Source organism: Deinococcus aquaedulcis (assembly GCF_019693445.1).
GTDB lineage: Bacteria > Deinococcota > Deinococci > Deinococcales > Deinococcaceae > Deinococcus > Deinococcus aquaedulcis.
This window is the reverse complement of record NZ_JAHRBL010000007.1, coordinates 113,536-165,000: the sequence shown is the minus strand read 5'-3', so window position 1 is coordinate 165,000 and position 51,465 is coordinate 113,536. Positions and strand designations below refer to the sequence as shown.

The 51,465-nt window shown below is 66.6% G+C and carries 40 protein-coding genes, 2 tRNA genes and 2 pseudogenes (2 of these 44 cut by a window edge); 25 read left to right on the top strand and 19 right to left on the bottom strand.

The annotated features are described in order from the left end of the window. The 5 genes from tgt to KMW22_RS10775 form a co-directional block, all read left to right on the top strand. Positions 1–393: the final stretch of a tRNA guanosine(34) transglycosylase Tgt gene (gene tgt, locus KMW22_RS10795; RefSeq protein WP_221090051.1), read on the top strand. Its footprint begins 780 nt before the window's first position; only the last 393 of its 1,173 coding nucleotides appear in the window; its start codon lies off the left edge, out of view; its stop codon occupies positions 391–393. A gap of 282 nt (positions 394–675) precedes the next feature. Continuing rightward, positions 676–3,870, top strand: a complete 3,195-nt coding sequence (locus tag KMW22_RS10790) for an S-layer homology domain-containing protein (RefSeq protein ID WP_221090050.1) — start codon at positions 676–678, stop codon at positions 3,868–3,870. Between the two features lie 91 nt (positions 3,871–3,961). Continuing rightward, on the top strand, positions 3,962–4,906 hold the full coding sequence (locus KMW22_RS10785) for a manganese-dependent inorganic pyrophosphatase (protein ID WP_221090049.1): 945 nt from the start codon (positions 3,962–3,964) through the stop codon (positions 4,904–4,906). A gap of 72 nt (positions 4,907–4,978) precedes the next feature. Then, positions 4,979–6,250 (top strand): bifunctional folylpolyglutamate synthase/dihydrofolate synthase, encoded by a 1,272-nt coding sequence (locus KMW22_RS10780; RefSeq protein WP_221090048.1) that lies wholly within the window; start codon positions 4,979–4,981, stop codon positions 6,248–6,250. Between the two features lie 67 nt (positions 6,251–6,317). Next, positions 6,318–7,814, top strand: coding sequence for a carboxypeptidase M32 (locus tag KMW22_RS10775; RefSeq protein WP_221090047.1), 1,497 nt, complete (start codon positions 6,318–6,320; stop codon positions 7,812–7,814). A 77-nt stretch (positions 7,815–7,891) separates the two neighbouring features. Here KMW22_RS10775 and KMW22_RS10770 read toward each other — a convergent pair whose 3' ends face one another. Beyond that, the gene (locus KMW22_RS10770) at positions 7,892–8,143 is read right to left on the bottom strand and encodes a hypothetical protein (RefSeq protein ID WP_221090046.1); all 252 of its coding nucleotides are present in this window, start codon (positions 8,141–8,143) and stop codon (positions 7,892–7,894) included. 295 nt (positions 8,144–8,438) lie between these two features. Between KMW22_RS10770 and KMW22_RS10765 the strand changes: the two genes are divergently transcribed. Further along, on the top strand, positions 8,439–8,828 hold the full coding sequence (locus tag KMW22_RS10765) for a helix-turn-helix domain-containing protein (protein ID WP_046843586.1): 390 nt from the start codon (positions 8,439–8,441) through the stop codon (positions 8,826–8,828). A 197-nt stretch (positions 8,829–9,025) separates the two neighbouring features. On the opposite strand, the gene KMW22_RS10760 is transcribed toward KMW22_RS10765, so the two are convergent. The 5 genes and pseudogenes from KMW22_RS10760 to KMW22_RS10740 all read right to left on the bottom strand — a co-directional run bounded on the left by KMW22_RS10760 (position 9,026) and on the right by KMW22_RS10740 (position 14,033). After that, on the bottom strand, positions 9,026–10,735 hold the full coding sequence (locus KMW22_RS10760; protein WP_221090045.1) for a bactofilin family protein: 1,710 nt from the start codon (positions 10,733–10,735) through the stop codon (positions 9,026–9,028). A gap of 56 nt (positions 10,736–10,791) precedes the next feature. Beyond that, on the bottom strand, positions 10,792–11,268 hold the full coding sequence (gene moaC / locus KMW22_RS10755) for a cyclic pyranopterin monophosphate synthase MoaC (RefSeq protein WP_407928438.1): 477 nt from the start codon (positions 11,266–11,268) through the stop codon (positions 10,792–10,794). Next, positions 11,265–11,870: a DUF177 domain-containing protein gene (locus KMW22_RS10750; protein ID WP_221090044.1), complete on the bottom strand. Its 606-nt coding sequence runs from the start codon at positions 11,868–11,870 to the stop codon at positions 11,265–11,267. Before KMW22_RS10750 ends, moaC begins: the two co-directional genes overlap by 4 nt. Positions 11,871–11,958: 88 nt before the next feature. After that, positions 11,959–13,017: a glucose-1-phosphate thymidylyltransferase gene (locus KMW22_RS10745; protein WP_221090043.1), complete on the bottom strand. Its 1,059-nt coding sequence runs from the start codon at positions 13,015–13,017 to the stop codon at positions 11,959–11,961. A gap of 42 nt (positions 13,018–13,059) precedes the next feature. Further along, positions 13,060–14,033, bottom strand: a pseudogene (locus tag KMW22_RS10740) (IS630 family transposase). A 273-nt stretch (positions 14,034–14,306) separates the two neighbouring features. On the opposite strand from KMW22_RS10740, the pseudogene KMW22_RS10735 reads away from it, so the two are divergent. The 13 genes and pseudogenes from KMW22_RS10735 (at position 14,307) to KMW22_RS10675 (ending at position 29,432) form a co-directional block, all read left to right on the top strand. Further along, positions 14,307–15,382 (top strand): annotated as a pseudogene (locus KMW22_RS10735) (transposase). 329 nt (positions 15,383–15,711) lie between these two features. Beyond that, the gene (locus tag KMW22_RS10730; protein ID WP_221090042.1) at positions 15,712–16,014 is read left to right on the top strand and encodes a glycosyltransferase; all 303 of its coding nucleotides are present in this window, start codon (positions 15,712–15,714) and stop codon (positions 16,012–16,014) included. Next, positions 16,011–17,216: a glycosyltransferase gene (locus KMW22_RS19665; RefSeq protein WP_221090041.1), complete on the top strand. Its 1,206-nt coding sequence runs from the start codon at positions 16,011–16,013 to the stop codon at positions 17,214–17,216. Before KMW22_RS10730 ends, KMW22_RS19665 begins: the two co-directional genes overlap by 4 nt. Then, entirely contained in the window at positions 17,206–18,396 is a 1,191-nt protein-coding gene (locus tag KMW22_RS19660) for a glycosyltransferase (protein WP_221090040.1), read from the top strand. Before KMW22_RS19665 ends, KMW22_RS19660 begins: the two co-directional genes overlap by 11 nt. 4 nt (positions 18,397–18,400) lie before the next feature. Continuing rightward, complete coding sequence (locus tag KMW22_RS10715; protein WP_221090039.1) at positions 18,401–19,435, top strand: polysaccharide biosynthesis protein; 1,035 nt, start codon at positions 18,401–18,403, stop codon at positions 19,433–19,435. Further along, positions 19,432–20,529 carry a polysaccharide biosynthesis C-terminal domain-containing protein gene (locus KMW22_RS10710; protein WP_221090038.1) on the top strand — a complete coding sequence of 366 codons (1,098 nt, stop codon included), beginning with the start codon at positions 19,432–19,434 and terminating at the stop codon, positions 20,527–20,529. The genes KMW22_RS10715 and KMW22_RS10710 overlap by 4 nt, the downstream gene beginning before the upstream one ends. Then, positions 20,526–21,671: a non-hydrolyzing UDP-N-acetylglucosamine 2-epimerase gene (gene wecB, locus KMW22_RS10705; RefSeq protein WP_221090037.1), complete on the top strand. Its 1,146-nt coding sequence runs from the start codon at positions 20,526–20,528 to the stop codon at positions 21,669–21,671. Before KMW22_RS10710 ends, wecB begins: the two co-directional genes overlap by 4 nt. A gap of 5 nt (positions 21,672–21,676) precedes the next feature. Continuing rightward, positions 21,677–23,518 carry a sugar transferase gene (locus KMW22_RS19655; RefSeq protein ID WP_328774663.1) on the top strand — a complete coding sequence of 614 codons (1,842 nt, stop codon included), beginning with the start codon at positions 21,677–21,679 and terminating at the stop codon, positions 23,516–23,518. After that, complete coding sequence (locus KMW22_RS10695) at positions 23,511–24,284, top strand: GNAT family N-acetyltransferase (protein WP_221090036.1); 774 nt, start codon at positions 23,511–23,513, stop codon at positions 24,282–24,284. The genes KMW22_RS19655 and KMW22_RS10695 overlap by 8 nt, the downstream gene beginning before the upstream one ends. Next, a complete protein-coding gene (locus KMW22_RS10690) occupies positions 24,281–25,234 on the top strand; it encodes a DegT/DnrJ/EryC1/StrS family aminotransferase (protein ID WP_221090035.1) in 954 nt (317 codons plus the stop codon). The genes KMW22_RS10695 and KMW22_RS10690 overlap by 4 nt, the downstream gene beginning before the upstream one ends. After that, a complete protein-coding gene (locus KMW22_RS10685) occupies positions 25,231–26,253 on the top strand; it encodes a GNAT family N-acetyltransferase (RefSeq protein ID WP_221090034.1) in 1,023 nt (340 codons plus the stop codon). Before KMW22_RS10690 ends, KMW22_RS10685 begins: the two co-directional genes overlap by 4 nt. 118 nt (positions 26,254–26,371) lie before the next feature. Then, positions 26,372–27,583, top strand: a complete 1,212-nt coding sequence (locus KMW22_RS10680; protein WP_221090033.1) for a DegT/DnrJ/EryC1/StrS family aminotransferase — start codon at positions 26,372–26,374, stop codon at positions 27,581–27,583. 25 nt (positions 27,584–27,608) lie between these two features. Continuing rightward, complete coding sequence (locus KMW22_RS10675; RefSeq protein WP_221090032.1) at positions 27,609–29,432, top strand: polysaccharide biosynthesis protein; 1,824 nt, start codon at positions 27,609–27,611, stop codon at positions 29,430–29,432. Between the two features lie 373 nt (positions 29,433–29,805). On the opposite strand, the gene KMW22_RS10670 is transcribed toward KMW22_RS10675, so the two are convergent. Both KMW22_RS10670 and lpdA read right to left on the bottom strand, forming a co-directional pair. After that, positions 29,806–29,880 (bottom strand) — tRNA-Glu (locus KMW22_RS10670). 173 nt (positions 29,881–30,053) lie between these two features. Further along, a complete protein-coding gene (gene lpdA / locus KMW22_RS10665; protein ID WP_221090031.1) occupies positions 30,054–31,460 on the bottom strand; it encodes a dihydrolipoyl dehydrogenase in 1,407 nt (468 codons plus the stop codon). 147 nt (positions 31,461–31,607) lie between these two features. On the opposite strand from lpdA, the gene KMW22_RS10660 reads away from it, so the two are divergent. Continuing rightward, entirely contained in the window at positions 31,608–32,450 is an 843-nt protein-coding gene (locus KMW22_RS10660; RefSeq protein WP_221090030.1) for a DUF2167 domain-containing protein, read from the top strand. Positions 32,451–32,522: 72 nt separating this feature from the next. On the opposite strand, the gene KMW22_RS10655 is transcribed toward KMW22_RS10660, so the two are convergent. The 3 genes from KMW22_RS10655 to KMW22_RS10645 all read right to left on the bottom strand — a co-directional run bounded on the left by KMW22_RS10655 (position 32,523) and on the right by KMW22_RS10645 (position 35,911). Then, positions 32,523–33,467, bottom strand: coding sequence for a pseudouridine-5'-phosphate glycosidase (locus tag KMW22_RS10655; RefSeq protein WP_221090061.1), 945 nt, complete (start codon positions 33,465–33,467; stop codon positions 32,523–32,525). 11 nt (positions 33,468–33,478) lie between these two features. Continuing rightward, positions 33,479–34,612, bottom strand: coding sequence for a carbohydrate kinase (locus KMW22_RS10650; protein ID WP_221090029.1), 1,134 nt, complete (start codon positions 34,610–34,612; stop codon positions 33,479–33,481). A gap of 597 nt (positions 34,613–35,209) precedes the next feature. Next, entirely contained in the window at positions 35,210–35,911 is a 702-nt protein-coding gene (locus KMW22_RS10645) for a HepT-like ribonuclease domain-containing protein (protein ID WP_328774662.1), read from the bottom strand. A 33-nt stretch (positions 35,912–35,944) separates the two neighbouring features. On the opposite strand from KMW22_RS10645, the gene KMW22_RS10640 reads away from it, so the two are divergent. Genes KMW22_RS10640 through KMW22_RS10630 form a run of 3 tightly spaced genes read left to right on the top strand, consistent with a single transcriptional unit; the run spans position 35,945 to position 37,661 of the window. Further along, entirely contained in the window at positions 35,945–36,328 is a 384-nt protein-coding gene (locus KMW22_RS10640) for a 4'-phosphopantetheinyl transferase superfamily protein (protein ID WP_221090027.1), read from the top strand. Positions 36,329–36,343: 15 nt separating this feature from the next. Next, positions 36,344–37,180 (top strand): HAD family hydrolase, encoded by an 837-nt coding sequence (locus KMW22_RS10635; RefSeq protein ID WP_221090026.1) that lies wholly within the window; start codon positions 36,344–36,346, stop codon positions 37,178–37,180. A 34-nt stretch (positions 37,181–37,214) separates the two neighbouring features. Further along, positions 37,215–37,661: a hypothetical protein gene (locus tag KMW22_RS10630; protein WP_221090025.1), complete on the top strand. Its 447-nt coding sequence runs from the start codon at positions 37,215–37,217 to the stop codon at positions 37,659–37,661. Here the strand turns inward: KMW22_RS10630 and KMW22_RS10625 are convergent. The 4 genes from KMW22_RS10625 to KMW22_RS10610 form a co-directional block, all read right to left on the bottom strand. After that, positions 37,658–38,071 (bottom strand): hypothetical protein, encoded by a 414-nt coding sequence (locus KMW22_RS10625; protein WP_221090024.1) that lies wholly within the window; start codon positions 38,069–38,071, stop codon positions 37,658–37,660. The two genes, KMW22_RS10630 and KMW22_RS10625, sit on opposite strands and share 4 nt — an antisense overlap. Before the next feature lie 123 nt (positions 38,072–38,194). After that, on the bottom strand, positions 38,195–39,427 hold the full coding sequence (locus KMW22_RS10620; protein WP_221090023.1) for a class I SAM-dependent RNA methyltransferase: 1,233 nt from the start codon (positions 39,425–39,427) through the stop codon (positions 38,195–38,197). Between the two features lie 184 nt (positions 39,428–39,611). After that, a complete protein-coding gene (gene speA, locus KMW22_RS10615; RefSeq protein ID WP_221090022.1) occupies positions 39,612–41,519 on the bottom strand; it encodes a biosynthetic arginine decarboxylase in 1,908 nt (635 codons plus the stop codon). 213 nt (positions 41,520–41,732) lie between these two features. After that, a tRNA-Asp gene (locus KMW22_RS10610) sits at positions 41,733–41,808 on the bottom strand. Between the two features lie 68 nt (positions 41,809–41,876). Between KMW22_RS10610 and KMW22_RS10605 the strand changes: the two genes are divergently transcribed. Next, positions 41,877–42,851 (top strand): serine hydrolase domain-containing protein, encoded by a 975-nt coding sequence (locus KMW22_RS10605; RefSeq protein ID WP_221090021.1) that lies wholly within the window; start codon positions 41,877–41,879, stop codon positions 42,849–42,851. A gap of 60 nt (positions 42,852–42,911) precedes the next feature. On the opposite strand, the gene KMW22_RS10600 is transcribed toward KMW22_RS10605, so the two are convergent. Genes KMW22_RS10600 through KMW22_RS10590 form a run of 3 tightly spaced genes read right to left on the bottom strand, consistent with a single transcriptional unit; the run spans position 42,912 to position 48,102 of the window. Next, a complete protein-coding gene (locus tag KMW22_RS10600) occupies positions 42,912–43,988 on the bottom strand; it encodes a hypothetical protein (RefSeq protein WP_221090020.1) in 1,077 nt (358 codons plus the stop codon). Positions 43,989–44,005: 17 nt separating this feature from the next. Then, positions 44,006–46,759 carry an LPS-assembly protein LptD gene (locus KMW22_RS10595; RefSeq protein ID WP_221090019.1) on the bottom strand — a complete coding sequence of 918 codons (2,754 nt, stop codon included), beginning with the start codon at positions 46,757–46,759 and terminating at the stop codon, positions 44,006–44,008. An 8-nt stretch (positions 46,760–46,767) separates the two neighbouring features. Beyond that, positions 46,768–48,102 (bottom strand): SpoIID/LytB domain-containing protein, encoded by a 1,335-nt coding sequence (locus tag KMW22_RS10590; protein WP_221090018.1) that lies wholly within the window; start codon positions 48,100–48,102, stop codon positions 46,768–46,770. 126 nt (positions 48,103–48,228) lie between these two features. Here KMW22_RS10590 and KMW22_RS10585 point away from each other — a divergent pair, with 126 nt between their 5' ends. Further along, positions 48,229–49,380, top strand: a complete 1,152-nt coding sequence (locus KMW22_RS10585) for an FAD-dependent oxidoreductase (RefSeq protein WP_221090017.1) — start codon at positions 48,229–48,231, stop codon at positions 49,378–49,380. A gap of 517 nt (positions 49,381–49,897) precedes the next feature. Here KMW22_RS10585 and KMW22_RS10580 read toward each other — a convergent pair. Further along, positions 49,898–51,465, bottom strand: partial view of a tetratricopeptide repeat-containing diguanylate cyclase gene (locus tag KMW22_RS10580; RefSeq protein ID WP_221090016.1) — the 3' portion only. Its footprint extends 199 nt past the window's final position; 1,568 of the gene's 1,767 nt are visible here — the last part of the coding sequence; the start codon falls outside the window, past its right edge; its stop codon occupies positions 49,898–49,900.

Genomic DNA, 51,465 nt, shown 5'->3' with positions numbered 1-51,465 from the left:
ATGTTTGACTGCGTGTATCCCACACGCACGGGCCGCTTTGGCTACGCCTTGACTGATGATGGCCGTCTGAACCTGAATGCCAGTGCGCCGCGTCGGCAGCTGGTCCCGCTGGACCCCGAGTGCGACTGCTACGCCTGCCAGAACCACACCCGTGCCTACCTCGCCCATCTGGTTAAGGCCGAGGAGATGCTGGGGCCCCGCATGCTCTCGCTGCACAACCTGCGTTACCTCCACCGTCTGGTCGAGCGGGCGCGGAGTGCCATTGAGACCGGCACATTTGGCAGCTGGGCCACGACCTGGGCCGAGCGCTACTTCAAGGGGAAAGTGCCTGCCTGGTTTGCCGAGGCCCTGGCGACAGGCGGCCAACTGCCTGAACGTCCGGCACAAGTCTAAAAAGAGCGCCCTATACGCCTTCATCACTTGATCAGAAATAGGTCAAAGCGCGTAAAATGACGGTTTTATGGGGCTCTCAGGGTTGACCGGGTCTCTTTCATGCTTGTATCATCCGCCTGATCTGGCATTTCTGAACCGACAGGCGAAGAATGCCAGGTTGCGCGAAGGAACACAGGAAGCGGCGAACTACACCTGGGAGAGGAAACCCGGCAACTCGCCCCTGCGTCTACTTCAGAGCTGCGAGAAGGTGCTCCGACGCGCGACGACCTTTTGGGGGTTCATATGAAGAAAAGCCTGCTCGTTCTCACCGCTGCGCTGTCCTTCGGCGTTGCCGCCGCGCAGACCACTGCGCCCGCGAGCGCGCCCCAGGTGCCCGCACTGACCGACGTGCCCGCCGGTCACTGGGCCAAGGACGCCATCGACCGTCTGGTCAGCACCGGAATCATCCTGGGCTACCCCGACGGCACCTTCCGTGGCACGCAGAACCTGACCCGCTACGAAGCGGCCGTCATTATCGCCCGCCTGCTGGACCAGATGCGCCAGGGCCAAGTGCAGCCCGGCAGCATCGACCCCGAGACCCTGACGGCGCTGCAGAACGCCATTCAGGAACTCGCCGCCGATCTGGCCGCCCTGGGCGTGCGCGTCAGCGACCTGGAAGAGAACATGGTCAGCCGCGACGACTTCGCCCGCCTGGAAGAGCGCGTCGAGATGATCGCTGCTGCCAACGGCGATGCCGAAGCCCTGGCTGGCATCACCGCCCAGATTGAAGAGCTGAGCGCCCGCGCCGACGAGTACGACACCCTGCGTGCCGACGTCGACGACAACGCCAGCTCCATCGCCGCCCTGAACGACCTGACCGTGCTGCTGAACCAGGACATCCTGAACCTGCAGGACCGCGTCAGCGCCGTGGAAGCTGCCCAGGCCGATCTGGTGGCCCGCGCCGACTTCGACAACCTCGCTGGCCGCGTGGGCGTCGTGGAAACCCGCGTCAACAGCATCGACAACCGCGTGACCCAGCTGGAGCGCTTCGCCTTCAGCATCCAGCCCACGCTCAGCGCCACGTACTACGTGGCCCGCGCCACGCGCGACATGGACTTCGACCGTCTGATCCCTGGCACTGTGTTCTCCACGGGCACGGACGGCAATGCCACCACGCTGGACACAGCTGTGGACTACGCCGACCTCACGGGCGGCCGCGTTCTGGTGGGTAACGGTACTGTTGTGCCTCCCGTGACGACGCCGGCAACCCCCTTGAATCTGAATGACGTGACCCAGCAGAACACCGCTGCGGCTAACTTCTACGGCTTCTCCACGGCTGGCGGCCCTGTGCGTGTAGAGGGCAGCACCACCATTAGCTTCGGCATTACCTTCGGGACTGCTACTGGTCGTCTCGACACCACCAAGAGCGCCGTGAGCGGTGCCTTCGTTCCTGGGCCTGGCGGCCTGAACGTCAACAAGGTAGATGTCAGCTTCGGCGTTCGTGCGGGTCTGCCTACGGCTGATAGCCGCTACCCGGATGTCGTGCAGGACGGCACCACCTACCGCCCCCTGTTCTTCTACTTCAACAACGCAACTGCGAGCTTCACCGTGGGCAACGCGCCCATCACTGTGACGTTCGGCAAGAGCCTGAAGTTCAAGTTCGCGGACTACATCGGTGACAACGACGCCGTGGGCCGTGGCGACGGCTACATCGTGAACGTGGATGGCAGCACCCTGCCCGTCATCGGGGCCTTCAAGCCCACCATTACGGGTGTGTATGGCAGCCGTGGCGGCGCCAACGGCGACAGCCTGTACTACCGTGGCGTGCGGGCCACCATTACTCCCGTTGGCACGCTGAAGGCTGGCATTCATGTGCTGCAGGAAGGCCGTGGCGATGATTACACGGGCGCTGCAGACACGGCAGGTCGTGCTCTTGCTACGGGTTCTGCCGCCACCACAACGGCAGCTGCAGTGCCTGGTGTCACCAACACTGTTGTCAATGATGTCACCGCGTTCGGTGCAGATCTGCACGGAACGGTCGGTGGCTGGCAGCTGGACAGCGAATACGCGACCAGCCGCGTCTACGGAACCACCTACACCGCGAGCGCTACGGCGGGCGCTGCTCCCACTGTGACGACTGGCACGACGGTTCAGAACGCCTTCTATGCCAAGGCAGCTGGCGATCTGGGCCCCGTGAAGTTCTACACCATCAACTACCGTACCGTGAGCCCGGGTTACAACGCCACGGCGGGCATCATGGAAGCCGATCCCACCGGCACCAACAGCACGGCTCCTTACGGCGCAGGGCGCACTGGCTTCGGTGTGAAGGCCAAGGCCACCTTCGGCGCGGTGTCTGTGGGCGGTTACTTGGACAACAGCGTTGCCTACGGGCGTAGCCCCCTCGATACGGCCCGTGAACCCAGCGCGATCGTTGACCGTGGCATCGCCGCCAAGGTCAGCCTGCTCAACCTGGTGACCGTACGTGGTGGCTACTACGAGTACCTGTCCCCCTCGGGTGGCGCCACCCGTTACGCTGTGCGTGGCGACGTAACCCCAGGTCTTGGTTTCAGCGTTGGTGCTTTTTTCCGCAACGTCGGCAACACCAGTGGTCAGCGCATCAATGACGACGGTGGCCTGTTTGCTAAGAGCACGTCTTACAACAGCAACGAGTTTGGTCTTGCCACCAACGAGCTGGACACGGGCACCTGCGGCACGGCGACGAGCACCATCTGCTACAGCGAGTTCGGCGTAGAAGCCAAGCACGACGGCAAGGCCGCTGACGCGCTGGTCAAGAACCTTGACCTGACCCTGGGTTACAAGGCCCGTTACCGCAGCGCGACCAACGGCTACACCAACAACGTGGTGTACGGCAGCGCCGCTTACAACGCCAAGCTTGGCGTGGCGAACATCAACGTGGGCGCGGGTTTTGAAACCAGCACCTACGCGGACAGCGAGCGCAACGCTGCTGGCTCGACGCTGTCGAACCAGACCAGCTTTAACGGCACGGTCGATATCAAGACCGATACGCTGAACACCGTGTTCCGCCCCAGCTTCGAGGCGTACGCGAAGTTCTACAACCGCAGCTACGACTTCGGTACGAACGGCACTACGGGCGTGACCACGGCGCCTGACTTCACGGCCAGCGACGTGACCTACCGCGTGGGCGTGCGCCTGAACGAGTTCCTGCTGCCCAACACCAAGCTGGCTGTGTACTACGCGGGCTACCAGGGCACCAACCGGGCTTACCGTCCGTACGTGGGTGCGCTGAACAGCGACGGCAGTGCTGCGGCTGGTACGGCTGGTGCGACCATTGACCAGTACAACCTCAACCGTACGGTCACCCAGAACCTGGTCTACGTGGAAGGCAACTACTACGATCTGTCCTTCGGCTACGGCGTGAGCAACCTGCGCCTGCGTGAAGCGAACGGCGCAGCAGTGGCCGGCGCGGCAGACGCGCGTGGTCAGGTCTTCAAGATCAGCTACAAGGTCACCTTCTAAACCTCCTCTTCCTGAAGCCCCCGCCCTGTGCGGGGGTTTCTTGTGTTGATGGCTGGCCGCTCTGCCTGACCAGACCCGCTAGACTCCCCCCATGCTTGCTGTGTTCGGCCACCAGAACCCCGATACCGATGCCATTACTGCCGCGCTGGTTTACGCGCGCCTCTTGAGCCGTCAGGGCGTGGAGGCCCAGGCCTACCGTCTGGGAGAACTCAATTTTGAAACCGCGTTTGTGCTCCGTGAGGCAGGCATAGCGGCGCCGCCCCTGCTGGAGACCTTGCCTGCCGGCAGCCCGGTGGCTCTGGTGGACCACAACGAAAGCGCGCAGTCGCTGCCCAACCTGCACGACCTCACCGTGACCCGCGTGGTGGACCACCACAAGCTGGGCGACCTGACCACCACCCAGCCCGCCTACCTGCGCTTCGAGCCGGTGGGCTCGACTGGCACCCTGCTGCTCAAGCTGTTCCGGGAGGCGGGCCTGAGCGTGGAGCCGCTGGACGCCCGGCTGATGCTCAGCGCCGTCCTCAGTGACACCCTGCACTTCCGCAGCCCCACCACCACAGCCGAGGACCGTGACGCCGTGGCGTTCCTGGCCTCGGTGGCCGGCATCGGTGATGTGGAGGCCTACGCGCTGGCCATGTTCGCGGCCAAGAGCGATCTGGGCGACACCCCGGCCGAAACGCTGCTGCGTATGGATTACAAGGTGTTTCCGTTTGGTGAAGCCACTGCCCCGCAGCAGTGGGGGCTGGGCGTGATCGAAACCACGAACCCAGGCTACGTCTTCGGGCGTCAGAGCGAATTGCTGGAGGCGATGGACCGGTTGAAGGCCGAGGACAGCCTGAATGGCGTGCTGCTGAGCGTGGTGGACATTCTCAACGAGACCAACCGCACCCTGGTCCTCAGCGCCACCGAGGAGAAGGTGCTGCGGGAGGCCTTTGGGGTGGAGGCCCACGGCCACGTGGCCGATCTGGGCGCGCGCATCAGCCGTAAAAAGCAGATCGTGCCGGCACTGGAAACGTACTTTAGCCCCCAGGGCTAAGGCGATCAGACCGGACAGGGAGGCGGCCACGCCTGGCCCCTCCCTTTGCTCTTGCCCTTCTATGCTGAGGCCATGGCGTCTCACACGACATGGCCTCAGGAACTCGACTGGCTGTTCGCCCAGCAGCGCTTTGGCATTCACCCGGGCCTGAGGCGGGTGCAGGCCCTGCTGGGCCGACTGGGTGAGCCGCAGACGGCCTTTCAGACGGTGCTGGTCGGTGGGACCAACGGCAAGGGCTCGGTGGCTTCGGCTCTGGCGGCCATGCTGGGGGCGGGGGGCCTTCGCGCCGGGCTCTTTACCAGCCCGCATCTCACGCGCTTTACGGAGCGCTTTGTGGTGGCGGGTCAGGAACTCCCCGAAGCGCAGGTGGCCGCTGCGCTGGCCCGCGTGCGCCCCGCGGCCGAGGCCGAAGGCGCCAGTTTCTTCGAGATCGTGACTGCCCTGGGCGTTCTGTTGTTCGCCGAAGCTGGCGTGCAAGTGGCGGTGATGGAGGTGGGTCTGGGGGGGCGACTGGACGCCACCAACGCCCTGGAGCCGGCCCTCAGCGTGATTACCACCGTGGGGCTGGACCATACGGCCATCCTGGGTGACACCCCTCAGGCCATTGCTGCCGAGAAGGCGGGCATCCTGCGGCCTGGGCGCCCGGCCGTGACGGGCGTGAGCGCCGACCTGTTGCCCCTGCTGCGCGCCACGGGGGCAGACCTGTGGGCCCTGGACGCCGAAGCCCAGGCTCAGGTGACCGCGCAGGGGTGGGCGGGCTCCCAGATGCGGCTGCACAGCCCGGCCGGCGAGGTCACGTTCCAGACCCCGCTGCTGGGCGACCACGGCGCCCGCAATGCGGCGCTGGCCGCCCTGGCTGCCCAGCGTCTGGGTCTAAGCCCCCAGGCCATCGCGCATGGGGCGGCCACTACCCGCTGGCCCGGACGGCTGGAGGTGGTGCCCTGGCAGGGGCGGCGGGTACTGCTGGACGGGGCCCACAACCCAGACGGCGCCCGCGCCGTGGTGCAGGCGGTGCAGGCACTGGGCATGAATCACCTCCCCCTGGTCTTCGGCGCCTCGGAGGACAAGGATCTGGCGGGCGTGGCGGCGGCGCTAGCGCCCCTGGCCAGTCACGTCATCCTCACGCGGGCCGCGCTAAGCCCCCGGGCGGCGGACCCCGCTGGTCTGGCGGCGCTATTTCCTGGGGTGCCCCACACGGTCACCTCTTCACCGGCGGCCGCCCTGCAGGCCCTGGCCGCCCTGAACGCCGACCCCGCACTGGTCTGCGGCAGTCTCTATCTCCTGGGCGAGGTGCGGCCCCTGCTGCTGGGCGAGGTGGGCGAAGCGCGCGAACGCTGGCAATAGCAGGTAAGGGGGCCCGCCAGTAAGCCACATGGCGCAGCCGCCCGGGCGCGGCGGTAGGCTGAAGGCCATGACCATGAATGATCTGATGCGCCGTCTGGGGCAGGTCAGTGATCTGGAAGCCGCTGCCCGCCTGCTGTCCTGGGAGCAAGAGGTTTCTATGCCGCCCGAAGCCGCGCCCGGCCGGGGGCAGCAACTCGCCACCCTGGCCGCCCTGGGCCACGACCTCTTCACCGCTCCTGCCACTGGCGAGCTGCTGCAGGCCGCGCAGCCGGAAGGGGAGACCCAGGCGGCCGTGGTGCGCGTGGCCCAGCGGGACTACGACAAGGCGACCAAACTGCCCACCGCTTTCGTCGAGGAGCAGACCCGTGCCCAGAACGAGGCCCACCACGCGTGGCTGGACGCGCGCGCCAAGAGTGACTTTGCTCTGTTTGCCCCCCACCTGGAGCGCATGATCGAGCTCGCCCGGCGCCAGGCTGACCTGATGGGTTTTGAGGATCACCCCTACGACGCCCTGCTCGACGACTACGAGCCCGGCATGCGCGCCGCGCAGGTGCGCACCATCTTTGCCGATCTGCGCGCCCGCACCCTGCCCCTGCTGACCCGGCTGCGGCAGGCAGGTGACGCGGCCGACTACAGCGTCCTCACCCGCTCCTTTCCGGCCGAGGCACAGAAGGCCTTTGCGTGGCAGGTCGCTGGCGAGGCCTTTGGGCTGCGGAGTGACTTTGCCCGCCAGGACGAAAGCGCCCACCCCTTTCAGTCGAATTTCAGCCGCAGCGACATCCGCATTACCACCCGGATTGAGCCGTACTGGCCCGCCTGCTGCTTTGGCACGTGGCACGAGGCAGGGCACGCCATGTACGAGCGGGGGGTCTCGGCGCGCTGGGCGCGCACGCCCGTGTCCTCGGGCGCCAGCCTAGGTGTACACGAAAGCCAGTCGCGCATGTTCGAGAACCTGCTGGGGCGTAGCCTGCCGTTCTGGCAGCGTTACTTCCCGGCCCTGCAGACCGCAGCCCCCGAGGTCACGGCGGGTCTGGACCCGGAAGCCCTTTACCGCGCCGTCAACCGCGTGCAGCCCAGCCTGATCCGGGTGGAAGCCGACGAGGTGACCTATAACTTCCACATCATGCTGCGCTTTGAACTGGAACTGGCGCTGCTGGACGGCACGCTGGCGGTGCGCGACCTGCCCGAAGCCTGGAACGCCCGCATGCAGGCCGACCTGGGCCTGACGCCGCCAGACGACGCGCGGGGCGTGCTGCAGGACATCCACTGGTCCGCCGGGCTGATCGGCTACTTCCCCACCTACACGCTGGGCAACCTGCTGAGCGTGCAGCTGCTGGACGCTGCGCGCCGTACCCCCGAGGTGGCTGCTGGCGTAGACCGCGCCGAATATGGCCCCCTGCTGGCCTGGCTGGTCGAGCATGTGCACCAGCACGGCCGCAGCCTCACACCAAACGAACTGATCTTGCAGGCCACCGGGCAGCCCCTGAGCGCCGACGCCTACGTGGCCTACCTGCACCGCAAGTACGAAGCCATTTACGGCCTGAAGGAGACCGCTGGCGCTTAACGGTCCGCCTGCAGCAGAACAGCCGCCCCCTGGGTCTTCCGGGTGCGGCTGTTCTGCTGTGGTTTGTTGTGTGGCCCTTACACCGCCTGACGGCGCTCGGCGCGGGTGATCAGGTACGCGCGGGCCGAATTCAGCCACGTCTGGGCGAGATCGCTGCCGGGGTGCTGGCGCTCGCGCAGGGCGCTTACCCCCAACTGCAACTGCCGCTCTATGCGGCGCACGGCGCCCAGGCCGCCCTCGTTCTCGACCTCAATGAACGTATTCAGCAGGGTGGTGGGGTGGGCGTAGCCGACGCGGATGCTTTCGGCAATGGTGTCCAGAGCGCGCATGAAGGTACTCCTTCCCGCCCGGTGGGCGGCGAGGTCGAGAGGGGGCAAATCGCGGGGGTTGGCGTGGGGCCTTCTGCGACTCATGGTAGCAGGGGAGATCGTGAAGGGCAAGAAGGGTTAACCCTCATTCTGTATTGACCGTACCGGAAGGCGGTGTTACACTCCAACCAAGGCTGCCCTATTCTGCCCACAGGCAAACCTGATCTGGGCGACGACGGTAGCCCCAGGCGGCACGCGCCCCGGGGCATCACAAGACGCCCGGCGTGAGGCCACGCCGCAGCCAAGGAGGTGAAGAATGAAACTGCACGAACGACTCCGCGAACTGCGCAGCGAACGCGGGCTGCGGCTCAAGGACGTCGCCGAGACGGCCGGTATCAGCGTTCCGTATCTCAGCGATCTGGAGCGCGGCCGCACCAACCCCAGCCTGGAGACCCTTCAGACCCTGGCAGGGGCGTACGCCATCACGGTGCACGACCTGCTCGAAGGCGTCGAGTTCTACGGCGCGTCCACCGAAGGCGCCCTGCCCAAGGGCCTCGCTGATCTGGTCGCAGACCCCACCCTGGGACCACAGATCACGCCCGACTGGGTCCGCACGCTGTCCCGCATTGAACTGCGTGGCAAGCGCCCGCGCGACAAGCAGGACTGGTACGAGATCTACCTGCACCTGAAACGCATCCTGAACTGAGCCGCGCGCTCAGCCCCAATCCAGTTGGCCCCTGATCGGTTTTACGTCAGGGGCCAACTGCGTGTTGGTAAGAGGCGTGCTGTTCTCCCCGGGTTCAGCTTTCGGCCTCCGAAGATAGAGTGGCCCAGTGAAATCCAGTTCAGGTGCAGAGTGGGGGACAGAGGCCCTTTGAAAGGGCTGTTCTGCCGCCCCTCGAATCAGGCGGCTGTGGCTGGCACGCTGGCTGGCGCCGGATCGGTGCGGGTGAGCAGCAGTGTGCCGGCGCCCCAGGTGCCGCCGATCAGGGCCACCGCAAACGCCAGGGGCGGCAGGCTCAGGCTGGCGGCCACGGCGCTCAGGCCCATCATGGCGCCCACCATATCGGGCAGGGGCAGGCGCGCCCGGTAGGCCAGCGTGCGCCCAGCGTCATAGGCGCTGACGCTCAGGCCCACAGCGATCAGCAGCGCGGCCAGGGCAGCGGCAATGAGGGCCGGGCCCAGCAGGCCCACCAGGGCCAGTCCGCCAGCCGGGCCCAGCAGCGCGGCCAGGGCCAGCACGCCCAGGGCCAGGGTGCGCATGGGGGCGTGGCGCTGGCGCCGGGCCAGCAACGGCGCCAGCCCCGACACAAAGAGCAGCAGCAGCGCGCCTGCCGTCAGGGTCACGAACACCTGCGGCCACGCAGCGGCGCCCAGCCAGCCCAGCACCGGGCGAAAGGCCGAGGCCGTCATGGCGCTCAGGCCGGACGGCACCGGGGTCTGCAGCGCGGCCGTGTCGCCGGGGGCGCGGCCCATCAGGGCGTTCACGCGGCCCTGAACCTCGGCCCCGGGGGCGCGGCGCACGTCGCCCAGCAGGGCCACCACCTCGCCCTTCACCTGCGCCGAGTCCTGCAGCTGCACGCTGCCGCCCACCGCGATCACGTTGCCGTTCACCGGGCCGCTGACGACCACATCCTGCCCAAAGGTGACGGTGCCCCGCGTGGTGACCTCGTACAGGGCAGGCAGGGTGAGCACCGCGCTCAGGGCAAAGGCAGCGCCGCCCAGACGCTGCGCGGCCGGTCCAGGGCGCCACGTCACCAGCAGGCTGGTCAGGAGCAGCAGGGCCAGCCCGGCACCCGCCACGGGCGAGACCTGGGCCAACAGGGTCTGGAACACCAGCGCGCCCGCCGCCAGATTGGGCCACGCACTGGAGATCGCCAGCGCCATCAGGGCCGCGAGCAGCGACACCACCAGAAAGAGGGGCGCCGGGTTGCGCCGCCTGCCTATCAGCACCGCTGCCACGGGAAGAGGAGGGGACACGGGGGGCGCGACCGGGAGCGGCGCCGTTTCCTGGGCCACCCGCGCGGCCACCTGGGCCGCCACACTCTTTCTGGGCACCGGCGGGGCCGGTTGGGCCAATCTGGCCTGCCAGGCCACCTCGGCCGCAACGGGGGCTGCCACGCTGGGCACGGGCGGCGGCACAGTTCCCTGCACCTGCTGCCCCAGCGCCACCTCAGCGGCGACAGCGGCCGCCACACTGTGCGGGAGCCGGGGACGGGTGCCGTCCAACGTGGCCCCCAGGGTAATGTCCTGGGCCACGTGCGCGGCCACGCTGTGGGGCAGGGCCGGACGGCTCAATTGCCCCGCCAGCCGGACCTCCGCTGCCACCTGCGCCGCCACCGATACGGGGGGCACGGGAACGGCAACTTTCAGGTAGGCCTGCAGGGCAATGTCCTGCGCGACCTCTGTGGCCACGCTGCGGGGCAGCTGGGGGCGCCCGGCCACCAACGCGGCGACCTGTTGCAGCTGGGCGCGTTGCCGAACCACGTCCGGCTGGTCCAGCAGCGCCGCCAGCCGGGCCGCCTCGTCCGGGGTCAACTCACCGTCGGCTTCGCGGTGCAGCAGCAGCAGCCAGTCCGGCTCGCCCGCAGAATTGTGAGTCTCCACGCCCATACGTTTCCTCTACGGGGCCAACGCCCCATCCGTTCCCGCCCCGCCGCGTCCTGAAGCTACGAAACAGGGGGGGCCTGATACGGACCACTTTTGCCGCCGGTTTTGCTCAGCAAGCGCACCCCGGTGATCTCAATAGCCTTGCTGGCTGCCTTCAGCATGTCGTAGACGTTCAGGGCGGCCACCGTGACGGCGGTCAGGGCTTCCATCTCCACGCCGGTGGGCGCCGTGGTCCGCACCCGGGCCCACAGCCGCACGCCCTCGGGTTCCAGGGTGACCTGCACTTCGGCGCCGGTGACCGGAATGGGGTGGCACAGCAGCACCAGATCGGCCGTGCGCTTGCTGCCGGCGAGGCCAGCCAGCCGGGCCACCACCAGGGGGTCGCCCTTGGGGTTGGTCCCGGCCTCCAGGGCCGCGCGGGCCTCGAGCGGCAGGCGCACCCAGGCCTCGGCGGTGGCTTCCCGGGTGGAGGGCGCCTTGTCCGTCACGTCCACCATGTGGGGTTGCCCGTCCCGGAAGTGGGTGAGCTCACTCACTCCTCGGGCACCTTCAGGTCGGCCAGGGCGGCAAAGGGGTTTTGACGGGCGTGCAGTGAGCCTTCGGGGGTGCCCAGTTCATCGTCAATGGCTTCAACGGGGACCTGGGCGCTGTGCTCGCAGGGCCCTTCGTTCAGGTCGTGCCCGCAGACCTGGCACAGGCCCTTGCAGGCCTCGTCGTGCAGCACGCTCAGCGGGGCAGCCAGCAGCGCCGACTCGGCGAGGTACGCGCTCAGGTCCAGTTCCGGGGCGCCGAACACCAGCACCTCCTCGCCGGATTCGGCCTCTTCCAGAAAGGGCGTGTTCACGGAGGGCTCGTGGCGCATCAGGGTGCCCAGGCGCAACTCCAGCGGCACCTGCACGTCGCGCAGGCAGCGGGCACACTCCATGATCAGCACCGGCTCAAAGGATCCCTGGAGATACATCTCGTGGCCGCCCAGGGCGTTGACACTCACCTCGAACGGCGCAGGCTCGGCGAAGCGCAGCGTCTGCTGCGTGCCGCCCTGCTCGTAGTGGAGGTGATCAAGGGTGCCCTGCGCGCGGGCGTCGTCCGACGAGGAACGCAGCAGGGCCCCCAGGTGAATTCGAGGTGAATCGGTCATGCCCTCATGATAGGCCGAGGCGGCTGACAGAACCCTGAGCCTGTGAACGAAGTGGCGCAGGGGTGAAGGGGGCAGCCGTATGCAGGTGTCACACTAGTTCCACCACGCTGGCGTCGCTGATCGTGAGCTTGTGGGTGCGTGGCAGGGTACGGCCGCCGCGCACCTGGGCCCGCACGCCGATCAGGCAGTCCTGCAGGCGGGTGGAGACGTGCTCAATGACGGCGCCTTCGTCCACCACGCTGTGCTCCACCTCGGCGCCGCGCACCACGCTGCCCTTGCCGATGCTGGTAAAGGGGCCGATGTAGGCGTCTTCAATCACCACATCCTCGCCCAGCAGCACGGGCCCCACGATCTTGCTGCGTGTGACCCGGGCGCTGGCCGGCACCACCACATGACCGGTCAGTTGCGCGTCTTCTGTCACGCCCTGGATGTTGGCCTCAATGCGCTCCAGCAGCAGGCGGTTAGCGTCCAGCAGGTCAGCGGGACGCCCCGTGTCTTTCCACCAGCCTTGCACCGGTTGCCCGGTCACTGTGCGCCCGCGCTCAATGAGGCCCTGAATGCCGTCGGTGATCTCGTACTCCCCCCGCGCCGAGGGCGGCATGCCTTCCAGGACCTCGAACAGTTCCGGCGTGAAGCAGTACAGGCCGGCCACCGCGAGGTTGCTGGGGGGCACGGCCGGTTTTTCGACCAGGCGGGTGATCTGCTGCCCCTGCAACTCCGCCACCCCGAAGGCGGTGGGATTCTCCACTTCCACCAGGGCAATTAGGGCCGTGGGCCGCGTCTGCTGAAAGCGCTCAACAAAGGGCTGAGCCCCAAATTCAAAGAGGTTGTCCCCCAGGTACACGCAGAAGTCGTCCTGTCCCACCCACTCGCGGGCGGTGAGCACCGCGTGGCCCAGCCCCAGTTGCTCGTGCTGGTTGATCAGGGTCAGCTGAACGCCCTGAAGGTCTTCCACCGCATGCTGAATCTCATCGCGCGTGATGTCTGACACCACGATGCCGATTTCGGTGATGCCCGCCTGCCGCAGCGTGCCGATGGCGTGGCAGATGATGGGATAGCCGGCCACGCGCAGCACGGGCTTAGGGCGGGTGTAGGTGAGGGGACGCAAGCGGGTGCCCAGGCCTGCAGCGGGGATGATGGCTTTCATTGAGGACAGGCTAAGGTATTTATTGATTCCTGCGTAAGTGAGTCACGACTGAGATTCATGCAGGAGGCGCCGTGGAAGCTCCGCCGCACGCACTTTCCGCCACGCCACTGGCAATCGGGCCTTCAACATCTGAAGATCTGACGGACAGAAGTTCGCCAGGACATGCTGCTTCACATAGGCCCACACCGGCTCAATGGGATTGAGTTCAGGTGCGTAGAGCGGGAAGTACACCACCGCCAACCGAGGTTCGTCTTATGAATGCGGGCGTTATCGAGGAGCACCGTCATCGATCCAGACACGTGCCGCAACAGATGGGTCAGAAACGCCAGGACGTGCGCGCCCTTGATCGACGCTGGGTGCGTGTGTTGCAGAAACTGCCCCGTTGTGGCGATCGCCCCAATGGTCGACACTCTGTCCCAGCAGTGTGTGGACACTAACACGGGTGTCTGCCCACAGGGGGCCCAGGTGCGGGTCACGGTGGGCTTCAAGCTGAAGCCCACCTCATCAATGAAGACGAATGTCTCTCCGGCCTCGACCTTTTTTTCCAACTCGGGCACCATGGTCTCCATCTAAGTGACGAGCGCGTCCTGATCCTGTTCTCGTGCCCGTCTCATCGGTCTCTGTGGTGTGAACCCCCACTGCCGTAAGAGTCGACTGAGGTGATCGACGTCGTACCACACATCGTAGGTCAGGCCGATCAACTCGCGCACCTTCGGGCACGTCCAGCGGGCATTTGGGGCGTGCGCGGGGCCCGGCTCCGCGCTGAGGCGCGTCATGATCTGGGCGACCTGCGCGTCCGTCAGTCGTGGCGTGCGACCTGGCGCGATTGTGGCTTCGAGAGAGCCATGCGTGCGCAGGCGTTGATGCCATGGTCGTACAGCACTGCTACTGACGCCGCACCGTTCGGCGATCTGGGTGGAGCTCAACGTCCCTGCGCGGAGATATGGTTCAGCGAACAGTCGCCGTTCTTCCATCTGCTCACGGGTCCACCGGGTGGGTTGCCAGGCCGGCGGCATGCCATCAGCCTACCCCTCTCGTTACCCTCCAACGCATGAATCAATAATGCTGGCTCATCCTGGGTTTCGGGGAACTGAGGTCAGAAGTAGGCTCGACATCGGCTCCAACAGTGAAAACCCGCGAAGGTAGACGTTATGTATGGCTTGAAAGAAGGCCAAGTAGAGCGGCAATCAGCGGTGTGAAAGACCCCTATGACGTAGCCACGAGCGGAGTACTCAGGAGTTGCACCTGCATAACGACGGAAGAGCGCTCCCAGCCGAGAGAATCTGGGCGTGTCGAAGTCTCAAATTCTGGGGGAGCGCGTCCGCATGCTGGCAGACGAGTTCCTGGCCATCTTCACCACGTCCTAACCAACAGCGCAGCCTGCGGGCTGCGCTGTTCATGGTCTTGGACACCGCGACAAAAACCGCACTCTACCGAGCTGAACTGGTCAGTAAGAGTGAGCTGAGTCGGCTCCTGAACGAATACCCCTGGGATACGGCCCAGGGCTGGACCATCCTGCACCGTGCCCAGTGGGATGCACTGCACCTGGCCGCCAGACGAAAACATCGTCCCCGCCTCCGGCTGAACGTCAACCTGACCAGCATCGAAAAGAAGGGCAGCACGCTGCCCTTTGTGCGCGTCTACAACAACGTCCACGGCATCCACCTCATCGTGCGCTTTGCCCAGTACGGCGCGGTGAAGTTCCCGGTGGGCGACCGAGTGTATAAGGGCAAAGGAACAACGACGCCGGTGACCCTGGCCCGCGAGCTGCTGCGCACGGTGCCGGACGCCATCCGGCGGCGATTCCGTATCCGCGTGCTGGCCGACAGCGGCTTCGAAGCCGCTGTCTTCCTGGATGAGGTGTGGCACCTGGGCTTCGAATTCGTGGTGGGCGTCCGGTCAACCCGGCAGACCATGCATCCTGGGGGCGCCACGGTGGCCGACTGTCCGCATGGCGGATACGTCGAGTTGAAGAACTGGCCCCATGGCACCCTGGTGCTGGGTCGTGTCGACCGGGGAGACCGGACATTTCACGCGGTCTCGTCAGCGCTGATGGCGGGCGACGAGGTGATCGCTGAGGGCAAGGCGCGGTGGAATGAGGAGTCTTTTTTAAAGAGGGCAAACAGCAGTTCGCAGGGCGCACTGCTGTGGGACTGGACCGTTGGGTCCGCCTGGTCTTCCTCGCGTGGACGCTGGCGATCCTGCACTGAGAGACCGGCATGACCCTAGAGGCGTGTGCCGTGCTGGCTCTGGTGACGGTACTGCCACAGGTGTACCTGAAGCGGCTACTCTGGATCTTCAGTAAAACGCAGAATTCCTCGGCCAGCACGGGTATTCACTACGCTGTGTAAGGTGCAGCTTCTGAGATCTACGCCATGCCGACACATCCTCAAGTCGTTATAGTGGCGCTGATGAGCGCTGTTCATTACGGCAAGAGGTCAGGAGGGGACCAGCCCCCCATGTTCGTGAGGGTTGGGTCAGCGCGCTGGAGAATGGGCGCTCCATGATTTCGGCTGATCGAACAAGTGAGAACGAGATTGATCTCGCCATGCTCTGGCGTGGTTTGTGCCGCAGAATATATCGAGAAATCCCCTTGAACGTCGGCTATTTGACGATCTCCTATGCTCTGTCTCTGGAGTTCAGGTGTACGGCAATGTCGAGGAAGCTGCGGCATTCATTGCAGCTTCCTAGCTGATGGTCTTTGCAATCATGAAACCACATCAAGGTCGAGCCATCATGGAGGCTGGCCGAAACTCCAAAGTAGTGGTGGCTACGAATTTTAAAGCGCTGCGGGAGGATTTAATTCATGACCACAACGGCCTGATGTTCCGGAACGGAAAAGTCACTGAATTGGCCAGCGCGCTCGAGCAAATGCTGACTGATGCAGACCGTCTTCAACGAATGGGCGAAGCCAACCGAAACATGTACGAGGCTTTACACACTCGTGAAAATGTATACGTCCTGCTCAACTATCTGTCGAACGGAGAAGTCAAGTGAATGGCAACAAGGTTCTATTTTTTGGAAGCCTAGTGCCTGACGATGGCCGGTATATTTCCAGGGCGTTTTCCAGAGCTGGCAACACTGCTCAGGTGGGCTTCCTGACGGCGCTCGGTCAGGCGGGCTATCCAGCCGTGGAGGTTCTGAGCTTTCAACCCAGGTCAGTCACCGAAGTGCGGGCTGGCTTAGTCGTTCCCGGTGGACACCTGTCCTATGAGGGAACCAAGCTCCGTCTCCTGTCGTACGTCAACTTGCCTGTGTTCAAGACACTGACCCTCATATGGGCATTTCTTTTTCACGGGTTTGTCGCCGTATTTAAGCACCGACCCACCTTCATAATAACTTACAATTTTAGTCTGTTCCTATCGGTTCCAGCTCGAATTGTTTCCAGAATGCTTAAAATCCCTTATGTTCCAATCATCTATGACATGGACATCCCTGGAGAGACTGTGTCCAAAAATTTGTACAGGCAGCTTGACTTTGTTTATGCGAAAAGACGGCTGGACGCGTCGGATGGGGTCATCGTGATCTCAGAGCGGATAGCCAATGATTTTTTGAACCGAGCTCCATACATTCTGATCGAGGGTGGTGTTGCTGAAATTGGAAGCCCCTCTCCGAGAACGTCGCGCGGAGGGCCATTTCTAATCTTCTTCGCGGGAGCCCTCGAGGAATACAACGGCGTGGACGTCATGCTGGCAGCCGTGAATCTCCTGAAGGATATGGATTACAAGTTCGTGATTGCTGGATCAGGACAGTTGAAAGACCTGGTTGTCCGTCACGCGCAGGAAAATCCAAACATCGAGTTCCTGGGATTTGTATCAGGCGATGTGGTTCGCGCGTACTTGCAGCAGGCACACGTGCTGATCAACCACCGCAGTTACGACCGGATCAGCAGTCCATATGTTTTCCCTTCAAAGCTGATCGAGTACATGGCGTCTGGGTTGCCGACCATCTCTACCCGGTTCGAAGGTCTTCCCTCTGACTACGAGCGGTATTTGGTGTTGCTGGATGACGAGACGCCTGAAGCCTTGGCCCGTGCGCTGAGCTACGTAGCAGAGCATGATGACGAGGCCCAGGCTCTAGGACTGGGAGCGCAACAGTTTGTGTCGAAGCATAAGACATGGCAAGCGCACGGAAGGATGTTGGGCGCATTCTTGGACCGAGTTGTTCAGAGGAACAGGAGCGGTGGGCGTGCTCCCTGATCCGGCCGTTCATTCAAAACCGCAGACTTATGAGGTCCTGATCATCATCGATCACTACCTTCCAGGTAGGCTTGCAGGTGGTCCAGTGACCACCATCGCCAATCTCGCCCACCGGTTGGGAAACCAATTAAAGCTTTTAATTGTCACCCGCAACTATGATCTGGATGGGTCACACTACTCCCAGAAGATTCCAGGCAAGGTTTATTCTTTAGGTGGAGCAGACATAATCTACCTTACCCAAGAGCAGTTTGGCCCCCAAGCTTTTGCGAGTCTTTTGCGCAGGCACAGTATCCCTACTCTTTACCTTAACAGCTTCTTTTCGCCGTCAACTATAAAGGTTTTGATTTGGAACCGACTAAGGCCCTTTGGCGTGCGAATTGTACTGGCTCCCAGAGGCGAGTTCTCCGTTGGCGCGCTCTCCCTCAAGGCAAGCAAGAAACAAGCTTATCTGGCTGCCTTTCATAAATTCAGGCTTTGGAGAGATGTGACGAGCTTTCAAGCTTCAACCATTGTGGAACAGCGAGACATATGGCGCATATTGGGGCCAGTTCCGGTTCAGGTCGCAACTGACCTTGCTCCTGTTGTGCAGGAGATACAGAGGCGGGTAAAAGAGGGCCGGGGCCGGGTCATATTCCTCTCTCGTATCTCTCCAAAGAAAAATCTTACATACGCGCTTGAAATCGTTAAGCAGGTTAAAGTCCCTCTCGATTTCCATATCTATGGCTCTTTAGAGGATCAGAGTTACTGGGAAAGATGTCAAGAAGCCATGGCAGATTTACCAGAACAATTGCGGGTCGAGTACCGAGGCATCGTCGAACATGAGCGGGTCAGAGAGGTTTTCAGCAGTTATGACGCATTCCTATTCCCAACTCTTGGTGAGAACTATGGGCACGTGGTTTGGGAGGCGCTAGCTGCTGGCTGCCCAGTGGTCGTGAGTGATCAGACCCCTTGGCAAGATTTCAGGAACGCAGGCGTCGGTGACGTATTGCCTCTATCGGCACGGCAGGCTTTTGCTGACACAGTAGCCGCTTTGATACAGGAGCCGGTTCCCATGAAGCTTGAGCGTGCTGCGCGGTGTATGGCTTATGCGGAGCGGGTCGCGGGAGACAAACACGCTTTGGAAGAAAATCTCGCTCTATTTCGGCCAGCTCAAGCGCCAATGGATGAGCAGGAGGCATGACACGATGCAAAATCTGAGCGGCAAGACCGTCCTTATTACCGGCGGCACTGGATCTTTCGGCAACGAGTTGCTGCAACTGATCAAGGACAGCGATGTCAAGGAAATCCGGGTCTTCAGCCGCGACGAGCTGAAGCAGGAGCACATGCGCGTGCGAATGAAAAACCCCAAGGTGAAGTTCTATATTGGGGACATCCGCGACCGCGCCTCAGTGGATCAGGCTATGGAGGGCGTTGACCTGGCCTTTCACGCGGCGGCTCTCAAGCAGGTACCCAGTTGCGAATTCTTCCCCATGCAGGCGGTCATGACCAACGTGGTCGGGTCGCACAACGTGGTCGAGTCGGCCATCGCGCACGGGGTGGGCTCGCTGGTGTGCCTCAGCACCGACAAGGCGGTGCAACCGGTCAACGCCATGGGCATGAGCAAGGGCCTGATGGAAAAAGTCGCCACTGCCGCTGCCCGCCGGTTGGTGGGGGTCGAGGGCGCGACCACGATTTCCAGTGTGCGCTACGGCAACGTGATGTATTCACGCGGCTCGGTGATCCCGCTCTTCATCGAGCAGATCAAGGCCGGAAAGCCGCTCACCGTCACCGACCCCAACATGACCCGCTTTCTGCTGTCGCTGCGCAGCGCCATTGACCTGGTGCTGTTCGCCTTCGAGCATGCCGAGCAGGGAGACATCTTTGTGCGCAAGGCCCCGGCCTGCACTGTGGCCGATCTGGCGCAGGCGCTGGTGAACCTGTTCGAGGCTGACGTGCCGGTGGACATCATCGGAACCCGGCACGCTGAGAAGTTGTTCGAGGTGCTGGCGACCGCCGGAGAGATTGCCCAGAGTGAGGACATGGGCGAGTACCTGCGGGTCCGCATGGACGTGCGCGACCTGAACTACGCCAAGTACTTCACCGAGGGCAACCAGGAGGAGATTTTTCTGGAGGACTACCACTCGCATAACACCGAACGCCTGAACATTGAGCAGGTGCAGGAACTGCTGCTGACCCTGCCCGCCCTGCGGGAGGAGCTGGCTGCCTGGAGAGCGCGGTGAGGGTCGCCGTCACCGGCGCACGCGGCATGCTGGGCACCCACCTGCGGGCTTACCTGCGTGGCTTTGATGACGTGGAAGTCGTGCCGGTTGGCCGTGAGGACTTCGCGGATGACCTGAACGGGGCGTTGCGTGGCTGCGACGTAGTCTTTCACCTCGCCGGGATGAACCGGGGGGACGAGCAAGAGGTCGCCCGCACCAACGTGGCGCTGACCGAGCAGCTGATCAGCGCCCTCGAGGAAATGGGCAGCCGGGCGCATGTTCTCTTTTCCTCGTCCACCCACGTCGAGCGCGACACCCCCTATGGGCAGTCCAAGCGCCGGTCGGCCGAATTGCTGGGGGCATGGGCCGGGCGCAGCGGGGGTCGATTCACCAACGTGATCCTGCCCGGCGTGTTCGGGGAGGGCGGCAAGCCCTTTTACAACTCGGTGGTGGCGACCTTCTGCCACCAGCTCGCGCACGGCGAAGAACCCACCGCCAATGACAGCGAGACCGAACAGATTCACGCCCAGGAAGTCTCGCGGCGGCTGTGGCGCCTGATGCGGGAAGGAGAGACCGGCACTGTGCGGGTCGAGGGGTACAGGCTCACCGTGCGCGACCTGCTGACCACCTTGCAGGAGATGCGGGAGACCTACGCCGGGCACATCATCCCCGACATCAGCGCTCCCTTTCGGCGCGACCTGTTCAACATGTACCGCTCCTTTCTTTACCCGGCGCACTACCCGGTCCCGCTGACGCTGCACACCGACCCGCGCGGCAGCCTGTTCGAGGCGATCAAGAGTCCCAGCGGTGGCCAGGCGTTCATGTCCACCACTCACCCCGGTATCACCCGGGGCAATCACTTTCATACGCGCAAAGTCGAGCGCTTTCTGGTCTCGGGCGGAGAGGCCGAGATCCGGCTGCGGCACATCTTTGGGCACGAGGTGCACACCTACCGGGTGTCGGGTGAGCAGCCTTCCTACGTGGACATTCCCACGCTGCATACCCACAACATCACCAACGTGGGCGAGGGCACCCTGCTGACCCTCTTCTGGACCAACGAGCTGTTCGACCCCAATGACCCTGATCAGGTCCCCGAACTGGTGGAGCCACAATGATTGCCGAAAAGAAACTGAAAGTGATGACCGTGGTGGGCACCCGCCCGGAAATCATCCGCTTATCAAGGGTGATGGCCCGGCTGGACGATTACACCGATCACGTCATCGTGCATACCGGTCAGAACTACGACTACGAGCTGAACGAGATCTTCTTTCACGACCTCAGCGTGCGGAAGCCCGACCACTTCCTGAACGCGGCCACGGGAACCGCCGCCGAAACCATCGGTCACATTCTGATCAAGGTGGACGCGGTGCTGGAGCGCGAGCAGCCCGACGCGGTGCTGATCCTGGGCGACACCAATTCGTGCCTGTCAGCGATTCCGGCCAAGCGGCGCAAGATCCCGATCTTCCACATGGAGGCCGGGAACCGCTGCTTCGACCAGCGGGTGCCAGAGGAGACCAACCGCCGGATCGTGGACCACACCGCCGACATCAACCTGACTTACAGCGATATCGCCCGCGAGTACCTGCTGCGCGAGGGGCTGCTGCCCGACCGCATCATCAAGACGGGCAGCCCGATGTTCGAGGTACTGACCCATTACCGCCCGCAGATCGACGCCTCGAACGTACTGGCACGGCTAGGCCTGACGGCAGGCGAGTATTTCGTGGTGAGTGCGCACCGCGAGGAAAACATCGACTCGGACCGCAACCTGGCCGGGCTGGTGGAGTCGTTGAACCGGGTGGCCGAGCGGTACGGCCAGCGGGTGATTGTCTCCACCCACCCGCGCACCCAGAAGCGTATCGACGCGACCGGGGCGCAGTTTCATCCGCTCGTAGAACTCCTGAAGCCCCTGGGCTTCCACGACTACAACCACCTGCAACTCCACGCCCGTGCAGTGCTGTCGGACTCCGGTACCATCAGCGAGGAGTCGAGCATCCTGAACTTTCCGGCGCTGAACATCCGCGAGGCGCACGAGCGCCCCGAAGCGATGGAGGAAGCCAGCGTAATGATGGTCGGCCTTTCGCCTGAGCGCATCATGCAGGGCCTACGGGTGCTGGAGGATCAGCCGCGTGGCGAGGCGCGTTCGCTGCGTCCGGTGGCGGACTATTCGATGCCGAACGTGTCAGACAAGGTGCTGCGCATCATCCTGGGGTACACAGATTACGTGAACCGGGTGGTGTGGCGAAAAGTTCTAGGCTAGCCTGGATGCGGATTCTCCTGATCACCCAGTGGTTTGACCCCGAACCGACCTTCAAAGGGCTGCTCTTCGCCCGTGAATTGCAGCGCCTGGGGCACGAGGTTGAGGTGCTCACCGGTTTTCCCAACTATCCTGGTGGCAAGGTTTACCCCGGCTACCGTGTCCGCCCCTGGCAGCGTGAAGTGTTGGATGGCGTACCAGTGCTGCGCGTACCGCTTTATCCTAGCCATGACGGATCAGGACTGAAGCGGGCTGCCAACTACTTATCCTACGCGGCCTCGGCCAGCATCGGCGCCCTGCTGATGCGCCGTCCCGACGTGGCGTACGTGTACCACCCCCCGGCCACGGCCAGCCTCCCAGCGATGGTCCTGAATGCGCTCAAGGGCGTGCCGTTCGTGTACGACATTCAGGACCTGTGGCCCGACACCCTGGCCGCGACTGGCATGATGGAAAACGCGGCGGTGCTACGTGGCGTGGGCGGTTTCATGGACATGGTTCACCGCCGGGCTGCCCGGATCGCGGTCCTGTCGCCCGGTTTCCGCGAGAGGCTGATCGAACGCGGTGTGCCCGAGCATAAGGTTAGCGTGATCCCCAACTGGACCAACGAGGACAAGACCGACCTCACCCCGCCGCCCGCCCAGCGTGCCGACGAGTTGGGTTTCGCGGGCAAGTTCAACGTGGTCTTTGCGGGCAACATGGGCCGGGCGCAGGCGCTGGACACCGTGCTCGACGCTGCCGAGAAGCTGCGCGACGAAGCGGCCCGCTTCGTGATGATTGGCGGCGGGGTCGAGGAAGAGCGGCTGCGGGACAGCACCCGCGAGCGTGGACTGACCAACGTGGATTTCCTGCCGCGCCGCCCGCCCAGCGAGATTGGGGAGATTCTGGCGCTGGCCGACGCACTGCTGATTCACCTCAAGGACGATCCACTCTTTGCCATCACGATTCCCGGCAAGACCCAGGCCAATCTACGGGCAGGCAAACCTCTGCTGATGGGCGTGCGCGGCGACGCGGCGGCGCTGGTGCAGGAGGCTGGGGCCGGGCTGACCTTCCCTCCGCAGGACGCGGCGGCGCTGGCGGCAGCGGTGCGCGAGCTGATGGCGCTGCCCCCCGAGGAGCGGCGGCGCATGGGTGAACGTAGTGCGCGGTACTACGATGAGCATCTGGCGCTGCGGGTGGGTGCCGCGCGATTTGCCGAGTTGCTGGCTGCAGCGGCACGCGGCGGCAGTGCCTACAACCCGGTCAAACGGCTGGTGGACGTGACCGTCTCAGTCCTGGTCCTGGCCGCCCTGAGCCTTCCCATGCTCGCCCTCGCCGCACTGGTGCGCTCGCGTCTGGGCAGTCCGGTGATCTTCCAGCAGATGCGCCCCGGGCGGTACGGTGACGCCTTCAGGATGTACAAGTTCCGCACCATGACCGACGAGCGCGGGCCGGACGGTGAGCTGCTGCCAGACGCGCGGCGCCTGACCCCGTTTGGGGCCTGGATGCGCTCGACCAGCCTGGACGAGTTGCCCGAGCTGCTGAACGTCCTCAAGGGCGATATGAGCCTGGTGGGGCCACGGCCTCTGCTGATGCGCTATACTCCTTATTTCACTGACCAGGAGCGCCAGCGCTTAGAGGTGCGCCCGGGAGTCACCGGCTGGGCACAGGTTAACGGCCGGAATACCGCCTCATGGGACTATCGCCTGGGTATGGACGTGTGGTACGTACAGAACATGGGCTTGCGGCTCGACCTAAAGATTCTGTGGATGACTGTGCAGAAGGTGCTCGGGCGCAGCGGAGTGGTCGTGGACGCTGAGTCGATCATGCAGAACCTCGACGACGAACGTAGGCACAAGCTGGCCCATGGTTGAATTCACCATAGAACCCCTCGTACCCACCGATGCTCCCGCCGCGCAGCGGTTGGTGCGTGAGAGCTTCGACCCGCGCCTTCATCCCTACATGACCGCGACCCAACAGGGTTCCGAGGCGTTTTTGGCGGCTTACCTGCAAGCGGCGGCGCTGCATCCCGACCGTCTCTACCTGGGCGCCAAGTCCCAGGACGGCGAGCTGCTGGGCTACGCCGAATTCCGGCAGTTGGACCCCCACACGGGTTTTCTCTCGTACATCTGTGTCTCGCCGCAGGCGCGCGGCCAGCGGCTGGCCCAACGGCTGGTAGAGGACCACTTGGCTCAATCTCCTCATCTCAGGGAAATGCAGCTCGACGTGTTTGCGGACAACCTGCCAGCGCTTACGCTGTACCGACGGCTAGGCTTTGAGGAAGTCTCGCGGACCACATGGTGGAGGCGTACGCTGCCCTCCCCGGGGGCGGGAACAGTGCAATTGCTGAACTGGCCCCAGGCGCTCGCGGCCTTCGGGCGCTACGGCTTTTGTGAGCTGCACCTGCGATTCGCTGGGCGAGAGCTGCGGTTGGGGCGAATGGGCGAGAGCGTCTTACGTTGCCCCAGCCCGGCAGAGTTTGCTGAAGATGGCCTGCTGGCCGCGATGGGAGCAGGGTTTCCAACTCTTCAGGAGGCGCTGCTGATTGCGCCTGTCACTCCATTTGCCCCCCATCCTGAGGCCGAGGCGTTCAATCAATCTCTACGATTACGGTGGCAGCGTGCCCAGGAGACCCCATGACCCACATCACCAAGACCGCCACCAGCCCGCAGATGCACCATCTGCCCACGCTGTTCTACCGCTCGGCCCGCGAAGGCATGCAGGATTTCCTGGCCCAGCCTGCCGTATTGTCGGGCCCAGAAGCCGGGGTGCTGCTGCCCGCTTTTATCGGCTGGTCGCCGCGTGAGGGAAGTGGGGTGTACGACCCGGTGCAGGGCCTAGGCCTGCGCGCCGGGTTCTACGACCTCAACTCCGACCTCACGGTGGACCTCGGCAAGCTGGAGGCCGAGCTGCAACGCGGCTACCGGGTGCTGGTGCTGATCCATTACTACGGACGCACCGAGCCGCATTTGGAAGCGGTGCGCGAACTGGCCGACCATCACGGCGCCCTGTTGGTCGAGGACCTGGCGCACGGGTTTTACTCGGCGCAGCTTGGTGGAGTAGCGGGGTCGCGGGGGGACATCAACCTGTACTCGCTGCACAAGATGTTCCCCACGCCGGGCGCCCAGGGCGGCATGATCGCCTACCGCAACGCCCGATTGCTCGCCGGGCAGCACGAAACGGCCCCCGAGCTGGCCCGCTTCATTCTGAATTACGACTGGGCGGCAATTGGAGCAGCGCGGCGCCGCCACGCCCAGGCCGTGCTGGCGGCCCTGCGCGAGCTGCCCGAATGTGGCCGCGAGTTCGGGTTGCTGTGGCCCGAACTGGCGCCGGGCGATGTGCCTCAGACCCTGCCTGTTCGTATCCGCAGAGGCGACCGCGACCACATCTACCACGCCATGAACGCCGACGGCTACGGCATGGTGAGTCTGTACCACACCCTGATCGGGCCGGTGCGGGAAGACTTCCCTGAGATGGTGGCGCTCTCGAAATCGGTGATCAACTTCCCGGTGCATCAGGACCTCGACCCGGCGCACATTCCCGGCATGATGCAGTCGTTCCAATCGGCCCTGAGAGCGGCGCAGGAATGAAGCTCCTCACCGTCGCTGACCGTACCGAGTGGCTGGCTGCCTGGGACCGGACGGGACGCGAGCCGTTCGCGCATCCCGACTATGTGGCGCTGTTCGCGGGGGAGGGCGAGGCTGGAGCGCTTTGTGGTCACGGCGGGCTGCTGCCGCTGGTGCTACGGCCCCTGCCGGGCGAAGCCGGATGGCGAGACGCCACGTCGCCCTACGGGTACGGCGGCCCCTACGGCAACCCGGACGGGGACTTTTACCCAGGCGTGCTGGAATGGATGCGGCGTGAGGGGGTGCTGACCCTGTTCATACGAGCTGCGCTGGAGCGTCAGCCGCCCGAACTGGACCTGCCCGGCTACGCGCGGGTGGGGCTGCGCGACAACGTGGTGGTGGACGTGACTCGCCCCCTCGAGGAGCAGTGGCGGCATTTCGACCACAAGGTCCGCAAGAACGTGAACAAGGCCCAGCGGGCCGGGCTGACGGCGCGGGTGCTGCCGGAGTTCCCTGACCTGCCGGGCTTCGTCGAAGTGTATCTGGACACCATGCAGCGGCGCGGCGCCCAGGAGTGGTACCACTTTGGCCTCGACTTCTTCTCGGCTATTGCCAAGGGGATGCCGGGCAGCTTCGTGCTGGCCGAGGTGCGCGGGCCTGAGGGTGAACTGGCTTCGGTGGAATTGGTACTCCAGAGCGAACGGTTCCTGTATTCCTACTTGGGCGGGACCCGACAGGAGTTTTTTGCACACGCGCCCAACGATCTGCTCAAACACGCTGTGATCGAGTACGGGCGAACCGCGGGTAAAGCTGGCTACGTGCTGGGCGGCGGCTATACCCCGGATGATGGGATCTTTCGGTATAAAAGGGCCTTTGACAAAACGGGGGTCAGGCCTTATTTCGGGGTGCAGTTGACCGCTGCTCCGGAAGAGTACCAAGCCCTCGTGGACGCCCGCCGTACTGAGGTGGGCGAAATGGCCCCCGACTTCTTTCCCGCTTACCGCGCCCCAGGCCTGATCGCCTCTGTTCCGGCCAAGTCCTGAACCCCTAGACCGCTCAACAGTGAAGCGTTCGTCAGAAGCCGAGTCCGCCGATGAGGAATACTGAGAACATTGTGCGGCCTTGCTGTAAAAAGGCCTTCCCTGCTCCTCGGAGACGATCATGACGAACGCATTGAACCACCCTGCCCCTTCCATCCCAGCCCCCACTTTCTCCAGCTGGCCCGTCTTCGAGTCTGACGAGGTACAGGCCGTCACCAGGGTCCTCCAGTCCGGCAAGGTCAATTACTGGACCGGAACAGAAGCCCGCGAATTCGAGCGCGAGTATGCTGAATACCTAGGTGTTAAGCATGCCATCGCTCTGCACAACGGCACGCTGGCTCTGGAGCTCGCTCTGCACGCTTTCGGGATTGGGCACGGCGATGAAGTCATTACCACCGCTCGTACTTTCATCGCTTCGGCCAGCGCGGCCGTCATGCGTGGCTGCCTGCCGGTGATCGCCGATGTGGATCCAGTTTCTCAGAACATCACGGCTGAGACCATCCGGGCGGTGCTCACTCCGAAGACAAAGGCCATTATTCCTGTCCACCTGGCTGGCTGGCCGTGCGATATGGACCCCATCATGGAACTAGCCAGCGAGCATGGGCTCATCGTCATTGAGGACTGCGCTCAGGCTCACGGCGCCTTTTATAAGGGCCGCCCGGTGGGCAGCATCGGTCACGCCGGGGCATTCTCCTTCTGCCAGGACAAGATCATGACCACCGGAGGGGAAGGCGGCCTGCTGGCCCTGAATGACACAGAAGCGTGGAAAAAGGCCTGGGCCTATAAGGATCACGGCAAGAGTTACGACGCCGTGTACAACCGAGAGCACGCGCCCGGTTTCCGGTGGCTCCACGAGTCGTTCGGTACCAATTGGCGCATGCTGGAGGTCCAGGCCGCGATTGGGCGTCTGCAACTGCGCAAGCTACCCGGTTGGATCGACCGTCGACGTGCGCACGCCGCCATCCTGAATGAACGTTTCTCAAAACACCCCTCCTTGCGTCTGACTCTGCCAGATGTAGAGATTCAACACGCTTACTACAAGTACTACGTTTTCGTAAATCCCGAACGCCTGGCGCCGGGCTGGGACCGTGACCGCATCATGAACACTGTGGCCGCCCTGGGCGTGCCGTGCTTTAGCGGCTCATGCTCCGAGATCTACCTGGAAAAGGCGTTTACCAACGCCGGGTATGGTCCAGCAGAACGTCTGCCTGTCGCAAAGGAACTCGGCGAAACCGCCCTGATGTTCCTGGTGCATCCAACCCTTTCAGACCAAGACATGCACCACGTTGCCGATACTATGGACCGTGTCATGGCTGAGGCACAGCTCCGGTGAACACTTGCTTGCGAGGCGCACTGGTATGAAACGTTTGCCTGAAAAAGCGCTGATTGACTTGCTGCTGTGGGGGCTGGCAGGCCTTCTCGCCTATGCCTTTCGCAAGCCATCTCTGACCGAAGTTGGTGTTCCCCAGAATGTGTGGGGCTACGTGGTCCTCAGCGTTGTGGTGATGGGTCTGCTCGGCCGCCATTACATGCTTCCGCACCAGGATTGGCGCCGGGTTGGGGTCAAGGATCTTACGCTGCTCGCGCGTGCGGCAGCAGGCGCGACCCTGGTGATGTTCGCTGCCGGTTTCGTTTTGCAAAGCTGGTTGCAGCTTCCGCGCAGCGTACCGCTGCTTGGCGGCATCCTTGGCTTCCTGATGATGGGCGGCGTGCGGCTCTTGGTCCGCATTCTGGACGAGCGGGCGCGCCGCCAGACAGGCAGCGAGCAGCGGCGAGTGCTGATCGTTGGCGCGGGGGACGCCGGCTCTCTCATCGCCCGCGAGATGCAGCGACACCCAGAGGCAGGGCTGAATCCCATCGGCTTCCTCGACGATGAACCTGCCAAGCAGCGCCAGCGCATCGTCGGACTCCCGGTCTTCGGCACTGTGACAGACCTGCTCGAGGTCGTGCAGCGCGAAGAGGCACAGGAGATCCTGATCGCCACTCCTTCAGCGCCGGGGGATTTCGTCCGCCGCGTCGTCGAACTCGCTGGTCAAGCTGGGGTACGCTACCGCATCATTCCTGGCGTGTTCGAGATCCTGGCTGGCGAAGTGAACATCAACCAGATCCGGGATGTCAATCTCGAGGATCTGTTGCGTCGGCCCCCCGTCGAACTCAACACGGCCGAGATCGCCGGCTATCTTCGTGGCCGCGTTATTCTTGTGACTGGTGCAGGGGGGAGTATCGGGTCCGAACTCGTTCGGCAACTGTGCCGCTTTGCTCCTTCGACCATCCTGCTTCTTGGTCGCGGTGAGAACAGTATCTTTGGCATCCAGCAAGAGCTTGTCCGGAACTGGCCGGAAATTAAGCAGGTGGGTCTGATCGGCGATGTCCGCGACGCCCGGCGCCTGCGCGCCGTCTTCGAGGAATTCCGGCCCGACGTGGTGTTTCACGCGGCGGCCCACAAGCATGTGCCTCTTATGGAACAGGTTCCCTCTGAGGCCATTCTCAACAACGTGATGGGCACCAAAAACGTTGTGGACCTTTGTCTGGAGTTTGGGATTTCCCGTCTGGTGAACATATCTACGGACAAAGCGGTGAATCCCACCAGCGTGATGGGCGCTTCCAAACGTGTCGCGGAGATGGTCGTATCAGCGGGTGCGACGCGAGCAAGGGAAGGCCAGGCCTTTGTCTCGGTACGTTTCGGCAATGTGCTCGGTAGCCGGGGCAGCGTCGTACCGACCTTCATGGCGCAGATTCGCGCCGGCGGACCGATCACCGTGACTCACCCCGAGATGGTTCGGTACTTCATGACCATTCCAGAAGCAGCGCGGCTGGTGCTGCAAGCCGGCGGCCTCGCCGAAAACGGCAAGGTCTATGTCCTGAATATGGGCAATCCGGTCAAGATTGCAGAACTGGCTCGCGATGTCATTCGCCTTTCTGGCGCCAAGCACGTGGAGATCGTTTACAGCGGTGTGCGCCCTGGGGAAAAGCTCTACGAGGAGCTATTGACTGCCAGTGAAGGCAGTGACGCCACCACCCATAACGATATTTTCGTGGCCAAGCTTGGAGCGGTTGACCCCGCCACCATTGATCGCGAACTCGAAGCCCTGCGTGCATATGCTCAGAATGAAGACGCTGATACGATACGGACCGCCCTGACGCGGTTGGTTCCAGAGAACAAGTTCGGCCGTATCCGTTGAGCTCAAGGGCGAGTGGTCCAGACGGAGAGTATGGCCGGCTGTTGCTTGGGTGTAACGATTTCATAGCTTAACTGTGAGAGGGCCCGATTGAACTGATATGCAAAGCAATTGCCAGCGAATCCCTGCAATGGCAATCTGAATGACTGTTCCCTCCTGGCTGAGCCTTACCTCCGGAAATGCGCCGTCTGCCTGTTGCTCCGATAATTGCAAACTGCTTGATTCCTGCTTTGAAACGTAACGAGAGGAGCAGGCTGGTGGCATAGCGGAAGATGGGGTCAGTAAACTGCCAAGGCGCTCATTCGTGATTCTTCTGCGCAGGGAGCAATAATTTGATGTTCAAAAGAAAAACCTCCGCTTTTGCGGAGGTTTCTTCTGGTGACCCCAACGGGATTCGAACCCGTATCGCTACCTTGAAAGGGTAGTGTCCTAACCGTTAGACGATGGGGCCACACCACTTCAGTTTTGCTTTGGCTGACGCCTCCGCTTGCTGCCTTTCAAGGGGCACCGTTTCCGGCACGCACAGAAAGATACTGGGTTAAGCCCGATTCGTCAAGAGGCCATGAACCTGAAGAGGAAGGCGGACGGTCTCCTTTACCGGGGCCGTCCGCCTGAAACCCGAATTTACATATGCAGCGCGCGTTTGTCGGCGGCCAGGGCCGCTTCTTTCACCACTTCGGAGAGGGTGGGGTGGGCGTGCACGGTGCGGGCAAGGTCCTCGCTGCTGCCGCCGAATTCCATGATCGCCACCACTTCGCCAATCAGTTCGCTGACATTGGGACCCACCATATGCACGCCCAGCAGCTTGTCAGTGGCGGCGTCGGCCACCACCTTCACGAAGCCGCGTGGGTCACCGTGGCCCAGGGCGCGGCCGTTGGCACTGAAGGGAAACTGGCCCGTCTTGACCTGCAGGCCCTTGTCCTTGGCCTGTTTTTCGGTCAGGCCGGCCCAGGCGATTTCGGGGCTGGTGTAGATCACCCAGGGAATCACGTCGTAGTTGACGTGACCGGCCTGCCCAGCCAGCATCTCGGCCAGGGCCACGCCCTCCTCCTCGGCCTTGTGGGCCAGCATGGCGCCGCCGATCACGTCGCCGATGGCATAGATGCCTTCCAGGTTGGTGCGGTAGTGATGATCCACCTTCACGAAGCCGCGCTCGTCCAGGGCCAGCCCCACGGCCTCGGCGCCCAGGCCAGCGGTGTGGGGCACGCGGCCAATCGAGACGATCAGCTTGTCGAAGCGGGCGGTGACCTCCTGCTCCTTCTCGGTGTAGATGACGGTCACGCCCCCTTCGTCCTGCTCCACCTTGCTGATCTGCACGCCGAAGTGGAAGGCCAGACCCTGCTTCTGGAACTGCTTCTGGGCCTCGCGGGCCACGGCGTCGTCGGCGGCCATCAGGAAGCCGGGCAGGGCCTCCAGGACCGTCACCTGCGCGCCCAGGCGGCGCCACACGCTGCCCAGTTCCAGGCCGATCACGCCCGCGCCAATCACGCCCAGCTGGCCGGGCACCTGCTCGAAGGCCAGGGCGCCGCTGTTCTCGACCACATGGCCGCCAAAAGGCGCCAGGGGCAGGGCGCGGGGGCTGCTGCCAGTCGCCACGATCACATGCTTGGCCTGCACCTCGGTGCCGGCGGCGTCCACCACCCAGGCGTCGCCCTCGCGGCGCACGAGGCGGCCCAGGCCGTGGAAGGAGGTGACCTTGTTCTTCTTGAACAGGTAGGCCACGCCGCCCGTCAGCTTGTCCACCACGGCGGCCTTGCGTCCCAGCATCTTGCCCAGGTCAATGCTGGCGCCCTGCACGTTGATGCCGTGCTCGGCAAAGTCATGCTGCATGACCTCGTACTTCTCACTGGAATCCAGCAGGGCCTTGCTGGGGATGCAGCCCACGTTCAGGCAGGTGCCGCCCAGTGAAGGCTTGCCGTTCCGTTCAAAGGCGTCCACGCAGGCGGTCTTGAAGCCCAGCTGCGCGGCGCGAATGGCGGCCACGTACCCGGCTGGGCCGCCGCCGATGACCAACACGTCAAAGGAATCCATAGCGTTCCTGAGCGTACCACCGGCCTTTGCTGGCGGTGGGGCAGCGCGTTCCTGTGGCGGAGACAGACTGGGGGGAAACGGGCCCCCAGTGGGGGCGGCGCAAGTGCGGCAACGCCCGGGCCGGCCGGCCCCTAAGCTGAGAACATGATGAAAAAGACATTGGCATTGCTGGCCCTGGGCGGTCTGTCCGTGGCCGGGGCCCAGGCCGCCGAGGCGCCCCTGCGCTACCAGACGGGCCAGATCTCGCTGCTGGGGGGCAAAGCCCAGCTGAACACCGGGACCAGCCTGCGCTACCTGGATGCCAGCGGGGCCAAGCAGGTCATCGTGGGCCAGTGGGGCAACCCGCCCGAAGCCGCCGAGGACGTGCTGGGCATGATTGTGCCGGCGGGCCTGGACCCGGCCACCGAGCAGGGCTGGGGCGTGGTGATCACCGAGAGCAAGGACGGCCACGTATCCGACAAGGACGCCGCAGGGATCAACTACGCCGAGCTGATGCGCGACATGCAGGCCGCCACCAACGAGGAAAACAGAGCGCGGCAGGAGGCCGGGTTCGGCACCGTGAACCTCGTGGGCTGGGCCGACCAGCCACGCTATGACGCCGCCACCCACAAGATGTACTGGGCCAAGGAACTGGCCTTCAGCGACAACCCCGGCGAGCACACCCTGAACTACGCCGTGCGCATTCTGGGCCGCGACAACGTGCTGGAACTGAACGCCGTGGCGGGCATGGCGCAGCTGCCGCAGATCAAGCGCGACATGGCGGCGGTGCTGAACCAGGTGTCGTTTACCCCGGGCGCGCGCTACGAGGACTTCAACGCGGACACCGACCAGCTGGCGACCTACGGCATTGCGGGCCTGCTGGGCGTGGCTGCTGCGAAGAAGGTGGGTCTGCTGGGCGCCGCCCTGCTGTTCCTGAAAAAGGGCTGGATTCTGGTGGCAGCGGCGCTGGGCGGCCTGATCCGGGTGCTGGGCCGCCGCGCCCGGGCCTGAAGAAGATCAGCAGATAACCGCAAAGGGGGCGGGGGCGTATGTGCGCCCCCGCCCTCTCCTGCCTTCTTCCCCTTACCCCAGCTGGGCGTACGCTGCCGCCACCTGCGCCGCCACCGCCGCGTTGTGGCGCACCAGGGCAATGTTGGCCTCCAGGCTGCGCCCACCAGTCAGTTCCACCACGCGGCCCAGCAGGTAGGGCGTGGTGGCCTTGCCGGTCAGGCCCAGGGCGTCCATGTCCTGCAGGGCCTGCTCAATGTGCGCGCCTATCTCGGTGGCTGGGATCTCGGCCGCGCTGGGGATGGGGTTGGCAAGCAACACCCCGCCCGAGAGGCCCAGCGCCCACTTGGCCTGCAGCACCCGGGCGGCCTCCTCTGGGGTCTGCACGGTCAGCGGGGATGGAAAACCGCTCTGGCGCGAATAGAAGGCCGGGAATTCAGCGCTGCCCAGCGTGATGGCAGGCACGCCCTGGGTTTCCAGCACTTCCAGCGTCAGGCCAATGTCGAGAATGCTCTTGACCCCGGCGCTGACCACACAGACATCGGTGCGGGCCAGTTCCAGCAGGTCGGCGCTGATGTCCATGCTCTGCCCGGCGCCCCGGTGTACGCCGCCCGTGCCGCCCGTGGCGAAGACCCGGATGCCCGCCAGCGCGGCAATGCGCATGGTGGAGGCCACCGTGGTTGCGCCGTGGCGGCCCAGGGCCACAGTGACCGGCAGATCGCGCGTGCTGATCTTTTCCACGGCCTTGTCGGTGGCAAGCTGATGCAGCTCGGTTTCTTTCAGGCCCACCTTCAGGCGGCCACCCAGGACGGCGATGGTGGCGGGCACGGCGCCGTGCTCCCGCACCACGGCTTCCACGCCGCGCGCCATCTCCACGTTCTGCGGAAAGGGCATGCCGTGGCTGATGATGGTGCTTTCCAGCGCCACCACGGGGCGGCCTTCCTGCAGGGCGGCGGCGACTTCCGGGTGGAGGTCCAGGTGGGCGGCGATTTCGGGGCGGATAGAGGGCACTGCAGTCATGCGGGTTGGGGTCATACGGGCTCCTGGGGGGCCAGCCCGGCGCGCTCATGGATGGCGGCCGGGGTGAGGGTGGGGGAGACGGCGAATTCACTTTCCACCGTCAGCGCGGCGGCGGCGTGGCCTGCGCGGGCGGCGGCTTCGGGGGGGAAGCCCCCCAGCAGGGCGGCCAGGTAGGCGGCCAGCATGGCGTCGCCGGCCCCGGTCACGTCGCGCACCTGGGCGGGGAGGGCAGGCAGATCGTGCCCGTCCTGCGGCGTGACCAGCAGGCTGCCGCGTTCGCCCCGGCGCACCCACACCACGGCCACGCCCTGCGCCTGCAGTTCGGCGGCGGCGTCACGCAGGGCGGCGGGCTCATCGGGGACCTCACGGCCCAGCAGCGCGTCCAGTTCTGGCACATTCGGCGTGACCGTGTGGGGTGAGAGCCCCGAGGCCAGCAGGGGCCGCAGCCGCGCGGCCTTGGGCACGCTGACCGGCTCGAACACGGTGGGCACGCCCGCGTCCCGGGCCAGGGTCAGCAGGTGTGACAGGGTGGCGGGCGGCAGGTTGCCGTCGGCCACCACCCAGGCGGCGCCGCGCAGCGTGCCCCGGCGGGCCTGCAACTCGGCGGGGGTCAGGGCGTCGGTGGCGGCCATGGCGGCCACGGCCACCACCAGTTCGCCGCCCTGGTCCAGCACGGCGGTGTAGGTGCCAGTGGCCACGCCGGGGGCGCGCAGCACCGGGCGCACGTCTACACCCGCCGCTTCGGTTTCGCGCAGCAGCCAGTCGCCCAGGGGGTCGCGCCCCACCGCCGCAATGAGGCTGGTGGCCACGCCCAGCCGGGCCAGATTCTCGGCCACGTTGCGCGCCACGCCGCCTGGGGCCTGCGCGGCGGTGCCGGGGTTGCTGGTGCCGGGCACCACGGGGGCCAGCGTGCGGGCCTTGACGTCCACGTTGGCGCCGCCCACGACCACCACGCGGCCGGGGCCCTGTTCGGGGGGCAGGAGGTAACCCCGGCCCAGCAGGGCGCCTTTTTTCACCAGATTGCTGACGTGCACGTTCACGGCAGCGCGGGAGGTGCCCAGGCGGCGGGCGAGGTCCTCAGGGGGGGCGAGGGGGGTTTGGCGAATAAGGGCCAGGAGCGCGGCTTCGGTGTCGGTCAAGGCCATGTGGTTTATCGTAGTTAAGGGGTTGGCTGAAGTAAAGGGGTTTGGGCGAGTTCGTTTGCGTGTTTGCCCCACCCCCCCAGCCCCCCTACCCCGGAGGGGCAGGGGGGAGCGGCGCTGCGCTGGGCAAGAGTTTCTACTGAGATTGGATGGCTCGCTCTATCCGCTAACGTGTCCGGCTTCGACGCCATCCGCTGATGACGCGTAATGGCCCGCGCGCTGCGCGCACGACGGCCTCGTCTGGACCTGGGCGGTGCTGGGACAAGAAGGCTGGGTGCGGCCCAGAAGGTTTTACTTTTGAACAGCAGCAGAAGCCATAGCCGCTTTTGCCTTTCAAAAGTAGAACCTCGTGCCCTCAGCGTCCCCACCCTTCACCCCTACGGGGCGAGCAACGGAAGCCGTCGTGCGCGCAGCGCGCGGGCGTGGGGAGATGGGCGGAGCAAGGCGACGGCGTACAACGCGGGGCGAAGCCAAGCCGCCCCGAACCGTCAGTCAACGTTTGCCAGCGCAGCGCCGCTCCCCCCTGCCCCTCCGGGGTAGGGGGGCTGGGGGGGTGGGGCAAAGCCAGCAACCGTCATCGCCCAACAAAAAGCCCCCCCCTCACGCCCCCTCCCCATCCGCCAACGCCTGCAACCCCCCCCTCAACCCCGGCAACTCCACCCGCGCCGTATGCCAGATCAGCCCCGCCTCAATCCCAAAGTAATCGTGCGACACCAGATTCCGCACATCCCGCAGCAGCGCCCACGGCACCTCTGGGTGGCGGTCCTGCACGCTCTGCGGAATGAACTTGGTGGTCTCGCCCAGGCGCGCCAGCGTGTGCAGCACCGCGTCCTGCACGATCTCGTCGCGCTGGAAGGTGGTCAGCGAGTGCCCGGCGGTGTACTCGGCCACCCGGTCAATGGCGCCCAGCAGGTCGTACACCCGCCAGCGCCAGCGTTTGGCGCGGTGGCTGCGGGGCGCGGGGTCAGGCACCGGCAAGACGTCCACGGCGTCGGCCAGAATCTCGCCGCGCAGGGGGGGCCGCAGGGCGCCGGGGGTCACCACGTCCACCCGGCGGCCCAGGGCGGCCTCGAACACCTCGCGGGCGCGCATCAGGTCCAGCAGGCCGCGCGGCGCCGACGGGTCAAAGTCCACCAGCAGGTCAATGTCGCTGGCGGGGGTGGCCTCGCCCCGGGCCACGGACCCGAACACCCGCACGCGGACCACGCCCAAGCCCGCCCACAGCGGCTGCGTGCCGCGCAGCGCGGCGGCAATGGTGCTCAGGCGCAGGGCCTCGGGAAACAGCGGCTCGGTGCCGGTCACGGGGGCAGGATAGGGCACGTATGCTGGGGGCGCATGATTGTCGCCGTGGGGCATGACCTGATTGAAATTGAGCGCATTCGCCGCATGCTGGCCCGCGAGGGCCGCCGGGCCGAAAAGCTGTTTGCGCCCACCGAGCTGGCCTACTGTGCCCGCCTGAGTGACCCCGCCCCCAGCCTCGCGGCCCGCTTTGCCGCTAAGGAGGCCTTTCAGAAGGTGTGGCCCCGCCCCCACGGCTGGCGCGACGTGTGGGTGGAGCGCGAGCGCACCCCGGACGGCCCTTTTCCCTTTGCCCCGCCCGTCCTGGGGTTCTGCCCAGAGATCACCGCTGAACTGCACGCCCGGGGCTGGCGCGCCCACCTGAGTCTGACCCACACCAAGGAACACGCCTCGGCCGTGGTGGTGCTGGAAGCGCGCTAGCGTACCCTGAGCCCTGTGCCCATTCGCCTGATCGCCACCGACCTGGACGGAACCTTGCTCAGCAGTGCTGGAACCCTCAGCCCCCGCAGCCGCGCGGCGCTGCGGGCGGCACAGGCGGCGGGGCTGTGGGTGGTGCCGGTCACGGCGCGCCAGCCCCAGGCCCTGCGCGCAGGCGCGGCCAGTCTGGGCCTGACGTGGGCGCTCTGCAGCAACGGCGCGTATGGCGTCCACCTGGGGACGGGCGAGTGTCTGTTTGAAACCCACATCGCCACGGAGGTCCAGCGGGCCCTGGTGCACGCGCTGCATCAGCGGCTGCCGGAGCTGCTGTTCGTCTCGGTGCGCCAGGGCGGCGAGGTCTTCAGGGCCCAGACGGGGTACGCCGACTTGGCCCAGCTCAGCGATCATGGCCGTGATCCTGCCCAGATGGGCGCCTGTTCTCTGGACGAGGTGCTGGCCGAGCCCAGTCTGAAACTCATCGTGCGCCACCCCACGCTGGGCCCGGCCGACCTGCTGCCCCACGTGCGGGCCCTGGACCTGCCGGGCTTCGCGGTGACCCATTCCGGGGCGCCGTTTCTGGAGGTGCTGGCCGATGGGGTCAGCAAGGCCTGGGGGCTGGCGCAGCTCTGTGCCCACCTGGGGGTGCGCCGCGAAGAGGTGCTGGCCTTCGGCGACGCCCCCAACGACACCGAAATGCTGGCCTGGGCCGGGCGCGGGGTGGCCGTGGCCAACGCCCACCCCGAAGCCCAGGCGGCGGCGGAAGAACAGACGCTCAGCAACGATGAGGATGGCGTAGCCGTGGTGATTGAGCGGCTGCTTCAGGGGCAGGCGGCAGGGCAATCGTCGGCAGGCTGACAGCGCGTCAGCTTCAGGGCGCCTACGCTGGCCCATGACCACTTTGCTGCGTGTTGTCACGCTGGGGCTGCTGCTGGTGGCGCCGCTGGCGTTGGCCCAGCCGGGCGCCGCGCCGGTCACGGCGGCCGACCGGACCACCCTGACCCAGGGCCGGGCCCTGCTGGCCGAGTTCTACGCGGTGAAACTCGACCGGCTGTGGCAAAGCTTCAGCCCCGAGGTGCGCCGCCAGTGGGGCACCCTGGCCGCCTTCCGGGCCTACCGGGTGGCGGGCGTGCAGACCTACGGCGCCGAAACCCGCGTGATGGGCGAGCGCACCTTCACGCACGCCGGGGAAACCTTTTACGTGCGCAGCGCGGTCTTTGCAAAGGCCCCGCAGGTGGTGTGGGCCGTGGTGCTGGGGTTCCGGGGCACGCAGGTGACCACCTTTGCCATCGTGCCCGAAGCCGAGCCGGAAGAGGGCCCGGTGGCCGGCGTCCCCTAGGACCCGCTCTGCCGGGCCAGTTCGCGCCCGTCGCGGTCAGTGATGGTAAAGGTGTAGGTCTGGGGACTGCGGCTCAGCCAGTTCACGCGCTGATCGGCGCAGGCGGGGGGCAGCACCAGTTGCGCGGCGGTGGGGTAACGCTGGTCCAGGCTGTTTTCGCGGAAACTTTCCAGTTCGCGGGTCAGGCTGTTGGCGCAGTTCTGGGCCGCCGCCTGCGCCGTCACCTGCCGCACATCGGTGGGCAGGGCGCTGGCCTGGTTGGCCTGGGCCTGCTGCAGGGTGCGCAGCTGCTCTTCCAGCCGGTCCACCCGGGCCTGCAGGGCGGCCGTCTGGGCGCGGGCGCCCTGGTCCTGACAGGCACACAGAAGCAGCGGCAGACCAAGCAGGGCGAGCAGGAGGGGGCGCGTCACGCGGGGCAGGCTAGCGTTCGGGGGTGAAGCGGCTGTGAACGGCGCCTTCAGGCTCGGGGCTCTGCCGGACAGGCCCTCTGTTCGCCCTAGCACCGCTCTGGGCACCTCATCTGCACGCCGGGGTCAGCGGCTGAGCACGCTCACGATTTCCACGTGGCTGGTCTGGGGGTAAAAGTCATGCGGCACCACCTCGGCCAGTTTCCAGCCCCGGCGCACCAGATCGCCCACATCGCGTGCCCAGGTCGCGGGGTCGCACGAGACATACACCAGCCGGTCGGCGGTGCTGGCGTGGATGTGGTCGCGCGCGCCCTCTTCCAGGCCGGCGCGTGGGGGGTCCACCACAATCACATCGGTGCCCAGTTCGGAAAAGCGGGCGGCGTCGCCGCTGCGAAAGGTCACGTTCGTCTCGCCGCTCTGGGCCACGTCCTGCCGGCCGCGCGCCAGGGCCTCGGGCGCGGCGTCCAGCACGGTCACCCGGCGGAACTGGGGCGCCAGATGCCGCCCAATAGCACCGGCCCCCCCGTACAGGTCCACAGCGTGTTCGCCCTGGCCCGCCAGCTGCGCCGCGCGGCGGTAGGCCAGCCCCGCCGCTTCGGGGTTCACCTGCGCAAAGCCGGTGGCCGACACGCTGACCTGCACGTCCCCAAACTGCTCGCGGATCTCGCTTTCGCCCGCGATCAGGCGCACGCCCGCGCTGAAGCGGCGCCCGGCGGGCTGGGCCAGCGACACGCCCACGACGCCCGCGTCCATCAGGTGGTTACTGGCGCGCAGGTACTGCCGGGGCTCGCCCGCGCCGATCAGGGCCGCCACCACCTCGCCGGTCAGGCGGCTGGCGCGGAAGGCGACCTCGGTGGCGGGGTCCAGCTGGGCCGGGTCCAGGCGGTCCAGCACGGCCTGAATCTCGGGCATCACCAGGGGGTCGCGGCTGACCACCAGGGGCTCGCTGCCCCGGCGCTCGCGGTAGGCCAGCCCCCGGGGGGTCACCAGATACTGCGCGGTGTTGCGGTAGCCCCAGGGCTGCGGGCTGGGCACGGTGGGGGAGACGCCGTGGCGCACCTTGGCAATGCGGCTCAGGGCCTCTTCCACAAAGGCGCGTTTGTAGTTCAGCTGCGCTTCGTAGGTGGCGTGGGCCAGATCGGCGGTGGGCAGCTCCGGGCCGTCCACGCGGTCAGGGCTGCGGCGCAGCACCTCCACCACCTCGCCCTGGCGCACGCCCTTGCCCGCCCGCACCCGCGCCGTCACCTGTTCGCCGGGCAGCGCGCCGCGCACCAGCACCACGCCGGACTCGTCACGGGCCAGCCCCAGACCTCCGGCGACCAGTTTTTCGATTTCCAGCGTAAGCAAAGCGTCCGACATAAAGAACAGGGTAGCGCGGATGGGCTGAAGGGGGCGCACAGTGCGTCACGTTGATGGGGGAGATGTGGGTCTGCTCGGTGGAAGAAAGCGGGACGCTCAAGGAGAGGCGCGGCGCTCGCAGCAGGAAAAGGGCGCCACAGCGAAGAGGCCGGAGCAAACGCCCCGGCCCCTCGCGGCTTACTCTTCAGTTCTCGTATTCCAGATACGTGTAGCCCAGCAGCTCCTCGCCGTAGTCCTCCAGCAGTTCCTGCTCCTGGTCGTTGCTCAGGGTGCCCACCTTCAGAGCAGCGTCGGCCTGGTCCTCGATGGCGTCGCGCAGCATGGGTTCTTCATAGCCCATGGACTCGATCATGCGCCGCGCTTTCTGGCCGCGCACAAAGAGGTCAATGTTGAAACGCCCACCGGGCCGCACGGTGACGTGGGCCTCGCTGACCTTGCCGAACAGGTTGTGCGCGCTGCCCAGCACGTCCTGGTAGGCGCCCATGAGGAACACGCCCAGGTAGTAGGGCCGCTGGCCGGGTTCGTGCAGGGGCAGGGTGGCCTTGACATCGCGCAGGTCAATGAACTTCTCGATCTTGCCGTCGCTGTCGCAGGTGATGTCCACCAGGGTGGCCTGCCGGGTGGGTTTTTCATTCAGGCGGTCCAGCGGCACAATCGGAAACAGCGCCTGAATCGCCCAGTTATCCGGCAGGCTCTGGAACAGCGAGAAGTTGCAGATGAATTTGTCGGCCAGCACCTTTTGCAGGTCTTCCAGTTCGTCAGGCACGTACTTCTCGTTCTGAATCAGTTTGGCAATGCGGCGCAGAATGGCGTTGAACAGCGCCTCGCCCCGGGCGCGGTCCTGCAGCGTCACGTACCCCAGGTCAAAGAGGTTGTGCAGCGTCTGCTTGTCGCCCACCGCGTCGTTGTACATCTCGCGGTAGTTGCGCCCGGTGATGTTGCCCAGGATCTCTTCCATGTCCTTGACGATCTGGTGGCTCTCGTCGCTGGCAGGGGGCAGGTCTTCGAGGTCACGGGTGGGGCCGGTCACGTCCACCACCGGCAGAATCAGCACCGCGTGGTGGGCGGTCAGGGCCCGGCCAGATTCCGAGACGATCACGGGTTCCGGGACCTCGCGCACCTTGCATACCTCCTGCACGGTGTACACCACGTCGGCGGCGTATTCGCCCACGGTGTAGTTCATGGAGGCATAGAAGGTGGTCTTGGAGCCGTCGTAGTCCACGCCCAGGCCGCCGCCCACGTTCAGGTACTTCAGCTGCGCGCCCGCCGCAATCAGGCCCGCGTAGGTCTGGGTGGCCTCGCGCACCGCCACTTTCACGCGGCGGATGTCAGTGATTTGCGAGCCGATGTGGGTGTGCAGCATGACCAGGCTGTCGAGCATGTCCTCTTCTTTCAGGCGCTCGACCACCCGCAGCAGCTCGTAGGCGTTCAGACCGAACTTGGCCTGATCCCCGCCGGATTCCTCCCACTGACCAGAGCCGCGCGCATGCAGTTTGAAGCGCACGCCCACCGCCGGCTTGACGCCCAGCGCCTTGGCCTGCTTGAGAATCCGGTCCAGTTCCGAGAATTTCTCGATGGTGATGACCACGTTCTTGCCCAGCGTGCGGCCCCAGAGCGCGAGCTTGATAAAGCCGTCGTCTTTAAAGCCGTTGCAGCACAGCAGGGCGTCGGGGTGCATCTTCTGGGCGAGGCACAGGGCCAGCTCGGCCTTGGAGCCGGCTTCCAGGCCGTGGGCGTAGTCGTAGCCGGCCGCCGCCACCGATTCGACCACCACGCGGCGCTGGTTCACCTTGATGGGAAAGACGCCCTGGTAATGGCCGCTGTAGCCGTATTCGGCAATGGCCTTGCCAAACGCCTCGTTCAGGTGCTTGACCCGCCCCGAGATGACCTGGGGAAAGCGCAGGATCACGGGGAGGCTCTCGCCCCGGTCCACGATTTCATCCACGATGGCGCGCAGCGGCGCGTGCAGGCCGGGGCTGGGGGTCACGTCCACTTGGCCCTTATCAGAGACGCGGAACCAGCCGCCCGACCAGTTGGGCACCTGGTAGAGTTCGGCGGCGTCGGTGGTGGAAAAGCTGTTGGGGGTCGTCATGAGGGGCGTCCTCCTCCGAAAGTGGGGATAGGCTCGCCGTGCGCGGGGTTCGGAGCGCAGCTCACGGACGCCGTGCGAAACCGGGGCGCATGATACGGCAAAGCGCGCCGGCAGGAAGTCATGTGGGCCCCCATTCGCCGGGGGACATTGGGGGAGCGCGCCCAGCCCGCGACACGAAAAAGAGGCACCCCTGGAGGCACCTCTTTCTTCTTCTGGCGGTCCGGACGGGATTTGAACCCGCGACCTTCTGCGTGACAGGCAGATATGCTAACCGCTACACTACCGGACCAGCGCCAGCAGATTAAAGGCAGAACGGAACCATGTCAAGCCGGCGGCGTGCCGGGATAGGCTGCGGCCATGTTCAGAGACCCGGCGCGCGCCGCCCTGCGGGCCTACAGCGAAGTGCTGGGCCATGACCTGACCCGGCTACGGCCGCTGCTGCGGCAGGTCACGGCGCGCGGCGGCGTGGTGGCGGTGGCGCGGGGGCCTGCGCGGGCGGTGCACGCCTTTGGGCCCGTGCGCCCCAGGCAGGGCTTTGAACTCGCCAGCGTGAGCAAACCCTTCACGGCGGCGCTGGTCTCGGCGTTGCAGGCGGCTGGGCACCTGGACTGGGACCGGCCGCTGGCCGGGCTGGGCGGCCCGCTGCGAGGGTTACCCCCCTTTATGACCCCGCGCACCCTGGCCACCCACACAGCGGGGCTGCCCATGCACCCGGCGCGGGTGGCGGTGACCACCTTCACCCGCTTTCACGATCCCTACGGCGGCATGGACCCGGCCGCCGTGGTCGCCAGTGCCCGGCGCTGGGCCCGGCCCGGGGGGCGTTTTGTGTATTCCAACCTGGGGGTGGGCCTGCTGGCCCTGGCGGCGGCCCACGCGGCGGGCGAGGCCTTCAGCGCCGCCGGGTATGGCCGCGCGCTGGCGCGCTGGGTCACCGGGCCGCTGGCGCTGGGGGTGGGCCTGCAGCAGCCCGATCAGGTCACCGCGCCGCCCACTGGGTTTGGCCCGCTGGCCGGAGCGGGCGGGCTGTTTGGCACCGCCGAGGACCTGCTGACCTTTGCCGAGGCGCAGTGGGCCGGCCGCTCGGCCAGCGCGTGGTCAGAGACAGTTCGCCCGCCCGGCCTGCCCCCGGCGCTCAGCGGCGTGGCGCCCGGCTGGTTTGCCCGGGGCCCCCTGCGCTGGCACGACGGCGCGGCCCGCGCCACCCGCACCGCCCTGGGGTTTGACGCCCAGAGCGGCGCGGTGGCCGCCGTGCTGGTGCGCGGCGGCGCGCCCCTGCTGGGCCTGCGCGGCGGGGTGACAAGGCTGGTGCTGGGGCTGCTTGAGGAGCTATGAGCTATGGGCCATGGGGTCAATCCCCAAAGCTCATGGCCCATAGCCCATGGCCCGCCCCGTTTACGGCGCTTCCGGCGGCACCACCCACGTCACGCTGCGGGCGCCCGTGAAAGTGCCCGGCAGCGGCGCGGCGTTCCAGGTGCCGCTTTGCAGGCCCAGCAGGGTATCGGCGCGGGTGAGGGTCGTGGCGGTCAGGGCGTACAGGTAGCCGTCGGGGGTAAAGGTGAGGTCGCGCAGGTCGCTGAAGGTCGTGATGGTGGCCGCGCTGTTCGGGCCAGTGGAGGTGCCGTTCCACACCCGCAGCGGCTGGGGGCCCAGGCCCGTGCCCACATCGCTGCGCCACGCCGCCAGCAGGCGCCCGCCGGGGGCGCCGGTCCACAGCCGGTCGTAGCGCGCTGTGCCCAGGGCGTTAATGGTGGTGGTGGGGTCGGGCAGGCCAGCGGCGTTCAGGCGCTGCACGCCCGTGTCGGTGGCGGCCAGGACCTCCGTGCCGTAGGCCGCCAGATCGTAGATGGCCGCCGTAGGCTGCGGATCGCTGACCTGGGGCGCGGCGCCGCCCAGCGGCACGGCCACACGCAGCACCTCGCTGCCGCCGCCCAGGCGAGGCCGGGCCACCACGCCCACCTCGCCCTGCACGGCCAGGCGCACCGGGGGGGTGCCGGGGCCGGGGGTGGGTGCCAGGAAGGGGGGCAGCGTGGTCTGCCACACCAGGCGCGCGCCCTGGTACAGCGCCAGCCCCTGCGAGCCACTGCAGTCGCTGAGCACCAGCAGGCGGTCCAGGCCCGGGTTCTGCGCGGCGCGCGTGAAGCACACTGGCGTAAGACCGGGCGCCGGGAAGGTGGTGGTCACCGCGAGGTCAGGTGTCCGGCTTTCCACGGCCTCGGTGCGCACCAGCAGGAACTGCCGGGCGTCGGTGGTGGGGTGCACGCTGACGCCGCCGGTCACGCTGGCGGTGGGGCCCGGGGTCACCGTGGGCGCCGTGTTGGTGCCGCCGCGCAGGGTCAGGGTGCGCAGGGTGGTCGTGCCTTCAAGCACCACGAGGCGCAGAGGAGTCGGGGCTTCCTCGGTGCCGGTGCAGGCGGTGAGGGTGCCGGCGGTCAGCAGGCCCAGGGTGAGCAGAAGGGGCAGGCGGCGCATGAGGGACCTCCGGGGGGTCAGGGCAGGGTGGGCAGCAGCGGCACGTTCACGCGGTCGCGCTCCAGGTCGAACAGGGGGTAGTAGGTCTGGCCCGGCAGGCCCACCGCCACCCGGAAGCGGCGCAGGCCCAGGTCGGCTTCGGCCTGCAGCGCCCAGCAGCAGCGGTCAATGGTCAGGCCCAGCACGGGCGAGAGCGGCTGCGGGTTCTGCCGCACGCCGTCGAGCCACTCGAAGCTCTGGCGCAGGCCCAGGGTCACGTAGGCGCCGGGCGGCTGCCCCGCGCGCCCCAGCCCCACGCTGAAGCGCAGCGGTTCCAGCGACAGGCGGTCGCGGGCCTTGTCGTCCGGGAAGGTGCCCTCGCGGGTGCGGGTGTAGATCGCGCGCCCCGAGGCCGAGAACCGCTCGGCATTCCAGGCGGCGCTCACGTCTGCGCGGGCCAGTTCCAGGCGCGGCTGGTCCAGGCCGGGGGTGTTCACGGCAGCGCTCAGCGAGAGGCTCTGCCCCGGGCGGGTGGTGTTGAAGCTGCCGGTCAGGGCCGGACGGGTAAACCCCCCGCGCCCCAGATCGTAGGGGCCGCCGTAGGACAGGTTCCAGTTGGTGGCGGCGCCGCCCACCGTGCCGACGCTGAAGAAGATGGTGCCGCTGTCGGTGGCGCCAGGAACACGCACGAGGCGGAGGTTGTGCGTCGTCTTGAACTCGTAGCGCCCGCGCCAGGTCAGTGTGGCGTCACCGACCAGCTGCCCGGTGGGCGGATTCAGGGTCTCGCTGCCCGACAGGCGCAGGCTGTTCAGCACCGTGTCGCGCGTGCCGCTGAGGTTGTAGCGCACACCCACGGCCGTGATCTCCGGCGTGCGCATGGCGTGCGTGACCGACGCCGAGAAGAAGTCGCTGCGCTCGTCCCCATTGACCGTGGCTGTCACGGTCAGCGGGCCGGGGCCTTGCTCTTTGGTGTAACTGCCGCTGGCGGTCAGGCTCAGTTTTGGTGCGGGCCAGCGACTGGTGCGGGTGGCGGTGGCCGGACGGGCGGGGGCCGTGGCGGTGGCCGGCTGGGCGGGGGTCACGGTGACCTTGCCGGCATCCGGGTCGGCCAGCGTGGCATTGAAGCTGAACGAATCCAGTTCCTTGTCCAGCAGGTCCACTGTGGCCGAGGAACTCAGGGTCAGGGGCTTCCGGTTCACATTCAGGGTAAAGGTGGTGGGCTGCTGCGCCGGGCGCACGAACAGGTTGCGACTGCTGCTCACGCTGAAGTTCACGTCGCGCACGGGCACGGTGTTGACGCTCACGCTGATCGGCGCTTCCAGCAGGCGGCCGCTCAGGGCGTCAAACGCAAAGGGGCTGGTGCCCTCTATGCGGTTGTAGGCGGCGCTGACTGTGAACGAATTCGTGGTGTTAAAGCGCTGGGTCAGCTGGCCGCTGAGCCGCAGATCCACCGTGCGGGCCCCGGTGCCGTAGTAGCGCCCAGTAAACGTGTTGTTCAGCGTCAGGTCGGCGTCCCGCCAGGGTTTGGCGGTGTACGAGATGGCGTGCTGCTCTTCCAGGCGGCTGGTGGTGATGTTCGGGCCCTGGCCCGCCACGCTGCGGGCCAGCGGATTGACGCGCGCCGTGTACAGGCCGGCTTTCACGCGGAAGTCGGCGCTGAGGCCGCCATTCGTGTAGGGCTTCGGGTCCACGACCACTTCAGGGGTGGCCAGCACCTCGCCCAGCGCGGTGGTGGGCGGCGGCCCAAAGCGGTTGACGTAGTTGAATTCGGCGCTGAAGAGGGGATATTCCGCCCTGGCGCTGAAGTTCACGCGGGTCACGCCGCGCTCGGGGTCGGTGGCCGCCCGGCCGATGTCGCGGCGGGTCACGTCCAGCGAGTAGTCCAGGTCGCGGGTGGCGGTGGCCAGGGGAATGCGCCCGCGTACGCCGAAATTCAGGTCCACGTCGTAGCCGCTCTGGCCCACGGGTCTGGGGTTGGCCAGCGCGTACAGGTTCACCCGGTCCACGTAGGGCAGCGGCGCGTAGGAACGCAACTCCACCCCCAGCCCCACGCTGGGGCTGCGGTTCTGGTAGTAGCGCAGCAGGGTGGTGCCCAGCGTGCTGGAGCCAATGGAAAAGGGCAGGTCGGCCTGCACGGTGTAGCCGTCCACCGCGTCGCGGCCGATTTCCAGGCGGGGCTGGCGGTCCTTGTCGTTCAGGGGCAGCACCAGCACCGGCAGGAAGAACACCGGCACGTCGGCCAGCAGCACCTGCGCGCGGTAGGCCACGAGGCGGTCGCCCGGGTACACGATCAGGCGCTCGGCGCGGAAGGCGTAGTCGTTCGGGGTGCGTCCGCAGCGGGCGCAGGTGGTGAAATAGCCGCCCGTGGCCCGGAGTTGCCCAGGGATGCGTTCCACCTCGGCGCCGCGAATCTCCAGCGCCGCGTCACTGATCAGCACGTCCTCGCCGCTGATCTGCTCCTGGCCCAGTTCCACGACCAGGTTCTCGCCGCGCAGGTCCTGGGCATCCTTGGCGCTGCGGTAGCTGGCCGCACCCACCAGGGTCAGGGTGCGCCGGGTGCGGTTGAATTCCACTCGCTTGGCACGCACCACATCGTCATCCACGCGCAGTTCCACGCTCTCGCCGGCAATGATCACCAGTTCCTGGCCGTCCACCTGCCGCAGTTCCAGGGTGTCGGCGCTGATGATCTTGACGGTGCGGGCCTGGGCGCCGCCCAGCAGCCCCAGGGCCAGCAGGGCGCCCAGCAGCTGGCGGCGGACGCGGCGGGCCGGACGGCTGCGAGGTGGGGTCACGGCCCGCGTCACTGGGCGGCCCTGCCCGGCGCGGCGGCCAGCAGCGCCCTCTCAGCGAGAGCCAGCCCCGGCAGGTCCAGGCCGGGCCGCCCGAGCCCTGGGAGCGCCGGGCCCGAGGCCAGGACCGGCTGCCCCCCACCCCCACTGGCCAGGGTGCCCAGGCTGGTGCCGGGGTAGTAAAAGCCCAGCACGTGCAGGTGGGTGTAACCCGCCTTGGCCAGCCCCAGCGCCCCGTACTGCGAGAGGCCCACGCCGTGCCCGGCCCCGCTGCCTTCGATCACCAGGGGGTTCAGGCCTGCGAGGGTCACCCGCGTGCCCGGCGCCCCCAGCGCGCGGATAAAGCCCCCGGCGCGGGCGCCGGCCAGTTTCACCGTGCCCCCGCTGGCGATCAGGGTGATTTCCAGCGGCCGGCCCGATTCGCTGACGCGGCTGACCGCCACACTCTTCAGGGGCGTGCGCACCCCGTACTCGCCCGCCAGGGCCTGCACCCTGTTCTGCGGCACCTCCACGCGCCAGCGGGCGCGCGGCCCCCCGGCCGAGAAAGGATCGGCCTTGGCGTTCAGGTAGGGCAGGGCGGTGCCCCAGACCTCGGCGCTGGAGGCGGTAAAGCCCCCGGAGTCGCTGCTGAAATAGGTGCTGGCTGCCCGGCCCCCGTAGGCCACCACCTGGGCGCGGGTGGCGTTCACGGCGGCGTCGGTCTGCGGTTTTTCGGCGCTGACGCCGGGGTACACCTGGCAGCTTTCCGTGGCGCAGGTGTCATAGGGGGCAGCCGGGTTCAGGCGGGCGGCCACGTAGGTGCGGGCCACCACCGCCTGCGCCGCCAGGGCTGCCGGGGGCCACGAGGCGGGCATCTCGGCCGGTACCACGCCGCGCAGGTAGTCTTCGACATCCACCACGTTGATGCCCTGCACCTTGCCGTTCTCGGCGCGCAGGTGCAGGCCGCCCCGGTAGCTGCGGCCCGCAATGTCCACGGTGGCCCCGGGCGCGGGCGGCAGGTACAGCGCGCTGTTGCCGGTGGGTTGGCCGTTCAGGGTGAGCTGGGTGCCCGAGACCCCCACGGTCCAGGTCTGGGTGGAGGCGGGGCCCGCTGGCGTCAGGGGCGCGGGCACGCCCAGCCCGGGGGTGGCGGGGGCGGTGAGGGGAAGGCGAACCGTCAGCTGCGGTCCAGAGGCCACCAGCACCCGCACGTTCAGCGCGCCGGCCGCCGGGGGCAGCAGCGCCAGAGCGGCCGTGAGTGCGGCGCGCGCCCAGGACCCCACAGGCGCACTGTGGCCCGCAGGAACGCGGCGCAGGCAGCGGCGGCTCCCCGGCACCCCAGGAAGCAGAGCAGTTCCTTCAGGCATGATCAAGGCCGAGTATACGCAGCCCAGACTGGCGGCCATCTGACAGCCCGGTGAGAAGTGCGCGCCCCTTGAGCCGCCCTTGGGCCATGCAGGCCCTGGGCGCGCGGGCGCGGCATCATGGCCGCTATGAGTGCGCCGCCCCTGCCTGCCCCTGGCCGCGTGTGGGCCCATGTGGGCCAGCCCTTTGCGCCTTCGCCCTACGACGTGGCTGTGGTGGGCGCCGGGCGCATGGGGGCCGCCGCCGCGCTGTTCCTGCGCCAGCAGGCTCCGGCCCTGCGGGTGCTGCTGGTGGAGGAAGGCGGGCTGCCCAATGAGGAAGGCGCGACCATTCTGGCCCCCGGCGTGTGGAGCCGCCTGGGCCTGGACCCCGCGCTGCACCCGGCGGCCGACTGGACCCGCGCGGCCCTGCAGGCCCTGGGGGATGTGGGCTGGGAGACGCGTCCCCTGGTGGCCCTGCATGCTGAAGCGGCCCCCGGGCGCGTGCCCACGCCGGAGGCCCTGGCCCCCTGGCCGGACAGTCTGGCCCTGGTGGACCCCGCCGCGCTGCCCTGGGCCGAGGTGGACCGGGACGCCGCCACCTACCGCCCCGGCCACGTGGCCCTGCACGCCGCACAGGCGGCCATCCGGGCAGGAGTGGACCTGTTGCTGAACACCCGCGCGGCACCCCAGCCCGGCGGGCGGCTGTACCTGGAACGTCTGACCGTCACGAACACCCACCAGATCGTGACCCACGAGACCCTGACTGTGCCGGTGCGCGCCGTGGTGCTGGCGGCCGGCGCCGGGGGGCCCTGGCTGGCCGAATGCGCGCTGGGCGTGCACACCCGCCACGCCCGCGCCTACCGCCAGACGCCGCACCTCGCGGCGCCCAGCACGGCGCAGAGCCCGGTGCTGCGCGCGGGCGGGCTGACCCTGCGCCCGCAGCACGGCGCCTATACCCTGATTCCGCCGCTGCACGGGCGCGATCCGCACGGCTACCAGCCCTCGGGCGGGCAACTGACCGGGGTGCCCACCGGCCTGCGGCGCGAAACCCTGGAAGATCTGGTGGCGCTGATGGACAGGCTGCCGGTGCTGGCCACAGACGCCCTGCACCTGGGCCGCAGCCTTGCGGACGTGCCGGGCGCGTGGCTGGCCCTGCCCGGCGGGCGCGCGAATGGTCTGCCCACCTTTGAAGCGCTGGACGAGCACACGTGGCTGCTGCTGGGTGGCCCCCAGGCCGACACGCTGGGACTGCACGCGGCGCAGGGGCTGGCGGAGGCGGTGGCGGGCGCACTGGGCTAAACGTCGCTCTCCGTTCCACCCCCGTCGCCGGCTGGCGCGGACATGCACGTCGTTCGTCGCAGATGGGTTGGGGGTGGCGCTCAGGTCCGCGCCCGGTGGCGCTGTGAGGGCACGTGAAGCTGGGTGGGTTGGGAGCAGTCCTGGGCCGCCCCTGGTCAGGCGTCGTCTGCTTTCAAGAGGGGTCGTCGGTGCCCGGCGGCCAGTGGCGGCCGATCTCGCTCTCAGGGTGCCCGGCCGCTCCGCAAGGGCCCGGGGCGGCGGTGTCAGAGCGGGAACCAGAGGACCTGAAGGGTTCACCTTCAGGTCCTCTGGGGCGAGCGGCGCGAGTGACCGCGACAGACAGCGGTTGAGGTGGCGGTGAGGGCCTCCCCTCAACGGAACACCGCTGTCAGACCGCTGCCGGCCCCAGGACAGGCCAGCACCCATTCAAGCGGCCTGTTCAGGACAGCGTCGCTCTGAACCGCGCCTTGCCCACCCGCTGCTCTGCTGGGCTCTGGGCAGGACAGGGCGCTTCCTGTCACTGCGCCACACACAGCTGGTTGGGGCCCTCACGGCGGGCGCGGTAATGCTCTTCATCGGCGGCGTTGAGCAGCAACTGGGCGCCCTGAAGAAAGCCCCGGCCGGCCAGACCGATGTACAGGGTGGGCGGGGTGTTCAGCCCCTGCGCCTTCCAGTCGTGGGCGGCCGCCGCCTCCAGCAGCCGCTGCAGGGCAATCTGGGCGCCGGCCGTGGGGGTATCCGGGAAGATCACCATGAACTTCCAGTCGTCAAAGCGGGCCACCACATCGGTTTCGCGCACGCTCTGTTCCAGCAACTGCCTCATGGTCTGCAGCACTGTGTCGGCCAGCAGCTGGCCCGCGCCGCCCACACTGACGGTGGTGACCTCCACGCCCACCACCGCCACCGACAGGTGGGTTTTGGCGCGCAGGCTGCGCTTGAAGTGCTGCGTGAGCTGCTCGGTGCCGTACAGCGCCGAGCGGGCGCCGCTTTGCAGGTCGTAAATGGAACTGCCCTTCCAGGTTTCCACCTGACGGCGCAACTCGTCGGCGCGCGCCGAGGCCTCGCCCAGCGCCGCTGCGAGGCTGGCCCGGACCTCGCGGCGTTCGCGCCGCAGCGCGAGGTGCAGCTCGGCCTGGGCCGCCGCGTCGCGCAGCTGCTGTTGACGCTGGTACTGACGCGCCTGGGCGGCGAGTTCCAGGGCCGCCCAGGCCTGCTCGTGCGCCAGGGCCTGGGCGGGGTCGCCCCTGGTCAGGGCCAGCGTGACCAGCAGCCGCTGCGCGCGCCGCTCGGCGCTGGACAGCCGCGCCCGCTGGCTGAGGGGCAGGGCCCGCTCCAGCAGGGTGGCTGCTTCGTCCGGGCGGCCCTGCTGCAGCAGGTACTCGGCCACGTTCAGCAGGGTGATCACCAGGACGTCCGGTTTGCCGGACGCCGCCGCCGCCGTCATGCTCCGCTCGAACACGGCGGTGGCCTGCGCGTGCTCATCGCGTTTGGCGTGGGCCGAGGCCATCAGGTTGAGGTAGCGGGTGTGCCGGCGGTCGTCGCCCAGCAGCGAGCTGAGCCCCGCCGCCCTGTCCAGAAACTGCAGCGCCCGGGCATGGTCGCCCTGAACGCCGTAGGAAACCCCCAGGCCGCCCAGCGCGTCGGCGTGGTCGGCGGTGCCTTCCAGGTGGGCCAAGTGCCCGGCCATGCGGTAGGCCCGGAAGGCCTCGTCGGGCTGGTTGGCGCGCATGTGCAGGCTGCCCAGGGCCAGCAGCACCGGCAGGTCCCTGGCCTGGGGCTTCTGGTCCTCGGTCAGGATCAGCGCCTGTTCGTAGGCACTGATGGCGGCCTGTTCATCGCCCAGCGCGCTGTACAGCTCGCCGGCCCGGCGCTGCGCCTGGGCGCGGGGTTCGTCGGCGCCCGCTTCCCCGGCCAGCGCGGCAGCCACGAGGCTGGCGGTCAGGGCCTGGACCGGCTGCGGCATCAGCAACTCGGCCTGCCGCAGCGCGCACTGCGTTTCCATGGCCGTGTCGTTCAGGCGCTCAAACCGGGCCTGCGCCGCGCGGGCCAAGGTCAGGGCCGCCTCACCGTCCAGCCGCAGGGCCA

What these genes read in the sequence shown, in the direction of transcription:
- KMW22_RS10790 (WP_221090050.1), top strand. Translation starts at nt 676, where the DNA reads ATGAAGAAAAGCCTGCTCGTTCTCACCGCTGCGCTGTCCTTCGGCGTT.
- KMW22_RS10785 (WP_221090049.1), top strand. Translation starts at nt 3,962, where the DNA reads ATGCTTGCTGTGTTCGGCCACCAGAACCCCGATACCGATGCCATTACT.
- KMW22_RS10780 (WP_221090048.1), top strand. Translation starts at nt 4,979, where the DNA reads ATGGCGTCTCACACGACATGGCCTCAGGAACTCGACTGGCTGTTCGCC.
- KMW22_RS10775 (WP_221090047.1), top strand. Translation starts at nt 6,318, where the DNA reads ATGACCATGAATGATCTGATGCGCCGTCTGGGGCAGGTCAGTGATCTG.
- KMW22_RS10770 (WP_221090046.1), bottom strand. Translation starts at nt 8,143, where the DNA reads ATGCGCGCTCTGGACACCATTGCCGAAAGCATCCGCGTCGGCTACGCC.
- KMW22_RS10765 (WP_046843586.1), top strand. Translation starts at nt 8,439, where the DNA reads ATGAAACTGCACGAACGACTCCGCGAACTGCGCAGCGAACGCGGGCTG.
- KMW22_RS10760 (WP_221090045.1), bottom strand. Translation starts at nt 10,735, where the DNA reads ATGGGCGTGGAGACTCACAATTCTGCGGGCGAGCCGGACTGGCTGCTG.
- KMW22_RS10750 (WP_221090044.1), bottom strand. Translation starts at nt 11,870, where the DNA reads ATGACCGATTCACCTCGAATTCACCTGGGGGCCCTGCTGCGTTCCTCG.
- KMW22_RS10745 (WP_221090043.1), bottom strand. Translation starts at nt 13,017, where the DNA reads ATGAAAGCCATCATCCCCGCTGCAGGCCTGGGCACCCGCTTGCGTCCC.
- KMW22_RS10730 (WP_221090042.1), top strand. Translation starts at nt 15,712, where the DNA reads ATGGTCTTTGCAATCATGAAACCACATCAAGGTCGAGCCATCATGGAG.
- KMW22_RS10715 (WP_221090039.1), top strand. Translation starts at nt 18,401, where the DNA reads ATGCAAAATCTGAGCGGCAAGACCGTCCTTATTACCGGCGGCACTGGA.
- wecB (WP_221090037.1), top strand. Translation starts at nt 20,526, where the DNA reads ATGATTGCCGAAAAGAAACTGAAAGTGATGACCGTGGTGGGCACCCGC.
- KMW22_RS19655 (WP_328774663.1), top strand. Translation starts at nt 21,677, where the DNA reads ATGCGGATTCTCCTGATCACCCAGTGGTTTGACCCCGAACCGACCTTC.
- KMW22_RS10695 (WP_221090036.1), top strand. Translation starts at nt 23,511, where the DNA reads ATGGTTGAATTCACCATAGAACCCCTCGTACCCACCGATGCTCCCGCC.
- KMW22_RS10690 (WP_221090035.1), top strand. Translation starts at nt 24,281, where the DNA reads ATGACCCACATCACCAAGACCGCCACCAGCCCGCAGATGCACCATCTG.
- KMW22_RS10685 (WP_221090034.1), top strand. Translation starts at nt 25,231, where the DNA reads ATGAAGCTCCTCACCGTCGCTGACCGTACCGAGTGGCTGGCTGCCTGG.
- KMW22_RS10680 (WP_221090033.1), top strand. Translation starts at nt 26,372, where the DNA reads ATGACGAACGCATTGAACCACCCTGCCCCTTCCATCCCAGCCCCCACT.
- KMW22_RS10675 (WP_221090032.1), top strand. Translation starts at nt 27,609, where the DNA reads ATGAAACGTTTGCCTGAAAAAGCGCTGATTGACTTGCTGCTGTGGGGG.
- lpdA (WP_221090031.1), bottom strand. Translation starts at nt 31,460, where the DNA reads ATGGATTCCTTTGACGTGTTGGTCATCGGCGGCGGCCCAGCCGGGTAC.
- KMW22_RS10660 (WP_221090030.1), top strand. Translation starts at nt 31,608, where the DNA reads ATGAAAAAGACATTGGCATTGCTGGCCCTGGGCGGTCTGTCCGTGGCC.
- KMW22_RS10655 (WP_221090061.1), bottom strand. Translation starts at nt 33,467, where the DNA reads ATGACTGCAGTGCCCTCTATCCGCCCCGAAATCGCCGCCCACCTGGAC.
- KMW22_RS10650 (WP_221090029.1), bottom strand. Translation starts at nt 34,612, where the DNA reads ATGGCCTTGACCGACACCGAAGCCGCGCTCCTGGCCCTTATTCGCCAA.
- KMW22_RS10640 (WP_221090027.1), top strand. Translation starts at nt 35,945, where the DNA reads ATGATTGTCGCCGTGGGGCATGACCTGATTGAAATTGAGCGCATTCGC.
- KMW22_RS10630 (WP_221090025.1), top strand. Translation starts at nt 37,215, where the DNA reads ATGACCACTTTGCTGCGTGTTGTCACGCTGGGGCTGCTGCTGGTGGCG.
- KMW22_RS10620 (WP_221090023.1), bottom strand. Translation starts at nt 39,427, where the DNA reads ATGTCGGACGCTTTGCTTACGCTGGAAATCGAAAAACTGGTCGCCGGA.
- speA (WP_221090022.1), bottom strand. Translation starts at nt 41,519, where the DNA reads ATGACGACCCCCAACAGCTTTTCCACCACCGACGCCGCCGAACTCTAC.
- KMW22_RS10605 (WP_221090021.1), top strand. Translation starts at nt 41,877, where the DNA reads ATGTTCAGAGACCCGGCGCGCGCCGCCCTGCGGGCCTACAGCGAAGTG.
- KMW22_RS10600 (WP_221090020.1), bottom strand. Translation starts at nt 43,988, where the DNA reads ATGCGCCGCCTGCCCCTTCTGCTCACCCTGGGCCTGCTGACCGCCGGC.
- KMW22_RS10590 (WP_221090018.1), bottom strand. Translation starts at nt 48,102, where the DNA reads ATGCCTGAAGGAACTGCTCTGCTTCCTGGGGTGCCGGGGAGCCGCCGC.
- KMW22_RS10585 (WP_221090017.1), top strand. Translation starts at nt 48,229, where the DNA reads ATGAGTGCGCCGCCCCTGCCTGCCCCTGGCCGCGTGTGGGCCCATGTG.